This is a genomic window from Microbacterium sp. (assembly GCF_052099035.1).
In the GTDB taxonomy this organism is placed as follows: Bacteria; Actinomycetota; Actinomycetes; order Actinomycetales; family Microbacteriaceae; genus Microbacterium.
Genome location: NZ_JBQDSX010000005.1, coordinates 1 through 57,518 on the forward strand (window position 1 = coordinate 1; position 57,518 = coordinate 57,518).

At 64.5% G+C, this 57,518-nt stretch carries 49 protein-coding genes and 1 pseudogene (1 of these 50 running past the window's edge); 14 read left to right on the forward strand and 36 right to left on the reverse strand.

Annotated elements, in window-relative coordinates; translation table 11 throughout:
• Positions 1 to 68: 68 nt before the first annotated feature.
• From ACTIAO_RS02695 to ACTIAO_RS02745, 11 genes are all read right to left on the reverse strand, one after another.
• Positions 69 to 293 (reverse strand): DUF2283 domain-containing protein, encoded by a 225-nt coding sequence (locus ACTIAO_RS02695; RefSeq protein ID WP_121657556.1) that lies wholly within the window; start codon positions 291 to 293, stop codon positions 69 to 71.
• A 223-nt stretch (positions 294 to 516) separates the two neighbouring features.
• Positions 517 to 1,242, reverse strand: a complete 726-nt coding sequence (locus ACTIAO_RS02700) for a hypothetical protein (protein WP_441904785.1) — start codon at positions 1,240 to 1,242, stop codon at positions 517 to 519.
• 406 nt (positions 1,243 to 1,648) lie between these two features.
• On the reverse strand, positions 1,649 to 5,149 hold the full coding sequence (locus tag ACTIAO_RS02705) for a DEAD/DEAH box helicase (RefSeq protein WP_121657558.1): 3,501 nt from the start codon (positions 5,147 to 5,149) through the stop codon (positions 1,649 to 1,651).
• On the reverse strand, positions 5,133 to 5,903 hold the full coding sequence (locus tag ACTIAO_RS02710) for a Hachiman antiphage defense system protein HamA (RefSeq protein WP_246802443.1): 771 nt from the start codon (positions 5,901 to 5,903) through the stop codon (positions 5,133 to 5,135). Before ACTIAO_RS02710 ends, ACTIAO_RS02705 begins: the two co-directional genes overlap by 17 nt.
• A 366-nt stretch (positions 5,904 to 6,269) precedes the next feature.
• On the reverse strand, positions 6,270 to 8,843 hold the full coding sequence (locus ACTIAO_RS02715; RefSeq protein ID WP_121657560.1) for an AAA family ATPase: 2,574 nt from the start codon (positions 8,841 to 8,843) through the stop codon (positions 6,270 to 6,272).
• A gap of 33 nt (positions 8,844 to 8,876) precedes the next feature.
• Positions 8,877 to 9,728: a TatD family hydrolase gene (locus ACTIAO_RS02720; RefSeq protein ID WP_121657561.1), complete on the reverse strand. Its 852-nt coding sequence runs from the start codon at positions 9,726 to 9,728 to the stop codon at positions 8,877 to 8,879.
• On the reverse strand, positions 9,725 to 11,017 hold the full coding sequence (locus ACTIAO_RS02725) for a hypothetical protein (protein ID WP_147439040.1): 1,293 nt from the start codon (positions 11,015 to 11,017) through the stop codon (positions 9,725 to 9,727). The genes ACTIAO_RS02720 and ACTIAO_RS02725 overlap by 4 nt, the downstream gene beginning before the upstream one ends.
• Before the next feature lie 2 nt (positions 11,018 to 11,019).
• Complete coding sequence (locus ACTIAO_RS02730; RefSeq protein WP_147439041.1) at positions 11,020 to 11,775, reverse strand: hypothetical protein; 756 nt, start codon at positions 11,773 to 11,775, stop codon at positions 11,020 to 11,022.
• A gap of 2 nt (positions 11,776 to 11,777) precedes the next feature.
• Positions 11,778 to 13,664, reverse strand: coding sequence for a KAP family P-loop NTPase fold protein (locus ACTIAO_RS02735; RefSeq protein ID WP_441904786.1), 1,887 nt, complete (start codon positions 13,662 to 13,664; stop codon positions 11,778 to 11,780).
• Positions 13,661 to 14,608 (reverse strand): BsuBI/PstI family type II restriction endonuclease, encoded by a 948-nt coding sequence (locus ACTIAO_RS02740; protein ID WP_121657564.1) that lies wholly within the window; start codon positions 14,606 to 14,608, stop codon positions 13,661 to 13,663. The genes ACTIAO_RS02735 and ACTIAO_RS02740 overlap by 4 nt, the downstream gene beginning before the upstream one ends.
• Positions 14,605 to 16,050 carry an Eco57I restriction-modification methylase domain-containing protein gene (locus ACTIAO_RS02745; protein WP_121657565.1) on the reverse strand — a complete coding sequence of 482 codons (1,446 nt, stop codon included), beginning with the start codon at positions 16,048 to 16,050 and terminating at the stop codon, positions 14,605 to 14,607. Before ACTIAO_RS02745 ends, ACTIAO_RS02740 begins: the two co-directional genes overlap by 4 nt.
• Before the next feature lie 60 nt (positions 16,051 to 16,110).
• On the opposite strand from ACTIAO_RS02745, the gene ACTIAO_RS02750 reads away from it, so the two are divergent.
• Complete coding sequence (locus ACTIAO_RS02750; RefSeq protein ID WP_183086087.1) at positions 16,111 to 16,278, forward strand: hypothetical protein; 168 nt, start codon at positions 16,111 to 16,113, stop codon at positions 16,276 to 16,278.
• A 717-nt stretch (positions 16,279 to 16,995) separates the two neighbouring features.
• The gene (locus ACTIAO_RS02755) at positions 16,996 to 18,090 is read left to right on the forward strand and encodes a hypothetical protein (RefSeq protein WP_121657566.1); all 1,095 of its coding nucleotides are present in this window, start codon (positions 16,996 to 16,998) and stop codon (positions 18,088 to 18,090) included.
• 11 nt (positions 18,091 to 18,101) lie between these two features.
• Here ACTIAO_RS02755 and ACTIAO_RS02760 read toward each other — a convergent pair whose 3' ends face one another.
• The 4 genes and pseudogenes from ACTIAO_RS02760 to ACTIAO_RS02775 all read right to left on the reverse strand — a co-directional run.
• Positions 18,102 to 18,725, reverse strand: a complete 624-nt coding sequence (locus tag ACTIAO_RS02760) for a hypothetical protein (RefSeq protein ID WP_121657567.1) — start codon at positions 18,723 to 18,725, stop codon at positions 18,102 to 18,104.
• Position 18,726: 1 nt separating this feature from the next.
• On the reverse strand, positions 18,727 to 19,056 hold the full coding sequence (locus ACTIAO_RS02765) for a hypothetical protein (RefSeq protein ID WP_121657568.1): 330 nt from the start codon (positions 19,054 to 19,056) through the stop codon (positions 18,727 to 18,729).
• A 32-nt stretch (positions 19,057 to 19,088) separates the two neighbouring features.
• Positions 19,089 to 19,424, reverse strand: a complete 336-nt coding sequence (locus ACTIAO_RS02770; RefSeq protein WP_246802446.1) for a tyrosine-type recombinase/integrase — start codon at positions 19,422 to 19,424, stop codon at positions 19,089 to 19,091.
• A gap of 478 nt (positions 19,425 to 19,902) precedes the next feature.
• Positions 19,903 to 20,031 (reverse strand): annotated as a pseudogene (locus ACTIAO_RS02775) (tyrosine-type recombinase/integrase); the annotation flags it as partial.
• Positions 20,032 to 20,684: 653 nt separating this feature from the next.
• Here ACTIAO_RS02775 and ACTIAO_RS02780 point away from each other — a divergent pair.
• Both ACTIAO_RS02780 and ACTIAO_RS02785 read left to right on the forward strand, forming a co-directional pair.
• Positions 20,685 to 21,425, forward strand: a complete 741-nt coding sequence (locus ACTIAO_RS02780) for a hypothetical protein (RefSeq protein WP_121657569.1) — start codon at positions 20,685 to 20,687, stop codon at positions 21,423 to 21,425.
• Positions 21,426 to 21,503: 78 nt separating this feature from the next.
• Positions 21,504 to 22,316, forward strand: a complete 813-nt coding sequence (locus ACTIAO_RS02785) for a GIY-YIG nuclease family protein (protein ID WP_121657570.1) — start codon at positions 21,504 to 21,506, stop codon at positions 22,314 to 22,316.
• A gap of 27 nt (positions 22,317 to 22,343) precedes the next feature.
• Here ACTIAO_RS02785 and ACTIAO_RS02790 read toward each other — a convergent pair whose 3' ends face one another.
• Together ACTIAO_RS02790 and ACTIAO_RS02795 are read right to left on the reverse strand one after the other, a co-directional pair.
• Positions 22,344 to 24,323, reverse strand: coding sequence for an ATP-binding protein (locus ACTIAO_RS02790; RefSeq protein WP_246802447.1), 1,980 nt, complete (start codon positions 24,321 to 24,323; stop codon positions 22,344 to 22,346).
• Between the two features lie 42 nt (positions 24,324 to 24,365).
• Positions 24,366 to 24,566 (reverse strand): hypothetical protein, encoded by a 201-nt coding sequence (locus ACTIAO_RS02795; protein WP_441904787.1) that lies wholly within the window; start codon positions 24,564 to 24,566, stop codon positions 24,366 to 24,368.
• A 180-nt stretch (positions 24,567 to 24,746) separates the two neighbouring features.
• Here ACTIAO_RS02795 and ACTIAO_RS02800 point away from each other — a divergent pair, with 180 nt between their 5' ends.
• Together ACTIAO_RS02800 and ACTIAO_RS02805 are read left to right on the forward strand one after the other, a co-directional pair.
• Entirely contained in the window at positions 24,747 to 25,406 is a 660-nt protein-coding gene (locus ACTIAO_RS02800; protein ID WP_121657573.1) for a hypothetical protein, read from the forward strand.
• Between the two features lie 40 nt (positions 25,407 to 25,446).
• Complete coding sequence (locus ACTIAO_RS02805; RefSeq protein ID WP_121657574.1) at positions 25,447 to 25,947, forward strand: hypothetical protein; 501 nt, start codon at positions 25,447 to 25,449, stop codon at positions 25,945 to 25,947.
• 293 nt (positions 25,948 to 26,240) lie between these two features.
• Here the strand turns inward: ACTIAO_RS02805 and ACTIAO_RS02810 are convergent, their stop codons facing one another.
• The 5 genes from ACTIAO_RS02810 to ACTIAO_RS02830 form a co-directional block, all read right to left on the reverse strand.
• Positions 26,241 to 26,576: a hypothetical protein gene (locus ACTIAO_RS02810; protein WP_121657575.1), complete on the reverse strand. Its 336-nt coding sequence runs from the start codon at positions 26,574 to 26,576 to the stop codon at positions 26,241 to 26,243.
• A 202-nt stretch (positions 26,577 to 26,778) separates the two neighbouring features.
• On the reverse strand, positions 26,779 to 30,291 hold the full coding sequence (mobF, locus tag ACTIAO_RS02815; RefSeq protein WP_441904788.1) for a MobF family relaxase: 3,513 nt from the start codon (positions 30,289 to 30,291) through the stop codon (positions 26,779 to 26,781).
• A 353-nt stretch (positions 30,292 to 30,644) separates the two neighbouring features.
• Positions 30,645 to 31,487 carry a hypothetical protein gene (locus ACTIAO_RS02820; protein WP_147439043.1) on the reverse strand — a complete coding sequence of 281 codons (843 nt, stop codon included), beginning with the start codon at positions 31,485 to 31,487 and terminating at the stop codon, positions 30,645 to 30,647.
• Between the two features lie 12 nt (positions 31,488 to 31,499).
• A complete protein-coding gene (locus ACTIAO_RS02825; protein ID WP_121657577.1) occupies positions 31,500 to 32,135 on the reverse strand; it encodes a hypothetical protein in 636 nt (211 codons plus the stop codon).
• A gap of 402 nt (positions 32,136 to 32,537) precedes the next feature.
• Positions 32,538 to 33,506, reverse strand: a complete 969-nt coding sequence (locus ACTIAO_RS02830) for a quinone oxidoreductase family protein (protein ID WP_121657578.1) — start codon at positions 33,504 to 33,506, stop codon at positions 32,538 to 32,540.
• Positions 33,507 to 33,590: 84 nt separating this feature from the next.
• On the opposite strand from ACTIAO_RS02830, the gene ACTIAO_RS02835 reads away from it, so the two are divergent.
• A complete protein-coding gene (locus ACTIAO_RS02835) occupies positions 33,591 to 34,598 on the forward strand; it encodes an aldo/keto reductase (RefSeq protein ID WP_121657579.1) in 1,008 nt (335 codons plus the stop codon).
• Here ACTIAO_RS02835 and ACTIAO_RS02840 read toward each other — a convergent pair.
• From ACTIAO_RS02840 to ACTIAO_RS02880, 9 genes are all read right to left on the reverse strand, one after another.
• A complete protein-coding gene (locus tag ACTIAO_RS02840; protein WP_147439044.1) occupies positions 34,595 to 35,170 on the reverse strand; it encodes a 4'-phosphopantetheinyl transferase family protein in 576 nt (191 codons plus the stop codon). The two genes, ACTIAO_RS02835 and ACTIAO_RS02840, sit on opposite strands and share 4 nt — an antisense overlap.
• 116 nt (positions 35,171 to 35,286) lie before the next feature.
• Positions 35,287 to 35,793 carry a MarR family winged helix-turn-helix transcriptional regulator gene (locus ACTIAO_RS02845; protein WP_121657637.1) on the reverse strand — a complete coding sequence of 169 codons (507 nt, stop codon included), beginning with the start codon at positions 35,791 to 35,793 and terminating at the stop codon, positions 35,287 to 35,289.
• 64 nt (positions 35,794 to 35,857) lie between these two features.
• A complete protein-coding gene (locus ACTIAO_RS02850; protein ID WP_121657581.1) occupies positions 35,858 to 36,871 on the reverse strand; it encodes a 3-hydroxyacyl-CoA dehydrogenase family protein in 1,014 nt (337 codons plus the stop codon).
• A complete protein-coding gene (locus tag ACTIAO_RS02855) occupies positions 36,868 to 37,572 on the reverse strand; it encodes an HAD family hydrolase (protein WP_121657582.1) in 705 nt (234 codons plus the stop codon). The genes ACTIAO_RS02850 and ACTIAO_RS02855 overlap by 4 nt, the downstream gene beginning before the upstream one ends.
• Positions 37,569 to 38,801 (reverse strand): beta-ketoacyl-[acyl-carrier-protein] synthase family protein, encoded by a 1,233-nt coding sequence (locus tag ACTIAO_RS02860; RefSeq protein ID WP_121657583.1) that lies wholly within the window; start codon positions 38,799 to 38,801, stop codon positions 37,569 to 37,571. The genes ACTIAO_RS02855 and ACTIAO_RS02860 overlap by 4 nt, the downstream gene beginning before the upstream one ends.
• On the reverse strand, positions 38,801 to 39,052 hold the full coding sequence (locus tag ACTIAO_RS02865) for a phosphopantetheine-binding protein (protein WP_121657584.1): 252 nt from the start codon (positions 39,050 to 39,052) through the stop codon (positions 38,801 to 38,803). The genes ACTIAO_RS02860 and ACTIAO_RS02865 overlap by 1 nt, the downstream gene beginning before the upstream one ends.
• Before the next feature lie 27 nt (positions 39,053 to 39,079).
• The gene (locus ACTIAO_RS02870) at positions 39,080 to 40,078 is read right to left on the reverse strand and encodes a beta-ketoacyl-ACP synthase III (protein ID WP_121657585.1); all 999 of its coding nucleotides are present in this window, start codon (positions 40,076 to 40,078) and stop codon (positions 39,080 to 39,082) included.
• A complete protein-coding gene (locus tag ACTIAO_RS02875; RefSeq protein WP_121657586.1) occupies positions 40,075 to 41,160 on the reverse strand; it encodes a 3-oxoacyl-ACP synthase in 1,086 nt (361 codons plus the stop codon). The genes ACTIAO_RS02870 and ACTIAO_RS02875 overlap by 4 nt, the downstream gene beginning before the upstream one ends.
• Entirely contained in the window at positions 41,157 to 42,146 is a 990-nt protein-coding gene (locus ACTIAO_RS02880) for an AfsA-related hotdog domain-containing protein (protein WP_121657587.1), read from the reverse strand. Before ACTIAO_RS02880 ends, ACTIAO_RS02875 begins: the two co-directional genes overlap by 4 nt.
• A 248-nt stretch (positions 42,147 to 42,394) precedes the next feature.
• On the opposite strand from ACTIAO_RS02880, the gene ACTIAO_RS02885 reads away from it, so the two are divergent.
• The 7 genes from ACTIAO_RS02885 to ACTIAO_RS02915 all read left to right on the forward strand — a co-directional run bounded on the left by ACTIAO_RS02885 (position 42,395) and on the right by ACTIAO_RS02915 (position 50,545).
• Positions 42,395 to 43,942, forward strand: a complete 1,548-nt coding sequence (locus ACTIAO_RS02885; RefSeq protein WP_121657588.1) for an FAD-dependent monooxygenase — start codon at positions 42,395 to 42,397, stop codon at positions 43,940 to 43,942.
• Positions 43,943 to 43,973: 31 nt separating this feature from the next.
• Positions 43,974 to 45,413 carry an MFS transporter gene (locus tag ACTIAO_RS02890; protein ID WP_220700318.1) on the forward strand — a complete coding sequence of 480 codons (1,440 nt, stop codon included), beginning with the start codon at positions 43,974 to 43,976 and terminating at the stop codon, positions 45,411 to 45,413.
• A gap of 25 nt (positions 45,414 to 45,438) precedes the next feature.
• On the forward strand, positions 45,439 to 45,942 hold the full coding sequence (locus ACTIAO_RS02895) for an NAD(P)-binding domain-containing protein (RefSeq protein WP_183086088.1): 504 nt from the start codon (positions 45,439 to 45,441) through the stop codon (positions 45,940 to 45,942).
• A 185-nt stretch (positions 45,943 to 46,127) separates the two neighbouring features.
• Entirely contained in the window at positions 46,128 to 46,544 is a 417-nt protein-coding gene (locus ACTIAO_RS02900) for a GlcG/HbpS family heme-binding protein (RefSeq protein WP_121657591.1), read from the forward strand.
• Between the two features lie 651 nt (positions 46,545 to 47,195).
• On the forward strand, positions 47,196 to 47,564 hold the full coding sequence (locus ACTIAO_RS02905) for a helix-turn-helix transcriptional regulator (protein WP_420845820.1): 369 nt from the start codon (positions 47,196 to 47,198) through the stop codon (positions 47,562 to 47,564).
• 187 nt (positions 47,565 to 47,751) lie between these two features.
• Positions 47,752 to 48,975, forward strand: coding sequence for an IS256 family transposase (locus tag ACTIAO_RS02910; RefSeq protein WP_121657593.1), 1,224 nt, complete (start codon positions 47,752 to 47,754; stop codon positions 48,973 to 48,975).
• A 481-nt stretch (positions 48,976 to 49,456) separates the two neighbouring features.
• Positions 49,457 to 50,545: a DNA-methyltransferase gene (locus ACTIAO_RS02915; protein ID WP_121657594.1), complete on the forward strand. Its 1,089-nt coding sequence runs from the start codon at positions 49,457 to 49,459 to the stop codon at positions 50,543 to 50,545.
• A gap of 254 nt (positions 50,546 to 50,799) precedes the next feature.
• Here ACTIAO_RS02915 and msrB read toward each other — a convergent pair whose 3' ends face one another.
• From msrB to ACTIAO_RS02940, 5 genes are all read right to left on the reverse strand, one after another.
• Positions 50,800 to 51,285: a peptide-methionine (R)-S-oxide reductase MsrB gene (msrB, locus tag ACTIAO_RS02920; protein WP_121657595.1), complete on the reverse strand. Its 486-nt coding sequence runs from the start codon at positions 51,283 to 51,285 to the stop codon at positions 50,800 to 50,802.
• A gap of 134 nt (positions 51,286 to 51,419) precedes the next feature.
• A complete protein-coding gene (locus ACTIAO_RS02925) occupies positions 51,420 to 52,157 on the reverse strand; it encodes a 4'-phosphopantetheinyl transferase family protein (RefSeq protein WP_121657596.1) in 738 nt (245 codons plus the stop codon).
• Positions 52,154 to 53,917 carry an ABC transporter ATP-binding protein gene (locus ACTIAO_RS02930; RefSeq protein ID WP_121657597.1) on the reverse strand — a complete coding sequence of 588 codons (1,764 nt, stop codon included), beginning with the start codon at positions 53,915 to 53,917 and terminating at the stop codon, positions 52,154 to 52,156. Before ACTIAO_RS02930 ends, ACTIAO_RS02925 begins: the two co-directional genes overlap by 4 nt.
• Complete coding sequence (locus ACTIAO_RS02935; RefSeq protein ID WP_121657598.1) at positions 53,914 to 55,521, reverse strand: ATP-binding cassette domain-containing protein; 1,608 nt, start codon at positions 55,519 to 55,521, stop codon at positions 53,914 to 53,916. Before ACTIAO_RS02935 ends, ACTIAO_RS02930 begins: the two co-directional genes overlap by 4 nt.
• Positions 55,518 to 57,518: the 3' end of an amino acid adenylation domain-containing protein gene (locus ACTIAO_RS02940; RefSeq protein WP_441845576.1), read on the reverse strand. Its footprint extends 5,373 nt past the window's final position; only the last 2,001 of its 7,374 coding nucleotides appear in the window; the start codon falls outside the window, past its right edge; the stop codon is at positions 55,518 to 55,520. The genes ACTIAO_RS02935 and ACTIAO_RS02940 overlap by 4 nt, the downstream gene beginning before the upstream one ends.

A 57,518-nucleotide genomic window follows, 5' to 3' on the forward strand; every position in this document is an offset into this window, starting at 1 on the left:
CCTAACCCCTCAAATCGAAGGACGCCGCGCTACACCATTACGCGGGACTTGACCCACACCCCGACCAACTATCGCGGTTCGGCGTCCGCGATAGCCGACGCCGGCAGCGCGTCCGAGGCAAAGAGAACTTCCATCCCGAGCAGCTTCCCGTTCGCGTCGAAGTCCAGGATGAACTGCCCAACAGCACTCTCGTCATCGGGTACCTGAACCTGGCGCACCGCTTCCCCGGGACCGATGTTGTCCACCACCATCAAGTAGGCGGCGTCCGCTTCGCGGTCATACGTCAGTCTCATTCCTTAGCCCTTCGTAACGGTGACGATGTTGCCGGACCGGTTGTCCACAACGACGCGAATCCGATTCGCACCCGCTCAACTGTGGCCTGAGCCCTGGGCCAATTCAGGCCGACACCCTGGGCCACTTCGAGTTGACATAGTCAGATGAGGTACGTCCCGCGGACGTATCGAAACGACGTCGTGCCGTGCGCGTAGCTGGACCCGACCACGCCTACTAGCGGGCTCAGGAACTATTGTCAGCCAGGTAGTCCAGAACGCGGCGCATCGCGCGGATCGCCTGTACGGCGTCGGGCTGCTCGACCCGCGTGTCGCCCTCATGAACGGCGACGTGGCGCTTCCCATACAGGGCCTTGCCGGCAGTCGCGACATCAGCGGGAGCATCAGCAAGCCGGCGTTTGACATCGGGCCCACGTCCGCCGCACGCCGTCTCGACAGCGAGTCGCGCGGAGAGCACGGCCTCGCGGTACCGGCCGCTGTCGAAGTGCGTCTGCGCGGTGCGCGCGTGCGCCTCCGGCGCTGACTCCTCCGTCAGCACGCGGAACGCATCCCGGTAAGCGGTGTCAGGTGTCGGGCCAAGCAGGTAGGTGAGCTCGGCGCCGTCGTTGAAGAGCAGCACATCGTACGAGTCTGTGGCCGTGCCTCCGGAGACCAGCACGTAGTCGTCGAAGCCGTCCTTCTGGTAGAGGTTCGCCATGTGTGTCTTGGCACCTGTGAACTGCGGACTACTGAGGAATGTGAGCAGGTGGTCCTGGTTCCTGCCATACAACTCGATCTTTCGGCCGGTGACTTTCTCTCGAAGACGCCGACCAAGGCCACTGTCCTCGAGGGCATACTCCTCGATGTAGGACCACACGGAGGTCGGAGGAAAGGCGATGTCCGAGGATGCGATGTGGACCTTCACCGAGAAGCGCTCGAACGCCACAGAGATCTCGTGAGGACTCTGCGTCACGATTGGCGCGGAAATGGCGATGTACTCCGCACGACCTCGCGGCTCAGCGAGGCCGCCTCCATGCTCGTCACAGTCCCGCAGCAGGTTTGACAGCGGCGCGAATGACCTGAATGTCTGGTTGTTCGTCAGAACCCTCACGAGCCGTCTTGTCGACTTCTCGCGAAGGCGCAGATCGGGCGCGCCGGCGGCATTCTCGAACCGCTCGACATAGCACTTGACGATGCCGGAGCTCTGAGCGCTGCGAGCGGTCACCTTCGCTGCCCGGGCAGCTTGTCGTGCCTTCGAGCTTGATCGGCTCATCCCCAGTCCCCGCTTTCGACTTGGTTGTCAGGCTATCCGAGACCAGGAGCGACCGCGCTGCAACGCCCCCGTGCGTTCAGTTGCAGAGCAAAGCATGATGCGCCCGTTACGTGCGAAGATCCGATGGGCCTCGATAGCTCAGTTCGACGACGTCGCCAGCGCCTGCCCCAGTGACGGTGAGCAGTCCGCGCCGATTCGGATTGAGCGGCTCCTCGAGCAGGCCGGCTCGTCGACCGTCAGCGGACTCGAGGATGGTCCTTCCGCTGGCAAGCGACACGGCCCTATAGGGGGTGCCGTTCCTCGGCTGATGATCGCGGAGCCACGTCACCGACGCTTCCTCAACAATGTGGATCCAGGTTCTCTCCGGCGCAGCAGTGCTACGGCTGATGAATCCGACCCAGAGCTCGTGCGATGAGGCGGTCGGCCAGTGGGTGTCGTTCGCGCGCTGCCTCACTTCCTCCGCGTTCATCCACTGATGAAGCTCTGCCATTGTCGTGAAGGTGCCGCCCCCAGCTGTAACCGCGGCGAGAGCACCGGCTCGGGAGGAGAATCCGGCCTGCATGAGCAACGCGGCAGAGCGGCTCAGGGTGCCCGTCTCCACCGCTGCAACCGCGAGTCCGTGCTCGTCGGGGAGGAACGCCCAAGGGTCGCCAGAATGCTCCTCGTGGGCCGTCGCTCGGACCCGGACCGCTTCCAGCGCCCATGGCAGCCGGTAGGCCAGTGAGTCCTCGATGAATTCCAGCTTGTCCGTGATCTCCTCCCCAACCATCTGCGCGGCGTCCTCACCGCGAAGCCATGCGGCGAGGACCTCCTCCCATCGCGTAGGAAGCACGCGCGGCGCGAACGGGTGGATGCCGAATGCGATCCTGGCGAAGTTAGTCAGAGCGTCAATGGCAGCCTGGTCGTCGCCGTTTACGATGCCTTGGTCTGCGTCATGCAGATGCTGTTCCAAGCTGCTGGCGTGTTCGTCGAGTTGGCGCCCGGTCTCGAGGCCGACTCCCGCGAGGAAGTAGCCTCGGCGCTGTGCTGAGGTCGACTGGCTCCAGAGGAAGCGTGTGCGAGCGGCCAGGCCGGCTCGAAGCGCGGTCTGAACCGGCTCCCGCCGTCGAGCCAGGCTCCTGGCCCACAGGGAGGAGGCGAGGACGTCATCGAGAGCCCCCTCGATTCCATCCTCAGCAATCGCGGAATCGCTGAGCAGGCTAAGGAGGGCGTTGTCGAGGCTGGCGAGCTGCGAGCGCCACGCAGTTCGGGCGTGCTCGGCCTCCTCATCGGTCTCGGCCCCGACATCTGGGTAGTCCCACGCGGCGGTACCGGCGACGTAGTCCAGTAGTGCGTCCAAGTCGTCGACACCGAGCTTCGCCAGCATCCTGCTAAGCAGGCTCACCACCAGTTGCAGCAGGCCACTTTCCATGTCTCGCAAAGTGGTGTTCTCGACCAGCTCCCTCCAGTTTCGCCTGCCCCGGGAAATGTCCGTGAAGATCGGGTGGACGACGAGACCGACAGAGTCCACGAACGCTCGGCCAGCTCTGCCGACGACGTTACGGAACTCCGACGCCTTGATCAGCTCACGGTTACGCCAAAGACCGTGCATCACGAGGGCACTGGCTGAAAGGTTGAGCCCCTGCGCAAGGGTCGGCGAGGAGACCGTGACTTTCAGCGCGCCCCGCTGAAGCAACCTCTCTATCTCTCTTCGGTAGGGCGCGGGCAGCGAGCCGTGATGGATCGCCACGCCCAACCGCAGACAGGCGAGGATCGGGTGCTCTCGGCCGAACCATTCCTCACCGATCGTGATCGCCGAGGCGAGGTCGCCGGGGTCTCCGTGATAGACGCTTTGGAGTGCTCCTCGTCCATGAAGGTCAACGATGATCTTGGCAAAGGCGTTCACGGATGCCTTGAGCGGGCAGAAGATGAGGACAGTCTGCCCGTCGTCGACGAGTCGCCAGGCGGTGGCAAGCGTCAGTTCCTGCTGATTCTTGGGGAACGGTGTCCTCCTGCGGCCGATCGGGGGGACAAAGGGCTCGAGAAACTTGGGAACGAAGGGCTCCTCGTCTCCCACAATGATGCTCAGGCGGGCTCGATCGCCTTGCCAAAGCACTTCGCCGTAGCGAAGCTTCGTCGGCCGCCACGAGCTTGCAATGAGACCGTCCGGCTGGTCATCGGTCAGCCAGTTCACGAAGTCTTCGACCTCGTCTCCCTCTGGCAGGATCGCCGAGAGGCAGATGATGCGTCTGGTGTCCGCGTCCGGGCGGCGTAGCAGTCGTTGTACCTGAACTTCGTATCGGACCTCGCGTTCGTCCGCGCCGATCATGTGCCCCTCGTCGAGGACGACAAGTCCAACATCGTCGAGGAGTGTGGGGTCGTTGCGAAGGGCGAAGTCGAGCTTCTCGGGCGTGGCGACGACGATGTCCCTCTCGCGCAACAGATCCTCGTCGGCGCTGCTAGCGCCGATCGCGCCGTAGAGGGAGGTGACGGTCTTCCCCAGGGGGGTGAAGGTGCGTTGCAGGGCTGTTTCCGTCTGGGCCGACAGCGCCCGTAGGGGGGTTACGAAGACAACTCGCCGGCCCTCGGCTAGGCACGCGAGGATGCAGAGTTCGGCGATCCGGGTCTTACCGGCGCTTGTCGGCAATGACAACACCAGGTTCTCACCGGTGTTCAGCACTCGGTCTGCAGCGGCGAGCTGCGATGGCCATAGGTCGATCTCCGAACGTCGCCTCCGGAAGAGAGATGCGATGAACGTCGCACGCAGTCGTGCCCAGTCGGCACCGTCGCCATCGATGGGGCCGTCCGGGAGCAGGCGGTGGAAACTGGCGTCCCAAAGACCGCGAAGCAGGTGAATCGCGAGCCGATGGCACCACCACTGGGGAACCATGTTCAGTTCGCTTGCGGCTCGGAGACCGACCTGCAGCGTGCTGAGTGCCTCATCCAGCAGCGCTTCCTCGCCCCGTTCGAACGCAAGCAGCGCCATGCTGATCGCACCGACGAACGCGTCGGTCAGCGCGAGGTCGACGACGTCGATGACATCGGCGTCACCTTGGTCCTCGTCGGGTTCTTCATCGTTGGCGGGCTCGATGAGCAGGCGCAACGTATCGACGAGGCGGGGGTCTGCTGCCGCGTCCTCGTCACGGTCGCTCAAGATGAGCGTGGCCAGGGTGTCGAGCTCTCTGCGGATGATATGGATGAGGCATCGCTCGCCCGTCGTGACTTCACCGGAGTCGAGCGCAGTCTGAAGCAAGGAGTATGCCCGGGCGGAGAAGCTGCCGAGGTGGTAGGCGGCTGCTGCGACGACACGGTGAAAGCCCCGTTCGCGCGAGTTGGGTCCTCTCGCGATGACTGATTCGATGGCTGTGGCTGCGCCCTCGAAGGCGCGTTGCACGAGGCTCTGCGACCCACTCCCCTCCACCAGACGCAGGCCCAAACCCAGAAGCGAATAGCCGTAGGAGAGAAGTTCGTAACTGAGCGACTGATCGAACGCGGGCGCGTCTTCTGGCAGGACGCCGTCCCGCCAGATCATCGAGCGGGCCTCTCCTCGCGCGAGAAGCTGTTCGCGAAATCCGGGGGTGGTCGCCTCCGCAATAGCGGCCTCAATGTCCTCAACTGTTTCGGGCATCGGCGATCGCTTTCGAGTAGACGTCGGCGATGAACGCCTGATGCTCTGAGACCTGCAGACCGACAGCGAGGCGTCTTACGCGTCCCCGATACGCGGTCGTGTTCGTGCGGAGGAGGTTGCGTGGATCATTGCCTGTGAAGGTGAACAGCAGTTGCACCACCTGCCGTTGGTTGATCCCTGTGGTCAGTTGGGCGTCGTCGACGAGGTTGGCCAATGTATGCTCGCCGAGTTCGTGGAGTCGGTCGGCTACGAAGCTGAGAGCGTGAGGCGATGGGCGTCCCCGATCGCTTCTGAGCGCAAGGTCCGCACCCGTGACCGTCGCAGTGCCAAGCGTTGCCCGGCTCTTGGCCTCACCCTTCAGTAATTCGAGCGATCCGTCGGTAGCCGCGCGCACGCCAACCAGGTCATCGCCACGCATCGACATCTCGCGGTGGTCCTTCCACCGCAGACGTTCCACGACTCGGAAGCCGAGCTCACGCGCCGCGTACTGCGCTCCGATGATCTCTCCGAGGTCGCCTGAGCGGGTGCGCTTGCTACTGGGGAGCTTTCCCTCCAGGTATGCGGCGGCAGCAGGCTTCCCCAGCTCGGCGAGGATGGTGGCAATCCGGTCCGGACCCGCATACTGGTTCGAGATCTGCGCTGCCGCCCAGTCGACACCCCGCGCGACGGTCGTCGGCGAAGCGACCATGTGCACCATCGCGTGCCGCCTCAGCGGTTCGCGTGTGGATGTCGTCCACGAGGAAAGCGGTGCCATTCGTCAATCGTGGCAGAGGTCGCGCTGCTGAACGCAAAGCGCCGCGCCAGGCTGCTGCCGCCGCCGCCGCCGCCGAAGGGACCCTCTAACACATCGGCCGACTACCGCGAGCCGGACTGCTGAAGAGTTCGCGTCGCCAAATCCACGATCCTCGGCATCCTGCGATCCGACAACGTCGTCGTTCGGCGGCAGCCGCTGCCGGTCGAGCAGGTTGCAGAGGCTTCGAGGCTCCATAAGTCGGGCCTGCCCCTCTCCGGCGTCGCTGACCGGATGTCCGTAGATCGGGAGACGATGCGCGTCGCAATATCCATGCCGGAGTATCGCTTCGTCCACCGGCTGGTGCGAACTGAGCACGCAGAGACAGGATCATCTCGCGTACTGCTTGATGCGAGCGTGCCATCCCTTCAGCCAGGAGACCTCGTCGCAGAGCTCGTCAACCGCCGGCGCCACGTAATTCTCCTCGGGCGCATTGTCATGTCGCGCTGCCCAGCTCGATGTCTTCGAGTAGGCGACCTGAAATTCGTCATGATCAGCCTGTGTGAACTTCGGAAGGATCTTGAGCATCTTCGTCTGCACTTCGTTCGTCCCGCGATCGACGAGCTCATTGACAATGTGCAGGTTCATCGCGCGTTCAAGGGTTTCAGAAAGTCGGCCCGCAATCTGTGCGGTCCGATCCGTGTAGTCGTCGTCCGTCAGACTCTCGCGCTCCTTTCTCAGACGAGCCAAATCTGCCTCGAGCTTGTTGATTCGCTCCGGAATATCCTTCGCGGCCCAAGGAAGCTGATCAACGATGAGGCCGGGCTCGGTGCCGCCCATCCGCTGAATCGATCGTGTTGTCGTGGCGACCGCCTTACCCTTTGACGCTTTGATCAGTGCGTGCACGAACGTGATCTCGTGCGTGAAGACGATCACTTGTCGCTCGCGTGCCAGCTCGACGAGGCGGTGTGCGACCTTCGACCGTCGCTCTGCGTCGAGCGATGAGACAGGATCGTCGAAAACAACGCTGGAGCGTGACTTGTCGAGTTCCACCTCGGTGAGGAATCCCGCCAATCCGAGCGCCGTCTGCTCTCCTTCACTCAGCACCTGATCGACGCCTGCGTTACGTCGTGATCCGAGCAGGCTCGGCTGATGCTCGAGTGCGGAGTTGCGGCCACGTCCAGTTCGATTGAGGGTGACTCGACGCAGTTCGAGGCGCTCGGTCTCTCGCGTGAAGTGATCCCGGACTTCCGCCGTGACGTATGTCTCGGTCAGCTCTCCGCGCTTCGTCGTGATCGCGTTTGTTGCGGTGAGGCGGCGAACATCTTCGATTGTCTTTCGTCGCGAGAGTCGCGTCACCTCAGTCTCAACAGCCGCCCTTGTCTCGTTGAGCGTCTTGGCGTCCTGTAGTTCGACGACCTGCTTGCTCGTCGTGCTGAGCGTCCGAGCGAAAGTCGATGCATCGATGTCTCGCGCCTTGATCGTCAACGCTTGCACTCGCGTTTCGGCCTGATCAACGATCGAGCCCGCGAGCGGAAGCAGTTCGGCATCTTCCTCGCCGTCGAGCCATACAACAGCCGCCGTAGCTGCGCGCGTCCCAGTCTCGAACCAGTCGAGCACCGACTGCGCATCCTCACCCGCGTCCTGCAACCGATTGATCGCCGCAGAGACCGCGACTGGCAGTGTCTGAAGGTCGGCGAAGTGGTCTCGGAACGCCGCGAGCGCCCCGCTGGCTGTTTCCGCGTCACGTGACGTTGTGTCGGTGACGAACGCTTCGAATCGACCGAGGCGGTCGGCGGCCTGCTCGTCCAAGGGCTGCTGACAGAGCACGCAAACAGCGTCACTGTCTGTCACCGGGAAGTCGTGATCGTGATAGGCGTCGGTCAGTGAAAACTTGCGCGCTGCTTCCCATAGCGCCCGCCAAGTATCAGAGCCGACGCTCGGCAGAGGCTCGGAGTCGAAAGTGCGAGCGGATGCGATGCGCGCTGCTTCCTGGAGCTGAACGACCCTCTGCTGCAGGTCTCTGAGTTCGCGCTGTTTGTCATCACCCAGGGCAGCTTCCACCGTCCTGGCGTGCGTTCCGACCGTCGACCAGTCGCGCCCGAGCATCGTAAGCCGATCCTTCTCCTTGTTCGGATCGCTTCCTTTGAGCCGCGCCTCTTCTGTGAGCAACTGCGCAAGTTGCCTGTCGTGATCGTCGGCCAAGTTCGTAGCCTCTGCGATTGCCTCATTCGACGTGGTGGCCGAGATACTGGACAAGAACGTAGACGCACGAGTCTCCGGGTGGAGTACCGGAAGCTGCGGTCGCTCAGTCTGGTTCGTAGTGAGTCGCTGAGTGAGCTCACCAGCGACCGCTTCGCAAGCTTCGGAAAGCTGGTCCAGAATTGTGAGCGCTGATGGGCGGTAGTTCGCCTCCGACGCGGTCGTGACATACGCGTCACCGCAGTCCTCGTCGTAAAAGCGGATCCGCGACAGTTCGATGCTTTGGGTCTCACCGAGATTCCAAGTATCAGCATTGGCGCCGACCTGGTAGTCGAGCTTCGCCGCCTGCGCAGTGTCCATATCCGAGAAGACGTCACCTAGGAGCTGCGCATCCTTGACGCGAGCGGTGACGGCCTCACGAATGAGCCGCGCGTAGCCAGACTTTCCGCTCGCGTTGTTGCCGAAGGCGATTGTCAGGCCCGCAGCGCCAAATGAGAGCGTCTGTCCTGCGGTCAGTGCGTTGACGCCCTGGACGCCTGAAACCTGAATGAGTCTGACGGGATCGCCCGCCGCTGTCGAGCCGGGAATGTCAGCGGCCTCGATGTTCATGGCAACTGGATACGTTCCCGCCATCAGTTGGTCCGCGATGCCCGACACGTCGTCCGCCGACAACGTCTCATTGCGGCAGAAGCGCGCAACCGCGTCCTTTTGCCAATCCGGCCGCGCAGCGAGCCAACTAGCCAAGTCCTCATTGAGGGTCATTTCGCTCCTCCTGCGGGGCGTCCTGAGATTTGATTACGAACCGTGGCCATGGGTGCTCCTCATTGCGTTCGAACGCGCCCCCGCGATGCGGCGACTTGACGTTGTCACAGTGCCGCTCGTCTCTGTTCCACCGCGGAGCGTTGACTGCCATCCAGAGGGCAGCGCCGCCCCGACTCCAACCTCGTCTACAAGCCTTGCGAAGTTGGCCCACACCTCGACCCGCTGCACGCGAGACTCGATGCCGCGGAGTTCAGCAAGACTTTGTTCCACCTCGTCAACACGACCGGGCTTGGCGCCTCGCGTACGCCGATCTCCATACGGGTGATCAGTTTCTGTAAGGAGTCGATGCGGGGGGATCGCGCGAACCGTCTCCTCGGAGGGCATCATGGCTGGCGGTAGCGAGAAGTAGCACCCGAGCCTGACGGCCTCTTCGGTCACCTCAGGTCCCCCGGTCCACCAATGCAGGATGACACCTTCGACCGGAGTGCGATGCAGCTCTCGCAGCACGCGGAGGTGCGCGCCGGAACTGTGCACGCTCACGATCCGAGGGTGGCGCTGAAGCTCCTCGAGAACGAGTCGGAACGTTGCCGTCTGCAGCTCGATTGGCACACGGCTCGAGCCGTCCAGGCCAACTTCACCCACAAGCGGCGTGTCCTGAAGGAGCTGCCGAAAGCGCTCAATAGTGAATGCTTTCTGCGCCCGAACGAGTCCGGGGTGAACTCCGACACCCCAGAGCGTCCTGAGATCAGTGCGGGACCGCACTGCTTCGAACTCGTCGAGTGACCGAGTCATAGCGAAGATGAAGGCCCCGAGCTTTCGCAACTCAGAGCCGTCGATACCCGGGTCCACGTGCGCATGGGTATCGAGCGGAGGGGGGATCCTCATAGGTCGAGTCCCCGCAGTTCCTCGCGACCTCGCCGGCACAGCTCGAGGGCATCGGCTAGAGCGATGCTCGACGGAAGCTGGAGTTTCGCAAGATCTGATTCTCCGAATGACTCGCGAAGGAAATCACGCATGGCTGGCACCACGGATTTCTCCATTACCCAAGCCAATTGCTTGTCGCCCGCGGGTACGAGGTATGGCGTGCTGTCGTCCAACGCTGCCGCCTCAAACGAGGCCTGTCGCAGTACACACCCGAAGCACACCCCACAGGCGATCTTGGCCGAGATTCCGTACGACTTCGCGCCCGTATGCGAGCACGACGACGTGTCGCTGAGAAACGCGCTGGCACGCTCGTTTCCAAGCAGCTCCCGCACACGCTGGAACATCTCACCCTTAGTCTCAGCGGCGTGCGGGTTGACCAGGTCGTGGTGCGCTCCCACCGATGCGAGCAGGGCGATCAGGTCGCCGAGGAACTTTGGATGCGTTGTCTTGGTCGAGAGGCTCCCCCGACGACTTCGAGAGAGCGGCGGGTTGATCGATGCATAGCCGTTCTCGGGCAGCCAGAGCGGCACCTTGTGGACCGAAGCCACCGCGAGCCCCAATGCAATGAACAGGAAGGAACGAGACCTTGTCGAGTTTTCCTTGCCGTAGGCTTTGCTGGTCGGTGAGTGACGGCCACGCGCCAGTAGCACCTTCACATGATCGGCCGTCGTACCAGGCGCGAGGTCCTCAATCGCATCCGCCACTCGAGTCTGAATCGGAGACAGGTTCGGAGAGGCCCAGTGCGAGACGAGTATCTGTTGTTCACCGCGCGAAGCGAGGTCGACAGCGGACAGCAAGGCACCGGTCGCTGAATCTGCTCCGCCGCTCAGAAGCACGACACGCGTTGCGCCAAGTCCGACCGTCGCGATCTGTTCCGGAGCTCCGACGTTCTCACGAAACGTGAACCGCCAAATATCTCCGGTGAGGAAGCCGAGAAGCCTCTCGAGCTCAGGCTGCACGGTCTGCCACGGATTCGCCGCCAGCACGTCTACGGCAATGGAGATGTCCCGCTGATTCCAATTGGACAGTCGCCCCGAGCGCAGAGACGAGCGGTCTGCTGCAAGGACGGCAACGGCGATGCGGACCAGATCGATGTTGCGGTCAGTGACTGCGCCGAGACCACCGAGCAGTGGTCCGTAGTTGGCTCGGAAGTACTGGTGGGAATGGCCATCATGCCAGTAGAAGGTTCGATCCGCGTCGGAGGTCGGCGTGGATGGGACGGGCGCAACAGTCAGCTCGTAAGAGAACATGGTTACTCGGCTCCGTCTTTGTAGATGCGACGGAGATAACGGAGACCACGCTCGATAGCCGAATCGATAGCATCCGGACTTGCACCCGTATCTGAGAGGTTGGCGCGTGCGGCCAAATGATGACTCGTGTCGTAGACCTCATCGATGAAGTCCTCGCGCGAGACCGAGCCGGTCGATGAAAATTCATCTGACTCGGAGATGAAGATCTCCGCGATCATCACGCCAATCGCGTGTTCGGCAGTGGCTGCAGCGTCCGGCGTCGACGGGTTCACATCCGTATCGAGCATCCACTCGAGAAGGTGATGCGCGATGTCTCGCTGCTCTTCGGCGGGGATGTCGCTGGAAGTCTGCGCCTCGCAGACGACGTCGAGAATGGCTCGAACCATTTCGGCTCGGGTAGGCAGGGCGGATAGCAAATCAAAGTCGAGACCGGCTTTCGCGAGGGCCTCGCGATCACCTTCGCGGAATGCGCGGGCGAGATTGGCAGCACGGCTCGCGGTCGAGGCGTACGCGCGCGCGTCACGACGCGGGGCGCTCTGCTTGCGGCCGGTGCCCCCGCCGCCACCGCTGGCTCCACCGCCTCCGCCGCCTGATGAGCGGCGCGAGAACACAGGGATCTTCAGCGCCTGGGCGACGACACCCTCAGGAATGCGAGTTTTCTGGCCGTCCGCCTGACCGTCCACCCATTGGTCGACACCATCACGGAGGGCACGACCGACCTTGCCCGTCGACCCCTTATACGACGAGCTTGTCCCCATGACTAGATGCCCTCCTTGGCAGCAGCAACGGCTTCGATGAGTTGCTTACGTCCACTGGCGTTCGCCATCTGCGACATCTGCTCGACAATCGGCTCAGGATCGTCTGCGCGAAGCTGGGCGAAACCGCCCACCTTGAGATCCTCAGGCCGCAACCGCTTCAGCGCCGAGACAGCCGTCGCAACAGACGATGGCTGAACACGAACAATCCGAAGTATCGCGACTATGCCAGCCGACTGCTTCTGCGGCTCGTCAGCGATCACGCCACCAATATGGTGGATCAGCTTGTCTGCTTCGCTGCTCTGCAAGTTGCGAAGCATATCTTCGGTCACGCGCCGGGCCTCACCGACCGAACGCGACAGGATCTGCGTCGCGATGTCGCGGATCGACTCCGGCAGTCCTTCGGAAGCCAGGAAAACGCTCTTAAAGCTTGCCGCGAAGACGAGATACGGCGCGATATCCTTCTTAGCGAGCGGTGGAGAAAGCCGCGCCCAGCGGATCAGTCCGTCGCCGAACCGAGGCTTCGAGGCGCCGCTGGTCGCTCCAGTTTCCGCAGGAGCCTCCGCGTTCGCTTCAGTGTCGTCGGTGCTTTCTGTCTCGGTAGCACCGGCCGGTTCCAGCTGCTGTTCTGCTTCGTCATCAGCCTGAGGCGTCCCGGCTTGTGCTTCCAATGCGGCCAGATTCTGGCGGAGCGTCTGCTCGCGCAGCCAGCCGGTGACTTCCTTGAACTCATCAGGGAAGTACTGCTCGAGCACCATGAGCTTCGCGATCGTGGCCGCATCCAGTGTGATCCCGCGCCGAGCCGCGATGCTCAAACGAACCGACAGGTCATTCAGGAACCGCTTGATGCGTCGGGGATTGCCCTTTGTCTTCTCATGAACGATGGGGCGGATGCGGGCCGCGTTGTTGCGCTGTTCGAGGAACTCGTCCTTCTGGAGCGAGGCGACCGTTTCCAGCGCGATTGCTCCACGCCGCGCGACGGAGACGTCGCTCACAATCTGCGCGTATTCGGCTGGTTCGACCAGCGCGCGGATCTGAAGGAGAACGAGATAGGCCTCGGTGTCGAAATCCGAGAGTGCGGGTACGGGCACCGAGGTCTGGACGATCTTGTGTAGATAGAGCTGCGCCGGTGTCTCTTCGCCCGGCTTTGTCTCAGGTGCAGCTGGATAGCGAGTGGCGATCGCATCTGCAACGCGCTCTTCGTCAGCAGCGATGACAAAAGACATCTTCGACACCGATAGGAAGAGCCTGATGGTCTCAAGCGTCTCGACGACGGTCTCGGGAAGGCAGCGGTCCAGGTCGTCGACAAGCACGACGACGTTCTTGATCGTCTCCATACCCTCCGACTCAAGGAGAGCGCGGAACTCAGCACGGAACTGCACCATGTCCGTGATCGGCTCAGGGCTGTTCTCGTCTCCGACTTCGTTCGGCTTGACGAGGCTCAGCACGCTATCGAGTGAGGGCAGGGTCACTGTTACCGCAGACTGGGCAGCGAGCTTCATCGCCTTGGTCCAGTCGATCCGCTTCAAGAGGCGCTTGACGAGAGCCTTCGACTGCGCTCCGACACCCTCTTCGGGAAGAGCCTCCTCGATGGCGGAGAGTATCTCGCCGATCAGCGACTCTTTGATTCCGAGCTGAGGGTCGTATCGCCATGGATCAGTCTCGATGACGAGCCGGGACACCGGCTCGCCCTGTTTCTGCTTCAGCTGCTTTGCGATGATGCGCAGCACTGAAGTCTTACCGCTCCCCCAGGAGCCCGAGAGCCCGAGGGCGATGGGATCGAGACGAGGGTCGAGCAGGGCATCGACGACCGTGCCGGCGACAGCGTCGAATGACAACAGGTCAACGTCGGTCGGCTCATCGAGGAAGAGCGGAAAGGTATCGGCGCTCACGAAGCAGCCACAGCGTGCGGCCCGAGGAACTTGTCCCCATTGAGATGGATCATGTGCGTCGGGTCAGAAGCGCACCACGCCTCCGTCTCCCAGGCGAGGTCAGCCAGGAACTTCCGCATGACTGCTCGGTCAGGGAAGCAGGAGACGTACACGAGCCCCGCCGTCGATCCGGCAAACAATGTGCTGAGCTCGCCGTAGCGCTTCGCGTCCACCGGCCCGTGACTCGACGCCGCCTCCATCAGGAACAGCCAGTTCTTCTCCGGCTGGTAAACAACAAGGTCTGGCAGCTTGCCGTGCGTGTTGACCACGATGCCCAGCTCCGCGAGCTTGGCCTCATCGAAATGCATGAGCTTACTGTCAGCATCGCCGATGTAAAGCACCTCTCCGCCCGGAATGAAGTAGGCGCAGAAGTCATCGATCATCTGCTTGATCAACACGTTCTGTCCGCCAGCTCCAAGCGTCAGCTCGACGCCACCAGGCAACGTTACGGGAATGCGTGTCAGATCTCGCTCGGCTCGGTAGATGGCCAGCAGACCAGGCGCATTCTCGAGATAGCGATTGACGAGGTCGTCGAACTCACGTGTTCCAAACGCACGCAGTACGCTCAGTGCCGCATCAGTGAGTTTGTAGTTGTTGAGGGAGGAGTTAGTCGCTCGCGACGGGTCGTCCTCATTCAGGATGACGAAACCTGCGTCCCGAAACTGATGGAGAGTCTGTCGACGATAGGTTTCGCGGGTGTTCTCTGCGACAGGAAAGTCGAGCTCCTCGCGGATCCAGTCCAGAATCGCACGGACGCCGAGCCTCGTGTTCGTAGCATCTGCCCATGAGCTTGCCTCGGTCAGACGCGCAAGCGCGAGGAGTGTTCGGCCGCTCCGATCGTTCGATCGCGCCGCATCAAAGCCAAGCACCTCGAGGATCTGCTTCGCTTCGTCAAGTCGGGTCATGCTGCGATCTCCACAGCAGCCATGACGTTCTCAACCGCTGTATCGATCGTGTCCTGAGAGGTCGTGTCGACAGATGCCAGAGCCCGCAGCTGCTCGAGCGAGGGAAACCGCATCTGACGCAGGTCAGTAGCGTTCACCTGAGTGTGGCCGGAGAAGACCCGGAAGTAGTCGTCGAGCCTTGAAGAGTTCAGAAAGACCGCGAGACCGCGCGCAACGGCAAGGTCCAGTCCGGCCCCATTCTGGTGTACGTAGTTCAGCTTGTTATCGAACGCGACCGCGTCGCCCGATTGCCAGACACCAGCAGACACACGGCGGCGCTCCTCTTTAGCGGAGAAGCGCTTGATCAGAACATACGCACCAGCGGGCACGAGGAGCTTCGAGGCGACTTCGGGAACGGTGTGGAACCATTCAGGCTTCTTCGCCCCGATGGGGTGCTTCGTTTGGCCGTTGCGAATGTGGCTGGCGTTGACCATTGGCCATGAGCCATCGATCGGTTCCTGATGCAGCATGTCCCGAGAGCGAAAGTCCACGACGCGTCCGGTCGAGACGGTCAGACCCAGATCAGCGAGCGTGTGGTGTGCGTGGCGCGTCATCCAGGCGACTGCCGCCGCGTCCTTCTCAGTCGCCGGGACGTGGATGAAGTCAGCCGTCACGACGTCGTCGTACGCGACGGAGCGGACGCTGGCCTCGTCACGATGATCGTGTGAGGTGTAGACGTGCACAGTGTCAGGCCGTCGGCCTCGAGTCACCGAAACGACAATTGCTTCCTGGAGTACGCCCGTGTCCCCGAAGACTTTCGAGCGACTCTCGAACGTGTGGATTCCATCGATACCGACCGTATCGACGAACTCGCGCCGGAAGCGGGAATAGTAGGTGCCGTTCATCCACGAGCGCGGGGTGATCGCTACCTGCTGACCATCATTCGCAAGCAAACGGACGCCGAGCGCGAGGAACGCGGCGTAGATGTTCGGCACATCGATACTCGCGGCGCGAAGCAGGTTCTGCTGCTCGCTGCCAGTCTGAAGCTTCGCGTACGGCGGGTTCTGAATGATGACGTCGAAACGTTTGCCCGACGAGAGAGCCCACGACAGGAAGTCCTCAGCAATGAGCGTGGTCTTCACGTCGCCGAGCGCCTCGATGTCCGAGAGCGTCTCACGCAGCGCAGATTGAAGTGTTTCGTCAACTTCGACTGCAATCACGTCAATCGGAGCGGCCGGACGCTCCGCCCGGATACGGTCGACGAGTGCAGCGGTCAGCATTCCGCTCCCTGCGCCCGGGTCAAGAATGCGAATCGTGTCGCCCTGTGGCACGCGAGGCAACCCAGCGATGATGAGCGCCGCCTGATACGGAGTGAAGTACTGTCCGAGCGCCGCTTGCTCAGATGGGTCCATCGCCGCAAGTGCGGACTTGCGGCGCGCTTCGGCGCGGTCAATCAAGCTCATAGGTACAGCGTACCGAGGGCCTCCGACAGCTGAGCTGGCCACGCCGTCAGCACACTGCGGATGACCAGCACGGGACCGATTCCCGTGGCCGTCACGAAGTACGACGTCCGCGACGAACTGATGCGCAGCGTGCACGCGCACGCGCGAACTCGATCGTCTACCGGCGCGCACCACTACGCAGCCATCGGAGGCGCTTCCAAGAAGATACTGCGCGACTATCTCGACTGAGCTTTAACTAGCGCAGGAGACAGAGACCGCCCACAGGCACTCGTCCCCAGCGCATGCATCGCACGGCCGAACTGCCGGCACAGTCCTTCCGTGATCAGCATGCTTCGCCGATGACGGTACCGAGCGCCAGAGTCAGATCGTCGGCCGTTCCCCGGTCGGTATCGTTCTCGATCGGCATGTTTTCAGGCACGACGATTGCTTCGTCGCCCGCGCCGACTCGCTCCACAATGCGGTCGGACAGCTACCCGGCCCCGCAGGCGGCTGATACCGCGCAGTTCGCAGTGTTCTCCGCTGCTGACAGGCTCGATCGGGTCCGAAATCGCCGGCGGGCCGTTGTGCCCAGCCGCGCGCCGAGTGGACGATCGACATATGGTCATTCGCGATGTCCCTCTGAACCCGGTTCAGCTTGAGGTCCTGGCATGGGTGCGTGACGGGTGCCCGAGCGGCGTGCACGAAGGCTCGTCCCATCGGATTACCGCGCGTGCCCTTCACAACAGGGGTCTCATACGGGTGTCCGGTCACGGCGGGGGCTGGACGGCGTCGATCGAGCAGGAGGGTGTGTATTACCTCGACCACGGTGAGTATCCTCCCGCGCCAGCTCCGCGCCCCGGCCCTCCTCCCCCAGCCGACCTGGCACTGCCAGAGCCGGGCGCACTCGGAGACATGCCCGCGCAGCGAACGCCGCAGAAGCGGCGTGACCGTCCGCAGAAGCCGAGCGTGACGGAGCGCTTCATCGACGAACTCATCGACGCAGGTCCCGCGGGTGTGGAGATGCCGATGGACAAGATCCATCTCCTGCGGCGGCGTGTGGCTGACGCGGAGCGCGCTGGGCGTATTCCCGATGGGATGAGGATCGCGGTTCGGCCGTTCCGTCGCGAGGAGGAGCACGGAGCGCGTGTCCGGATGGAGCGACTCCCGAACTGGTTCGTGCTCGCACAGAGATCGCGGCGCCGCGGGGTGGTCGAGCACACGACGTCGGCCGTCGAGCTGGATGGAAGCGAGAGGTTCCAGGTCGAGGGTGCGCCGCGGGAGCGAGCGTTGCGGCTGGTGGACGCGCTGGTCGAGGGTGGGGCATCTGAGGGCGTCGCAGTGAGCGCTGCCCTCGGCGTGCGCATCGACGACGGGCGCCGCTACAACGAAGTTCACCGCGACGAGTTGGTGTTCGCGGTAGAGCCAGACGAGGTTAAGGCGTGGTTCGTGCAGAAGACGCTGCAAGTGAAGCATGAGCCCACAGTCCGGGAGCTCGCGCGTGCTCGACAGGGCTACCTCTTCCCTGATTTCGATGATGTTCCCGATGAGAACTTGACGTTCATGGTGGATGGCAGGTCCGGGATCATGTGGGCCGGATCGTGGACGGATTCAGACGAGCAGCATCTCGAGCAGATGATCCCCCGCATCTTGGAGGAGGTCTTGTTCCGTCTCGACGCCGCGGTCGCCTTACGGGAAGCGGAACGCCGCCGCGAGGAAGCGCAGCTTCGGGCTCTGAAGGTCCGGCGAGAAGCGTGGGACCGCGCTCGTGAGGACGCGGTCGCCGCGTTCCGGCGACAGTTCTTGGTCACGCAGATGCTCGATCAGGCGGCCGCGTGGCAGCAGGCGGCGCTGCTGCAGCGGTACGCGGACGCGGTGCGCCACCAAGCACAGAGCCTAGAAGATCGGGAGAACTCCGATGCGCTGGAGTGGACGTCCCAGATCGAAGCTCATGCCGACCGCGTCAATCCACTCCCGAACTCAGCCGCGACGCCGACGCCTCCCGAACCCACGATGAAGGATCTGGAGCCGTTCATGGGCAAGCACGGACCGTATCGCCCCTGATCCCCGGCTCATCATCTCCCCCATCGGCGCGGGGCACGCTCGTACCGGACGGGAATCTCCGAGGGCTTCAACGGGCGGTCAATGACGGGACGGAGTTTCTCGGGCGTGATGCGCTCCTCGACATGTTCGCTCTCGATGACTTCAGCGACGATGGAATGGTTGTGGGACTTGAGCTCATCCAGGACACGGGCGAGCAGTTCGTCCAGCCGCCGCACCTCGGCTTCAGCGGCCGCGAGGCGCTCCTGGAGTGTGATGGCGCGGTGACCGCACCAGGCCCGGAGGATCTCGTGTACGGGGCGGCCGTGTTCAAGGTAGTACGCGTACTCCCACTCCGGTGACGACGTAGTGGAGCGGTTGTCGTAGGTAACCGTGGGACGGCCGCGCTTGCTGTACTCCCGGTATTGCTTCTCGTCCTCGATCACCGCGTCCAACACGGGCATCGGGTTCACGCGACACGCGTACTCGGCGATGCGCATCGTTCCCTCCGGCGAAACGACCGTCTCTTCCTCATCGACATACGAGTCGACGCTCTCCAACAGTTCCGAGACCTGGATGCCGATTACGGTTCCGAGTGCATCAGCATCCAGGATCCTCGTCGACCATACGGAGTGATGCCAGTCCAGGGCGGCGGCCACGTCAGGGACGAGGAGGGTGAAGACCCGTTCTACAGCGTCTTCTTCGTGTTGGTTCCATGGTCTGCTGGGTGAATCGTTCCCAGTGGGCCATCCGTTCGTCGTACTCACGCACTGTGCTCCACGGTCCCCGGAGCCGCCCGGCGGGGACGTTCTCGACCGTGCCCTGATTCGGACCGTCGAGGAACTCGACGTCGTACCGGGGCGTCTTCTTGCGGTTGTCGATACTGACGATGCGCACATGCTCGGACGGCGAGAAGTCACGCAGGCGATAGATCAGCTCGTCCCCGACGTCCACGGCGTCCTCCCCCGGTAACGAGTAGCTCTCGTTCATCACTGTAGGCAGTTGCGCCGACAGCCGGGCGTTCAGCTTGCTTTCCCGAACGCCTGCTCGAGGAAGTCGGCGGTGGCGGGGTTCACGGTTTCGTTGCGGCGGATGTAGTGCTCTCGGGTGATCGCGGGGTCGCTGTGGCCGAGGAGTTCGGAGGCGAGCTGGAGTCCTCCGATGTCGTTGATCGCTGTGGCGGCGGTGCGGCGGAAGCGGTGTGGGGTGACGTCTTCGATGCCGGCTTGGTCCATGACGTCGCGGAGTTGACGGCGGACGTTGTTCGTCGTGTGCGGTGTCCCGACGCGAGTGGAGAACAACAGCGTCTCTGGGCCGGTGAAACGCAGGCCGCGGATCCGGGCACGGACGGCCCGCAACGCGAACCCGGGTAGCGCGACGCGACGGACTGAGCGTGCGGTCTTCGGGTGATCCTGACGATCGTCCCGGCGATCCGGACCATCGGTACGGGTGCGTCGAGATCGAGGTCGCCGAGCCGGATCGCGAGGACTTCGCCGATGCGGGCGGATGTGCCGAGCATAACCTCGACGATCTGGCCGAGCTGCCCGTCAGGGCGGGGTCCGGCGACGATGGGGCGTTTCTCCCAGTCGCGGATCGCGGTACGGATGGCCGTGATCTCGTCCCAGGTGAACACGTCGGGCTGCGGGCGGGTCTGCGCAGGCGTGAGACGTGGTCCATCGGGTTGCGTGGCAGGATTTCGTGCCGAACGGCGAGTCCGAGGGCGAGGCGGAGAACGACGCGGGCTTGGCGGGCGCGGTTGTAGCTCTGCTTTGCGAGTTGCTTGAGGAAGTAGTCGCAACGGGCTACGCCGATCTCACGGAGCGTGACGTCCTGAAAGAACGGCAGCACGAGCGTGCGCATGTTCCGCTCGTACAGCAGCCGCGTCGTGCGGGAGAGCCGGTCTTCGAGGTCCATATCTTCGAGCCAGTAGGACACAAGCGCGGGAAAGGAACTGTCGGCACCCATCCCGGAAAACCCCGGATGGAACAGATCTCGTTCAGCCAGCTTCTTCTTCAACGCCCGGACAACAGCGGGACGCGTGTCCGCGGTGATCTGGACATGGCGACTCTTGCCGTCCCAGTCTCGGTAGCGGGTCCGCGCGAGATAACGGCCGCCGTTCGTCCGGGTGGTGGTGATCGCACCGAAAGTACCTATTGGAGTGCGTGGTCTAACCACCAGCCACCTCCGTCACTGTCGTCGTTCCCGAATGGTGCGGGGGGTCGAGCTCGCCGGAAAGTTGTACTGCGTGCATCCGTCAAGTCTGGGCTGCTCCCCCGGGCCGTTGCGAAGCTGGGATGCTGGCAGACGGACACGCGCGTCGTTCTTGTAACCGCGATCGCGAGGAGTACCAGGCTCCACGATCCGAAGCGGAGGAACTTGACTACGTTCCACGGGGCGAGGCAGAGCCAATTGCTCTAGTCCGGCTCGAGGAGTCCTCGCGCTGAAGTCGTCCGTCGACGGCGCTAATCCCTCGATCGCCAGTGCACGGCGGACGGACGAGCTCATCGCGATGGAGGAGGGAAAAGACGGCGGGAGCTACTGTCGAGAGCGAATCGAGACGGCCGCCCGCCCGCGTGACAAGCGGCCACAATGTCAGACCTATATGAGAACATCTCGCCATGACTGAACTTGCCTACATGGTCCGTGAAGACTGGGGCCAGCACGGAACCGCCATGGTGTCGCAGAGCGCCGTGATTCGTGAGTGGCTTGGTGAAGCGCCCTATCTCTTTGCTGTGACAGATGTGAAGAAGTTCAGCTATGACGACCGGAGCGCCGATGTTGAGGCGGCCGAGTTTATTGCCCCCGCAGCAGGTGATCGCAAGGTTTTCAGCATCAGGGAGCTTTCCCGGCTCGATCGCGAGGACAAGGTCATAGACCATGCCGTCGTTGTGTTGCATCCGTTCGAGCAGCGTGAGCTTGAGACCGTGCGCCGCACTGTGGAAGCGGACTCGGTGGGAAAATTGTTCGTCTTAATCTGGTCTCGACACGACATGGTGCGGATCTGGCTCGACGCGCTCGGGGCGACGAACCTGCACACGGGCGAGAGCGTCGCGCCTGCCGATTCCCTAATGCTGGCTGCCGCCGAGATGATGCGGAACGAGGATTACAACGGGCTCAGTTCCAGTCGCGGTAAGGATGCTGTCGTGCAGCTCGTTCGTGCGTTCTCAGCCCAAGGGTATCCGGTGGAGCCCGCCCCCTGGCTGCGCGCCTATTTCGCGGTTGGTGGTAGCTTCCGCCACGCCGAGTCGATCGAAAAGCTTGTCAAGGAGATGAAGGCCGGCACGCGGCATCGGGTGAAGCCGCGCTACCGTGACAACATCGTCGAGATCATCCGCGAGCAGGTCATCGCGAAGCGATAGGTTCGCCATGAGTAGACCATCACCGCCAAATCTGACCGTATGGGCGGTCGGCGTTGAGGAAGCAGGAGCGATCCACCAATGGCGCTAACTTTCGGACCGCTGCTGCTCGACGCGGGAATCGACCCAGCTCGGGCTCTCGTGATTCGCCACGCCTTTGCGCAGGAGTCTGAGGAGAGCGGCCTGACGGGACTTCACGCGGACTCGACGCATGCGGAGATTCTCGAATACACGCGCAACCAATCCGCGGACACGAAGCGATTCCCGGCCGTGCCGCCGGGCATGTGGGTGGTCTTCATCAAGGAAGGCGGCGACCAGGCGCGACTTTGGTCGGTCGTCGAGAACCGCGGTGAAATCGCGAACAATGGGATCATCCGAACGTTCGACGTGGTTGAGTCCGACCTAATGGCGGACCTGCGAAACCGGCTAGTGATCGGGTGGCGATCCCCCCGCACTTGGCGAATGAACGCGACCACCGCAGCGAGCTATCCCGTCGTAGGAATTGCAGATGCCGAGCCGATCCCGTTCCCAGGTTTCGACCGGCTCGTCCTGAGTCATGCGCGGCTGCAAGCGGTGATGCGTGAGCACCGCTACGCGTCGTGGCGTACGGCGTTGGCTTCGGTCGTCGGCATATACCTCATCACCGACACTCACGACGGGCGTCACTATGTCGGCAAGGCGGATGGTGCAGAGAGCATTCGTCAGCGCTGGAACGCGTACGCGACGAACGGTCACGGAGGGAACGTCGAACTACGCAGGCTGGACCCGTCCAGCTTCCGGTTCTCGCTGCTGCGCGTGTTCGACCCGTCGACGCCCCCTCGGGACATCGATGCGGCTGAAAGTCACTTCAAGGACGCTCTCGACAGTCGCAGACACGGCTTGAACCGAAACTAGGCATCACGTCCAACCGAACCGGCCCAGCTAGCTATCCCCGCCACGGGGCTCCTCGTCAGCGGCCAAATTATCCGGGACTAACTCCGAATATTCTTCACGGATGAATGCCAGGCCCTCGGCGAGCGAGGGGTCGAACTCGAGAGAACTGGTCACGAAGTCCAAGCGTCTCTTGTTCTCATCAATGATGTCCCGCCAGCGGCGCACGTACGCTCGCACGGTCGGACGGCCGGGCTTCTTGTCGGGCTCGAGGACCAGTCCAAGTTCGCGGTCGGATCCGATGATCGAGTTGTCCATAACACCGTCGTAGTCGGTGACCACGAGAATGACCTCCCACACCGAGCGATCGCTCGCGAACGCGGCGTTGTCGGCGACGACGTTGATGTAGTCCTCGATCTGGTTCCGCTCGGTGCGACCAGCAGTGATGCCCGGCGCCTTCAGCTCGATCACGAGATGACGAATTCGGTCGTGCTCCTTTGCCTTGACGGCGAGGTGGAGATCTATTCGTCCACTCTTGCCGTCCCATCGTTTGACCGGCTCGGCCTTGCCTGTCGGCAAGCCTTCGAGCTTGAGGTGCGTACGCAGCATCTGTGTGAGCCCTCGCTCACTATTCATGAAGTGGTATTCCTCGCCGAAGATCCAGAGCTCGTGCTCGAGAATCTTGTGGAGGTGGTCGCGTTCGCCAACCTTCTTCGAGTCGTCTGGATCGAAGAGCAGGTGCTCGAGCCCGGCGAGAAACTTCGTGCGACTTGTCACGAGGTTGGCGGCTCGGATCACACCTGCGAGCGTTGTCTCACTGAGCAGCTTGGTGAGTGCCTGTCGATCTTGCTCAGTGAGGGCGACGAACTCGCTGACCAGCAGGGCCAAGTTCTCCGGATCAGTCTTCAACGCATCGCGAAGAAGGTTCAGGGTCAGCTGTGCTCCGTCCTTTCTCTTCGAGATCTGCGGCACAAGGGCACTAGACACGATGTCGAAGACAGCTCGCTCGGCCTTGTCAGCTTCAGTCGTAGGCTCCGCCTCGTACGGGTAGATACCCTTCGACTTCCACTCGTCGATTTGATCGCGACGGCGCGAGCGACGTCGCGAGGCGAAGTGCTCGCGGACGGCAGTCTTGGTGGCTCGCCACACGGCGCCGGCCGGGTCTGGAGCCATCTCGCCGAGTCCGAGCTCCGACAGCGAGTCGACATCGAAGCCGTTCCAGGTGACGTAGGCCGAGTAGGCCGTCTGGCTCTCGAGTTCGGCCCCCGACATTTCGACGACGAATCGCTCCGCGTCCTCACCGAAGTAGATCGCGCGATGCTTGCCCGTGCGCCATTCAATGATGCGGATTGAGAGCACAGCGTTGTGGTTGATGTCGAGCCCGACTTCGACAGTGGTGTCATCCAATATCTCATCGCTCGGGTTGAGCTTTGAGCCGTCGAAGATCACCGTCAGCGAGTCGTCGTTGAGGAGCACTGGAGCGAAGTGAGACGTGAGGGTCGCGAGAGTCGTGTCGCTGAGAAGGGAGTTGAGGCTGCGGTCTTGTTCGTTCAGAGCGGTCACGACCGTGCCGGTCGTCGTCTCGGTCGAAGGTGAAGCTTCCCAGCTGAAGGGTTCTGTCCGCTCCTTGACGCCCTCGATGACGATACGTTCGCTCTCCCCGGTCATGTTGACGCTCTCGCTCTCCCACGTCACTCGTGAGCCGAGCGCGAAGGCGCGCAGGCGACCCTCGCCGAGCTTCCCGTGCAGGCCGCGCTTGTCGTTCTTGGAGCGGCTGGCGAGTGCCTTCCATGACCCGCCAATACGCCCGAATGTGGCTTGCACCTCGTCCGACGTGATGCCGTGGCCGTCATCCTCGACGGTCACACGCTCGATGGCGTCCATATCGGTTCGCGCCAATTGCACGCGAATAGTGTCGGCCTCGGCGTCGATGGCGTTCCAGACAAGCTCGACGACAGCGCGAACGGGATCGCGCTCGCGCGCCAGGCGCGTGACCAGATCGCCGCCTGCTGATAGTGGAAGGTCCCTCACCAGACTCACTGTAGGGCCAACGCTCATGCTGAGCCCGTCGACTCAGTCAGGGAAGGTCGGCTCGTCGCCCCACATGCCGGAGGCGCCGCGATTTCCTGCACCACTGCCTCCGCGGTTCGCCGATACCGACGGGCTCGCGATCCTCGAGGAGTGCGTGGAGCGATAGACAATGCGCTCCCCCACGATCGTGCCCGCGTAGCGTCCCGAAGGGTCGAATACGTAGTCGCCCCTGATCCTGCCCACGTATGTTCCCGAGCGCGCAAACAACTTGTCACCGCTACGTCGAAGCGGACGGCCATTCTTTGTGTATAGGTCTGACACGGGATCATCGTGCCTGGGACCTCCGACATTGGCCGACGAAGTGAGGAGTCCTCGGTGCCCCTAACTGAGGAGCAGAAGGAAGCCCGGGCAGCAAAGCGCCGAATGACGGCCGCGCTGAAGGAGGAATCGCGAGCGCACCGCGACGAGGCGAAGCGACGGGAGTGGCAGGAGAAGGAGATGTACCTGACTCGCGAGCAGGCCGCGGCTGGCGAGCCATGTCGGGGCTGCGGACTCCCGATCATCGATAGCCTCGGGAACTGGCCCGGGACGATGTACCTGACGGCGGAGCAAAGGGTCGAGTACGACGCCGATCAAGAGCGCTATAAGGAAACGCATCCGGACTGCGACGCGCATCGGTGGAGTATGTCTGGGTCCAGGGCGACACACTGTGGCTACTGTTGCCCGCCCATCCCGATGTCGCGCGAGCAATTCGACCACATCCACCGCATCTTCACGAGCAGTCCGCGCCGCGAGGAGGAGCTTGACATTTGGGAGCGCACACTGACCTGCGGTCATGTCGTCGAGCAGAGCGTGCACCACACCAATCTGCATCCGAGCTTTTCGACGGCATTGTGTCCGGAGTGCCAGATGACTCGTGGCGTCGTTACCTCGACGAAGACGGTCGAGGCCTCCGCGCGGAAGCCGGAGGCCGAGCGGAAGCATGATGACCGAGTCGCCCGGGCCGAGCGGGAACTCAAGATGGCGGAGAAGGCCGCCGTGGAGGCCCGGAAGAAGCTCAATGAGCTACGGGTGAACAGGTAGCCTAGGAGGCGAATCCGGACGTCGAGAAGAGGGGGGTAGCGTGGCTATTAGCAGCGGTGATGAGCTGGCCGAGACGGTTGGCGAGTCGAGCGTTGAGAGCATCCCGGAATCCAAGTACCCCGACGTCGTGGCCTTGATTCCAGAAATGTCGGACGAGCTACGCGCCAAGTTGTTCGAGTTGGTTCCGGGACTCCTGCAGTTCTCGCTCGATGCGATGAAAGCGGCGGAGGAGACGCTCAAGACGACCCTCGCCGCGAACGCACAGGATCAGTCGGAGTTGAGCGCCTCTTTCAGCGAGTTGCAGGCCATCGCGAAAGGCCGTCTTGACCGCGATGGCATCAGCGAGGAACACGAACGTTTCCTCTTCGACTACCTCATGAAATTGCAGGACAAGCGGGTCGAGAGCAGTCGCGAAAACAAGCAGTTCATCGCGAACGAGGCTGCTGCTGCCCGTCGGGCGAAGATGTTTCAGTCGTCGCTGCCTGTGCTCGAGATGGCGATCATGGCCGGCGCACGGATCATGTTGACCCGCGGACGCTGAAGGGCGATGAACATCTGGTCCGGGATCTTCCGGACAGCCAGGCCGTTCGGGTCTGCGCCCCCCGTTTTTTCGCGCTGGTCAGTAAGTTCCGACGTCCGACTGGACCTGCGATCTGTGCGCGGTGAGGTGCGTGCGGGAGTGCGCTGAGCCCTTCGACGGGGAGATAAAAGGAACTTCCCGCATTCCACACGAACAGGAACAGCCCTCCCGCGGTCGGGTCAGAACCCTGCGCCTGTTCGTGTGGAATTGTTTGCAGGGCGTCCAACAAGCGTGAGGCCCTCCACAGACGGGCGTTAACTTGGGACGCGAACGGACGAACGCGCGCGTCGTTCATGCAATCTCGCTCCTGCGAGGAGCACAAGGCTCCACGGCCCGAAGAGGATGAGCTTCAGCGCGTTCCACAGGGCGAGGAAGAACAGGAGGTAGAGCCACTTGCTCCACCCTTGTTCGATGAGTCCGGTACAGGTCACAGCGATCAGCAGGTAGATGACGCCAAGGAGCATCGCGGGAATGCCCCATTTGAGGCCGCGACGGGTGCGGAGCACGTCGAGGAGGATGTTGGTGGGCATCCATCTGCGGAGGAAGACGCGGGTGTGGACGCTGGCGTTCCAGAGTCGATTCAGGAGCATGAGGTGGGCCTCACTTTCGCACGCAGGACAACGGTGGTGTGGCTGGTCCTGGGTGGTTGAGTGCCCGAGGTATCTCTCGAACGGTCTGCCGTTCCCTGCTTCTGAGGGGTTGGCGCGTGGTTGCTCCTGCCACCGTCAGGATACCCAAGTGCTCAGCGAGAAGGAAGGGCGAGCGCTTTGAGGCGCTTCAGCGTCACGGTGCTTAGAGGGTCCGCCCGCCCGGGCGCTGCGGGGTCTCTTGATGTTGCTCGCTAGCGTCCTGTTGCAGGCGGGTGAGCGTGTCTCGGGTGCGTTCGTAGTCGATGCGTTGCGCATCGTCGGCGGGTACCGGCCCGAGTGGACTGGTCGAGGTGATGCTCCATCGGTCGCGGTACGCAGCAACCGCACGGACCGCGACGATGCGAGCCTCGGCGTCGAGGACGTCGAGCCCTGCCGTCCAAGGAACAGGCGGTTCGAGCGCTGCTGTGGTGAGAGCGTTCAGGCGTTTGACCATGAGGCGTTCGCGTTCTTCGAGCGCTCGCTGCATCTCGGGATCAGTGATGCCAGTAGCTCGCGGGACGACACCAGCGATGAGCCCTGCGACTCGGCGAGCGCTGGGCGGGTAGGTGCTGGTGAACTTTTGGATCCGGTACCGCAGCAGCGACCCGAGATCATCGACCTCGTCGAGGTTCCCTGCGTGCACGACCCGTGGCAGGAGGTTTTCGATGTCGTGGCCGGCGGCTTCGAGACGCCTCAGCTCGGTGGTCAGGACCCCGAATGACTCGGTCTGGACGAGTTCATCGATCGCTTCGGTGGTGAGGCCACCTTGCTCAAGCAGGGCGATCCATCGGTGTTGCTGAGCTTCTTGGGCGATGGTGTCGTATTCGGCAGCCAACTGCGCCAGCGACCCCCACGCTTCGTGCTCAGTGGCGATCGTGTCGTGGGCGGATTGTTCGGCACCGACGTGTTGCAGGATGCCGTAGAGGATGCTCCTGGCGGTCATCTGCAGGTCGTCACGGTGTTGATGTTCTTCGAGGTGATGTTGGTCGGCGGCGATGTAGGCGTGGTTGGATTCCCGGCCGCGAGTCATCGCGACGTAGAAGGACTCGCGGGTCATTTCTGGTGACGAGACGATCGCATGCGCGGTATCGACCGTGGAACCTTGTGCGCGGTGCGCGGTGATCGCGTACCCCAGCTCGACATGTTCGCTCACGTACGCGGCAGGAAGGGTGATCGTCGTGCGCCACTTTGAGCGCGCGCGGCGGACAGTGAGGGATCCGTCATGGTTCGCACGGGTGACGGCCCACCGGTCGCCGTTCTTCACCCAACCCCGCCCCAGCGACAGCCTGCGGTCGTTCTGCCTTGTGATGATGAAGTCGCCGCGGGAGGCCTCGTTCCCGTCATGGAGCCGGACGCCGTCGAGGGTGACCTGGCCTGCGAGGATCCGGTCGGTGCGGGCGCGGGTGTTGAGCTCGGAGACGGTGTCGAGGGTCTCCGCGATCAGCACCGACGCCTTCCCCGCAGCTTGGTCGGCACGCCACGCTTGATATGCCTGTTCGAGGATGTCCTCGTAGCCTCCTGGCGTGATGCGGTCGTGGTCGAGGTAGGTGTCAATGACGTCGGTGTCGCCGATGCGCAGGCCGAGGGAGGCGTGTTTCTCCCACTCGTGGCGGAACCGCCTGACGTCGGTGAGTTCCGGGGCATCGTCCCGGTCGCGGACGAGCATCCCGAACGCGCCACCCGCATCCACGGCCGCGAGTTGCGCCCAGTCACCGACGAGCAGCACCTTCGCACCAACATGCTGGGCGTGGGTGGTGATGGTGTCGAGGGCGAGAGTGCCTGCTAGGGAAGCCTCGTCAATGATGACGAGTTGACTGGGTGTGAGGCTCCAGTTGCCGTGGCGGTGTTCGTGGAGCCACTTCGCCGTGTTCTCCGTCGAGATCCCCAAATCCCCAGCCAGGACATTCGCTGCCGCCGCAGACGGTGCGAGCCCGATCACTGAGCCGGTGCCGTGGCGTTTCTCCCACGCCCGCCGCAACGCGGACATCGTCGTGGTCTTCCCCGTCCCCGCGGGGCCGACCAGGACATCGAGGGTGCGGGCGGAGACGCCGATCTTCGCGATCGCTTGTTCCTGATCCGGTGACAGGGTGTGCCCGGCCTGGTTCTTCGTCCGCGCCGCCTGCTCAACCCACGCCAGCGGCAGCGTCGGCGCAGACCTGTCGTTCGACGCGGCGAGGAGACGATTCTCTGCCGCGAGCACTCGTTCGGAAGAGAACACCGTCGCGGCCTTCGGATGGAAGACGCTCGACCCGTCTGGACGGCGGAACGTTGGCGGGCTCGACGCGAGCTCTGGCGGGGTCAACCGCAACGAGACGCGTTCTGCGGCGTCGACGATCTGCTGGGTGATGTGGTCGCGGTCGCTCGCGGACGCGAACCGGATTCCCATCGTCTGCCGGACAGCCTCGGCGTGGAGATTCCATCGTTTCCACGTCGCCCGCCGGTCACCCACCCGCGCCACCACCACCTCGGCAACCTGCTCGAGATCATCGAGGGGGATGTCGTCCGCGCGCAGCAACGGTTCCCCAACGGTCCCCGCCAGGAGGGTTGTGGCCCACGTCGGAGCGTCCTCTCCAAGAAGTTCGGTGGCGCGGTCTCGCCAGCCGGTGGTGAGGTCGCTCAGCGAGTGGTGCTGCTTCGGGGGCCGCGTCTCCAGCGTGGCCTGTTGCCGGAACTGCCACAACAACTTCGGAGACGGCTGCCGCCCATGCTTGACCACGTAGTCGGCGACGAGGCGGTCCTTGACCTGCTCGATGTCACGGGTGCGGGAGGAGAACTCGTCCATCAGCTCCTGCGGCACCCCGGCGATCTCCCACGCCGTCGACCTACCCGCACCACGCTCCCGCGCCTCCCACCTCACGCCGAGTATCGCTGTGAGGTGGTCGGAGAGGACCGCGTTGTAGTGCTCCGACAACCCCGTCACCGCAGCATGAATCGCGCGAGAGTCCAGGGTCCGCCATTTCCCGTCATTGGCGGCCTGGACGCGGTTCGCGACCACGACATGGGTGTGCAGCTGCGGGTCAGATGCCCGGGAATCGTAGTGGTCATAGGCGGTCGCAATCACACCTCGAACGTCGACCTGCGCGACCGCGCCCCGCGGCCCTTTCGCACCGACCCTGGTCATCGCGACGTCTCGCTCGAGCAGGTTGATCACGTCCTGGATCGCGGCGTGGTGGGCCTGGGCGATCAGCATCTGCATGCCACCGTCGGCGACCGCCCAGAGCGTGGAGACGGACTTCGGGACCGAGAACGTCAGATCGAACCCGGCCACCGGAGCGCCCGTCGGCTTTGTGGCTTCCTCCGACTCGATCAGCGCGGTCTGGGCCGCACGCTCATCGTCGGTGAGCGCGTCAGAGAGTTTGCCGAGTCGCCGCTCGACCCGTTCCGTTGCGGTGGCGAACTTCTGGTACGGGCGACCCAACGGTTCACCACTGTTCGGGTCCTGCCCGAACCCCATCAAACGCCGCAACTGCTCCTCACTCACGGCAGTGCCCGCGGCCACCTGGCCTGAGAGACCGGTCAGACCGGAACCTGTCCATGTGCCCGGTGGTGTTCCCGACTCCAGGTAGTACCTCGTCAACGCAGAGGCAGCGTCACGGTCGCCGTCACCGGTGACGACAGAGTTCAGCAGGTACCGGTATCCATCACCGGCCGTCATCACCCTGATGGACACCGTCACACGCTTCAGGTGCGACCCGGCGCTTCTGCGGGACTTTGACCGAGGACGAGGTGCACTCGGCGATGCTGTCGTGTCTCGTCACCCGGTCAGACTCGGTGCGTCGCCATGGCTGGCGGTGACCGCGCGGAGCAGCCACGCACGCGTGAGTACGGCGAGATCACGGGGATTGAAACCCTCACCGATGCACGGCGCGTTGGTCCCCGAACAGCGAGAGATGGACCGGGAGAAGGTAAGCAATCCTGGGCCGCAAGAGACGTAGTGGCGCCCCCGACGAGACTGACTTGACCGTGCCGTCCAGCTTGCACCGAGCTGGCACGCTGCCGGAAGCGAGGAGGCCAGCTGCGGCTGTCGACTTAGCTTCCCGGCGCTGGTTTGCGTAGAAGGGCGAGATGGTTCGCGCTCTCGATCGTCACCCAGGGCGTGCCGTTTTCGGTCTCGCCGAAACCTCCCTCGACGATGAAGTCGAACAAGTACTCGGAGCTGGGATCGAGGTCGGCGAACTGTTTGACGTGTGCGCGCTCAAGCGTCTCCCGGATATGTGTGTCTGGTATCCGCACGGCGGGGAGGTTTTCGTGCCGGAGGCCACTGTTGATCCACCCGTAGGGAGCCCGGACTATCGGACCCCAGACGATGCGTCGACGTCCTGGCGTTGGGACGTAGTCAGAGACGTGTGTGCAGGCGTCCCGGACAGTGCTCTGGGTGCCGTCGGACAAGGTCAGCGGCATTGTGGACGTTCTGAATGCGGGGTCGTCGCGCAGCCGCCGAAGGAGCGGGCGAAGACCGATCGAAGTGGCGTGGGTCTGGCGATTCCCGTGTCGAGGATCGTGCCGAAGGCCGGGCCGCGCACCAGCGGGGCCGTCGGAGTCAGTGGTAGACGCCATACCGGGATCAGAAGTGTCGAGTCGGAGTACAAGCTCGCTGGCATCGTTCCAGATGGCTTCGTCTTCTCTCCTTTCCGCCTCGAAGACGGCGCTCTTCGTGTCCGGGGACTTCTCTGCGCAGGTTTCGACGTGGTCGTGCGAGTAGAACAACGCAGGCTGCCCGTTGACGCTCTGGGAGCGGAAGTGAACGGTCGCTCCGCAGGACCGGTCAGGGCAGGTCAGGCGCCCGCGATAGGTTGCCCGCTCTGCGGGGCTATAACGCGCGAGTGCGGCGGCGCTGATCTCGCCTTCGCCGTCTACGCGGGCTGTTTGCATGGGGGCTCCTTGTCAGGGATTGTATGTGGTCGTGCTGGGCGGAATGACGGCGTAGGCGTTTCGGATCCACGTTCGCATTTCAGCGGTGACGGAATCTGCGAGCACCTCTCGGAACGGGCCGTTGAGGAGCGGCCAGACACAGTGCTTGACGACCACCGGGTGTCGGTCTGGATCAGGGCAGATGATCGCGCCAATGACACGGACATACTTCATCGCTGCTTCCTCCCCCATCGATGTGATCGCTGCGACGACGGCCTTGAGCGCTCTTTCGATGAGCGCACCCAGCCAGTCATATTCATCGATCTCGAATGCCCGGGCCACACCTGAGCGCTGCCGGTAGATGTCCGTGACCTCGGCCTCGTCAGTCCGAGACTCGGAAGTCGCCTCACGCAAGAGATGCATGACGCGGGCGACAAGAACCTCGGTAGACGTATTCGCGAAGTCGCCGATCTCGTCGTACACGTGGCAGATCGCCGCGATCACGACGCACCACAGGTGGCGACTCTTCTTCCCGCCAGGTCCTGCGTTGGAGAGTCGCTTCTCCATCTCTTCGGCGATCTCGTCAGAGATCTCGGTCGCGAGAATCTCCACGGCATCGATCTCGCCGTCGTTCTTTGCTTGATCGATGAGGGCGAGAACCAGTTCCATGATGACGCCGGTGAGTGCGGGCCGACGTTCTCTAAAGGTGCTGTTGGCACCTGTCTGCCTAACCGCCGGTTCGGTGTTCTCCCACCGTCGGGGCTCAGCCCACTGCTTCGCCTTTGCGCGGGTGGTCTCAGCTGTCGTGCGCAGACCCGCGATGAGGACACCGCCGTGCCGGGCGCCGCCACAAGGGCATGCACAGGTGTAGCTGGTGGCTGTCTCACAACTCGAAGTGTGACTCATGGATTTCGTGGTTCTTTCACTGGTGGGGACATGAAGCGTACGGTCAGATTCAGATTCGGCGCTCCGATCACTTTCCGCTCTTGATCGCGTCTCTGCTGCTACGACGGATGCATCTGCTGTCCGAGGGGGTCTCGAGCCTCGGCCAATCCCGAGACCCGTTCACACTTAGAACTCGTGTTGGAAGACGGTCTTTCCGACGGTGCGTCCGCCGCGCAGTTCCATCAGTACAGCCGGTGCCGACTGGATCGGCACGGTGTCTGCCACATGCACCTTAACGGCATGGTTGGCGACGAGGTCGAGCGCGCGGCGGAAGAAACCGCCGACGACCGCGGGTTTGGTTGCCGCGAAGGCGCCAAGGTTGAAGCCGATCACGCCCTTGCCTCCGAACCAGAGGGCATTGCTGCTGATCTGCTGGTCGTCGGCCTGAGCGGCATCGCCTACTGCCAGCAGCCGCCCGCCGAGACGGAGCAGGTCGATGCAGGTGGCGCGGGCGGGGCCGCTGACCGGGTCGGCGATGACGTCGAACTGGTCGGCGGACTGCTCAGCGAGGTCCTTGCGCAGCCACACCTCGTCATATCCAAGATCGAGGGCTGCCTGGCGCTTCTCCTCGCTGCCGACGACGCCGACGACTCGTCCGGCTCCGAGGTGCTTGGCGACCTGGCCAAACTGGGATCCGAGCCCTCCGGCGGCCGCCTGGACGAGGACGCTCTCACCCTCGGTGAGGCGGGCGACGAGCTCGAGGGCGATGAGCGCGGTCGTGGTGTTCGAGGGCACCGCAGCGGCCTCGGAGATGCTAAGGCCCTCCGGAAGAGGAGCGACGAGATGAGCGTTCGTGACGGCAACCTGTCCGTAGGCACCGCCGCCGTTGATGGTCAGTGCTGCGACGTCCTGACCGACGGTGAGTCCTTCCGCGCCCTCACCCAACGCACGGACCTTTCCCGATGCCTCGATGCCCGGCACCCACGGCACCGGAAGGTCGGGAACCAATCCTTCGGAGAACAAGGCTTCAACGTAGTTCGCGCCCGCGAAACGGACGTCGAGCGAGACCTGGCCCGCCGCGGGAGTGGGCTCAGCTACGTCGCCGTACTCCAGAGTGCCCGGTCCTTCGTAGCTGGTGATCTGAACTGCCTTCATAGTCAGTCTCCTATATCTGCTTCATCTATGTCTACTGTATTGTATCAGGCATCTGCTATTGGATTACTTGCTGGAGGAGAACGCATGAAGAGACGTAAACTCGGCTCGACCGGCCGCGTTGTCACCGCGCTGGGGCTGGGCTGTATGGGGATGAGCTGGGGCTATAACGAGAGCGGCCGAGACGACCGGGAGTCCGAGGCGGCCATCGTTGCGGCTGTGGACGCAGGCGTCGACTTCTTTGACACGGCGCGGATCTATGGCGACGGCCACAACGAGCGACTTGTCGGTCGCGCCCTGGCGGGCCGTCGGAATGTGGTCATTGCGACCAAGGGTGGGATCGTCGTCGACGACCTGGAGGCGCGCACGATGCATCGAGACGGGTCGCCGGAGGCGCTGCGACGGCAGATTGACGAGAGCCTGCGGAATCTCGGGCGGGACGTTCTAGATCTGTACTACTTGCATCGCGTGGACCCGGACGTCCCTCTTGAGGAGAGCTGGGGTGCACTGGCGGAGGCCGTCAAGGCCGGAAAGGTGCGCTGGCTCGGCTTGTCGGAGGTCACCGTCGACCAGGCTTCTCGTGCTCAAAACATCCACCCGGTGACCGCGATCCAGTCAGAGCTGTCATTGTGGACGCGCGACGCCCTCGGCGAGGGGCTCTCAGCTAGGAGCGCCCGTTTTGCCGGAGGGGCAGATCAGGCGTCGGGTGACGTTGTGGCATGGGCTCGCGATCGCGGCGCATCGATCGTGCCGTTCGCCCCGTTGGGTCGTGGGTTCTTGACGAACACCCTCCGCCCCAGCGAATTCGAGGAGGGCGACTTCCGGAAGACGAATCCTAGATTTGCGCCGGAGGCGTTCGAGCGCAACAGCGCCATCACTGGCACGGTCCAGGAGATTGCTCGCACGCATGGGGCGACGGCCGCCCAGGTGGCCCTCGCGTGGGTGCTCGACCTGGGAGAGCACGTCATCCCGATCCCGGGGACGCGCCGGAGCGCTCACCTGGCGGAGAATCTCGCCGCGATGGAGGTCAACCTCGGAACGTCCGAGCGGACGCGCTTGGATGACGTCCCTGCCGCGGTGGGCTCGCGATACTAGGGAATTGAAGGTTGCGAGATCCCGTCGACTGTGGCGATTGCCAGCACGGGCGGGGTCTCGTTGTTCCACGCGACGGCCAGTAGTGAGTCGGTCATGAGCTCGCGATGAACGACTGCGTACTCTTCGCCGCCGGTTACGCGCCATCGCGCGGAGCCCGGAATATGCGTGAGATGACCGATGGGCAGACCGATGCCACGGCCGTCGGCCTTGGCGATCGCTTCGTATGCGGTCCACGCAGTGAGCGCGTCGCGCTCGGCGAGCGGCGCGAGAAGTTCGATGACGGCCGGCGAGACGCTCCGGGAGCAGGGTTCAACGTCGATGCCCACCGGATGTTCAGCGGAGAAAGCCACGGCGACGGTGAGGTCGTCATGGGAGACGGAGACCCGGGGCCGCCCACTGGTGCTGTACGGGCGTCCACGACCATCGCGCCGCATGTCCGCCCGGCGAGGCTCGTTCCAAGCGCGGATGCCTGTGCGGAGCACCCAAGCTGCGGCCAGAGATCTGTGTCGGAACGCGGGGCGTTTCCGCGCAGCATGCCGCAGGTCGTCCTCATGCACGTCGATCCCGGTCACGAGCTGCAGGGACTGCTCATCGGAGAGAATGAAGGCGGCAACATCGACGCGCGCCCGACGAACCAGCCGGATGGCGTGGGTCAGGCGCGCGTCGACGTCACGCGCGAGGCGTGCATCTATGCCTCCTCGCCTCGCAGCACGACGGCGACTCGGCGGAGCAGGCCGCGTAGCTGGTCGCCTTCATCGGCGGTGAATTCGTCACGGAGGCGTTGCTCAACATTGCGGGCGCCTTCATCGGCACGGAGCACTAGGGCCTCGCCCGCAGCGGTAAGCGTGACGACATTGACACGACTGTGAACATCCGAGGGCACTCGGTCAATGAGGCGCTTGCCTTCGAGCTTGGAGAGGACGTTGGCCATCGTCTGCGGCGTAACCAGTGCCGTGCGCGCGAGTTGCGCAGCCGACTGTCCAGGCACGTAATACAAGGCCATCATAGTTGCGTACTGAGCGACACTGAGATCATAGTCGCGAAGGGCCACGGACTTCTCCGCGATGATCGCTTGCTCGGCCAGCTTCACATACGTGCCAAGCCGTGCGTCAAGGTCTTGCGCGAACGCCTTCTCGCCGCGTCGGGGGGGTGAGAGCTTCGGATCACTCCATTGAGATGTCTGAGTCGCAGGCATCTTCCTAGCATACAGTCTCTGTCGCAAGACAGAAGTGTGACACGTCGTGACGAGGTGCACATCCTCAAGCCCCATCGTTCAACGCCGCCGGAAACATGTGACCGGACTTGTTGCCGAGCACGCCACGATCGACCAACGCTTGTAGTGCACGCGCTGGCCGCAAGTCTGGCCGTTCAAGCCTTTGGTGGAGGGACGTTTGAATGGCGAGGACGACGTCGCTGCCGATGATGCCTGCCAGGCGCGCCGGGCCGACCGGAAGTCGGTAGCGTCGTCGGATGTCGAGATCGATCTCTCGGAGCGGTGCTCCCCGATCCACAAAATCGAAAACTGCATTGAGGTAGGGAATGAGCACGCGGTTGACGATGAAACCGGGCGTGTCGGGAACCTCTACGAGGTGCTTGTTGAGCTGAGTGGCAAGCTGGCGCGCCCGTCTCTGGTGACTTTGCGGCGCGGGCCCCGCCACGAGCTCGACGAGCCGATTCCGATCTGCCGGATTAAAGAAGTGCATCCCTACGAGTCGGCGGGGGTCCGCCAAAGCAGAGGCAATGTCGTCGATGGCGAGGCTGGACGTCGTTGTCGCCAAGACGATGGCTTCTGGCACCGCTCGCTCGACCTCGGAGAGGACCCGCTGCTTGCCGGCGAGATCTTCGCTGATCGCCTCGACGATGATGTCTGCACTTGCGAGCGTTTCGAGATGGGGACTCGAAGCGACATGCGCGGTGGCGCCGGAGACGTCTCGAAGCACGGCGTCGCTCGCCGCCGTTGCGCGCTTCGGATCGCGGGCCGCGATGCACACGTCAATTCCGGCGTGTATGGCTGCACGCGCAATGCCCTGGCTCATGGTGCCGGCTCCGATCAGGCCGAGTGTTCGGATCGGGGGCACGTCAGTTTCGTGCTGCTCGGGGCGAGAGGCTGTCTCCGGCTCGGCCGCTCCGAAGATGGAATGCGGGATCCCGCAGCCGAGATACATGGCATCGGCGATCACGGGCATGGGCACGCCGGTCTCGTCGTGGAGCTCATTGGCTGCGTTGAGTAGGGTCTCGATGAGCTGATCACCGTATGTGTTCGTGTTGCTCACTTGTGTCCGTCCGTCTCGGTTCGCTCATCTGCGGCGATGGTGGGCCACCGCTTCTCGTGAGCGATTCGGATCAGTTGCGGGTCGGAGCCCACCACCACGGCGTGGCCGACGGCGGTAAGCATGGGAAGGTCGGAAATGTGATCGCCGTATCCCCAGGTATGGTCCGGTCGGAGCCCATAGCGGGCCGCCGCCTCTTTGACGGCAAGTCGTTTGCCCTCTCCAATGCGTGAGCGCACGATCTCCCCGGTGAGGACACCGCCTTCTTCCACAAGCTCGGTGCAGAAGACCTCGCTGGCATCCAGGAAGGACGCGAGTGGATCAAGGCACGGGTGGAAGGAACCAGACACGAGAAACACCAACCGGCCGGCGCGGCGGTGCTCGCGCACCGCGTCGAGGGCGGCTGGAATGAGAAAGCCGGGGCGATGGATGTGCTGTTCGAACCAGGCCCGTCCGGCTCTGGTCAGGTCAGAGAGCTTCTGACCTGACCAGAGCCGGTAGTACGCCCGGTTCCCCTCCTCACGCGGCAGCCCAGCGACGGTGCGCTGGAACCGTTGCCAGGGCGTGGGCAGGCCGCGGGTCTGATCCTCGAAGTAGTAGTCGAGGAAGGACTGCATGGACTTCATGTCGATGAGGGTCTCGTCGACATCGAAAAAAGCGGCGCTCCCAGTCTCGGTAGGCTCCGTAGCGACGAGTTGGATCATGGCGTGAAAACCACCGCTGCGTTATGACCGCCGAATCCTGCCGAAACCGATAGCACCGCACCGGAGTCCAAGGGGCGCGCTGAACCGGTGACGACGTCGATTGGGATCGCCGGGTCTACGTCGCTGGTGTTCGCGGTGGGCGGGATCTGCCTGTGATAGATGGTCAAGGCCGCGATGGCTCCCTCGATCGCTCCGGCGGCGGCCAGTGGATGACCGGTGACGCCCTTGACCGACGTAACCGGAACCGTGTCACCGAAGAGTCTGTGCAGTGCGCCGCCTTCGGAGGCGTCGTTGAGTGGGGTCGACGTGCCGTGCGCATTGACGTGGCCGATGTCGACGAGCGCGAGCCCGGCGTCGCCTTCCACCGCCTCCCGGATTGCCGCTTCCAATCCTTGCCCGTTAGGTCGGGGTGCGGTGACATGATGCGCGTCCGTGCTGGCCCCATACCCGGCCACATGGGCGTAGACCCGCGCGTCGCGCGCACGGGCATCTCCGGCGCGTTCGAGGATGAGCGCGGCGGCTCCTTCGGCAGGAACGAAGCCGCCGCGCTGGCTATCGAACGGACGTGAGGCCTCGGACGCCTCGATGGATGGATCGACGAGCGCTCCCATATTGGCCAGGCCCGCCAGGATGGTCGGCGAGAGGGCGCTCTCCGACGCGCCGACCACGACGAGGTCGCATCGTCCGTCGCGCAGGAGCTGCCGACCATGCCCGATGGCCGTCGCACCGGACGCGCATGCGGTCGCCACGACGTGAGCTGGCCCCCGGATGCCGAACTCTATCGAGAGAGAGCCCGCGACCATGTTGGGCATCCACATCGGAACAAGCATCGGCGAGACGTGTTCAGTCCCCTCGGTCAGCAGAGCCTCCGTGGCGGTTTCGAAGGTATCGGTACCGCCGAGAGAGTTGCCGAACACGAGACCGATGCGCGAGCCCTCGATAGCGTCGAGGTCGAGCCCGGAGTCGTTGATCGCCTCGCGCACGGCGATGATCGCCAGCTGCACAAACCGAGCCAGCCGCCACGCCTTGGACGCGCCAATGGCCTTGCGGACATCGAAATCCGGAACCCGAGCGACGGGTCGACGCTGTCGATGACGGGCGATGCTCTCGTGCCTGGCTGCGGTTCCGACCCCGGCGAGGATGGTTGCCCAGTTCGCGTCTTTCCCGATCCCGGCTGGGCTGATCATCCCGATGCCGGTAACGGCGACATCAGGCAGGATCGCACCCATCAGGACTCACCCTTTCGCTCTTCGATGAGAGCGACGGTCTCGTCGAGGGCGTGCTCGGGAAGGATGATCCCCTGCTCGATCGAGACGTGAAGCCTCTTCTGCAGATCCAGGAGCAGTTCGACGAGGGCGAGCGAGTCGAGTCCGAGCTCGTCGAGGGTGACTGCACCGTTGGTAGTCTCCTCGGCCGGGACGCCGAACTTGTCGGTGAGGATCGAGATGAAGCCGTCGCGGAGGGTGGTGATGTTGGACACGGTGTGTTTCCTTTCGTTGGGTCTTGCTCAAGAGGCCGAGGAAGGCAATGTGGGGGCGTTGATCGCTGCCGCGCCCCAGGTCGCGCCGCCTCCGAACGAGGCCATGGCGATGCGTTCGCCGGGCCGGATGTGACCGCGGCGAAGCGCGTCGTCCAGTGCGAGCGGAATCGAGGCACCGGCAGTGTTGCCGACGCGTTCGAGATGGAGGCTGACCTTGATGGCGTCGATGTCGAGGCGGTCGGCGACGGCATGAAGGATGCGTGCGTTCGCCTGGTGACCGACGAAATGCGCGATGCTGTCGGCGTCCCAGCCGACGGTGTCGAGCGTCTGACGGGTTATTTCCTCCATGTTGAGCACCGCGTGTAGGAACACGGCCTGGCCCTGCATATGGAAGTAGGGGTCATGCGTCTCGTCGGCGCCGTCCAGCGTGGTCGGGTTGCCGTTAGCGGTGATGAGATCGGCGAGCGCACCGTCGCTACGAAGCCTGATGGCATGCACGGCTCCGGGTGCTTCCGGATCGCCGGCTTCAACAACCACAGCGCCCGCTCCGTCACCGAATATCGCCACGGTGGCGCGATCTGTGGGGTCGAGCAGGCGCGTGAACGTCTCGGAGGCGATGACAAGGCTCCGCTGCGAAGTGCCGGCCAGGATAGCGTCGCGCGCGGTACGGAGGGCGAAGAGGAATCCGCTGCAGACCGCGGCGACATCGTAGGCCGGGATGGTTCCGAGGCCGAGACGGTAGGCCACTTCGGGGGCAACCGCCGGGCAGGCCCGATCTGGGGTGGTGGTCGCGAGGATGAGTTGGTCGATCTCGAGATCGGAGCCGAGGGCTTCGAGCGCTTGCTGGCCCGCTGCAACGGCGAGGTCGGCGGTGGTCTCGGTCGTGGCGACGTGACGCTGACCGATCCCGGTCCGCTTCCGAATCCATTCGTCAGATGTGTCCAGACGCTGAGCGAGCATGTCGTTGGTCTCAACGTGCGCGGGTACAGCTGAGCCTGTGGCGGCGATGACGGCGGCGAGGGTCATGGTGCGAGTCCTGCTTTCATAGAGGTGTCGGCAACAGAGTGAGCGGTCGCGGCCCCAAGTACGCCGAGTTCGACCGCGATGCAGGAGACAGTGAAGCCGCCTCCAGCGCAGACAAACAGGCCGATATCGTCAGGAGCGTGGTTCTCCTGCGCGAGGAGATCATTGAGGTTGGCAGGCGTGTCGCCGGCGCCGAGGTGGCCGGTGTCATCGCCGAGGTAGACGATTTCAGCATGCGTGAGATTTTCGACCGCGGGCACGTAAAGGTCGCCGATGACTTTGCGTCCCACGCGCGGCAGTGCGAGGTAGCGCAGTCGCGGCGAGTCGAGGCTGAGGCCTGCATCGCTGACGGCAGTGCGGATGACATGTTGGAGTGCGTCTCGCATGCTCGTGTTGAAGCCATCACCTCGTCCTGACCGGAGGTAGGCCTTCTTCGTGCGTCGCACGTCCAAGATGTCCCCGTGCTGACCTGGAGCCCAGGTGTAGGGGTCGTCACCGTGGTGCAGCCCTTCGCCGTCAAGGACGGTAGTCGCAGCACAAGCCAGGAGCTTGGGGTGGCCGGGGCGAGGCTCGGTAGTTAACACGAGCGCCGTGCCGGCGTCGCCATACCAGAGGAATGAGTCGCTGTTCCAGCGGTCGAAGTCTCCAGCGAAGATGTCAGCGGTCGTCACCAGGGCAGTAGTCGCGTCAGGATCGCAGACGAGCCGTGCGACCGCAATCTCGATGGCCGTTTCACCGCCGTTGCACATCGTCTGGACGCCGACAGGCAGAGCGTGGACGGCTCCGATCTCATGGGCGATGTGATGAGCGGGCGACCAGAAGTCGTGGCCCTGGTGGTGGATCCACGCGTGCACGAGGATGTCGATGTCCTCACCATGAATCTCGGCTCCATCGAGTGCAGCGTGAGCCGCGTCGATCGCCAACCGGGGAGCTCCCGGTTCGGTCGCTGCAGGTAACTGGCGGGCGCCGACGGTCTCGGCGACCAGACGCGCAACCTTGCCCTCCTCGAGAGCGGTCGCCGTGGTGACCGTCGGGGCCGGGGCGGTGCGCACCCCCGCGATGGAAATGTCCGGCGGGATCTTCATGGCCGGTCCTCCTTCCGACTGGTGTTGGTGGTGGGACTGTCAAAGGTCAGGACGATTGACGCTGCGGGCTGCGAGTCCTGACTGATCTGGACGTCGGTCGTCAGGGGAAGGCTCAAGCTCTGCGGTTCCCGGACGGCTGCGACGAGATGAGTGGAAGTGTCCAGTTCGACATAGGTGCTGAAGTCTCCGCCGACCTCGGTGAGTAGGGAGCCAGCCGCGGGCACTGACGGACAAGTCGCATGCACCAGCTGGCGCGCGGCCTCGACCATAACCATCGCGGGCGCATGATCCTGGGCGTGGTCGAACATGCTGCGGTTGTGAAATGGCAAGCGCAGCGTGGCGTGGCCACCACCGGCGGTGACCGTTGGGGGGCCGATGGTCACGTTGTCCTCCCGCGTGCATCCCACCTGCCTCGGATCAGCTGCGACACCCTCGGGCGCTCGCATTGTGCTGGTGGGCATCGGAGATCCGCCGCGTGCCCCTGCACGGAGGAACTGGTAAGCCTCCCTGCCGACGTAACGCACGTTCAGTTCGAGGGTGCCCACGAAAGCCTCCCCATCGGTTGCGGTGTATACCGATACGCGCGTGGTGCCGCCGGTGAGCATTGCGCCGATGAACTGCGGCTTCTCCAGCGAGACCTGCATTCGCAGATCGACGGCCTCGATTCCGTAGCGCGGCCGAGATGCCACCGGGAACGAGGCCCGCCATCTGGTGAGGATGAACTGCCGGTCTTCGGCGACGTTCCAGAAAAGGTGTGCCGCTGCGGTGGCCGCCTGACGACAGGCCTCCATGAGCGTGAGGATGTCGACCAATCCATAGCGCATGGATGTGCTGTCGCAGAAGTATGCGTGCGAACTCGGCAGCTGCGCCAGAAACGAGCCGACACCCTCCTCCACGTCGGTGAGGAAAACCTCGTGTACCTGTGCCCGGTGCACCAATCTCCGGTCGATCGTTCGTGTGCTCCTGGCGACTGCTGAACTGGTCATCAATCATCCCCCCTCGCGCCAACTTGACCGCCACCCAGAGCGACAGCTGCTGACTGGCCGATATCCCTAAGCTGTTATGTATCAATGAACTGATAGTCCACAGCTTTTAGTCATGTGTCAAATCGTGGGCGCAACACTGTCGCTACCAATGCGTTGGGTGCAACACGAGTCACGGGGACATGGCAGCTTACGATGCTCTAGCAGGCTTCTGCTATGATTGAGCACTGTCGAGCAAGCGAGGGATATCAATGAACGAAGTGGACGTGGTGATCGTCGGTGCGGGTCCAGTCGGTCTGTACCTCGCCACCGACCTTGCCCAACGCGGCGTGTCTGTGCAGATGGTCGACAAGGCGCGCAGGCCAGTGCGGCACTCCCGAGCCTCCGTGGTGTGGCCACGACAGCTGGAGCTGCTACACGGAGTCCGCGTTGCCGACGAATTGATGGATCGAGGCCGTGCAATTGAGGGCGTGGCCTTCCATTCCGATCGAGGAGAGCTAGGTCAGCTGCGGTTCTCCACGATCCGAGAAGCCCCCTATCCGTTTGGGTTGGCGGTCTCCCAGGAGGTCACCGAACGGGTGCTCATCGACCGTTACGAGGCGCTCTTCGGTCCGCTGCGACGCGACGGTGAACTCGTACGCCTCTCACAGGACACTGCGGGCGTCGACCTGACTGTGCGCACCGATGCTGGAGAAAACGAGATCCGCGCGAAATGGGTCGTTGGAGCCGACGGAGCGCACAGCACCGTCCGCGAGCTTGCCGGAATTCAGTTCACCGGCCCCTCGGGCGCCGCGCGATTCGCGATCGGCGACGCCGGCATCGAAGGCACGCTGTCCACGCGGATGCTGCACTACTTCTACTCCAACTCCGCCGCCATCGGTATCTCCCCGTTCACCGAGGAGACGATGCGGATCGCCGTGTCGATACCGAGCGACGCCCCCGAGCCGGACCGAGCCTTCTTCCGCCGTGTCCTCACCGAGAACACGCGCATGGTCACTGACGTGCGCGAACCCGATTGGTCAACGGCATTCGACGTCCGCTTCCGAACAGCGGAGCGGTTCAAGAAGGGGCGCGTCCTGCTTGCCGGAGATGCCGCCCATGTCATGAGTCCGGCGGGCGGGCAAGGGATGAACACCGGCCTTCAGGACGCGGCCAACCTCGGTTGGAAGCTTGCGCACGTGCTCGAGGCCAGGGCGGCGGAGGGGCTGCTATCCAGTTACGATTTCGAACGCCGCTGGGCGGCAGGACGGGTCGCGGCGACCTCCAGCAAGCTCGCGCGATGGTCTGCAGCCCGAGGCCCGATCCAGAGTCGCAAGCGCGACGCCGAGATCTTCCTGGCGACACGGAAACGACAGCGACCGAATCTCGTCGATGTCATCGCCCAGCTCGACACGAGGTATCCCAATGCGGACGCATCCCCCCGCGGATCCCGGCTGGGCACACGATTCCGATCGTTCACGGGCCACGTGCCGGACCGCGCACCGTGGTCAAGCTGGCCTGTCCACGATGCTCACGGATACACGCTCTTCCTCTGGCCCGGCACCACTGAGCCGCGCGCGTGGGAGGCCATCGTCGCATCCCTTGCCCAACGGACACACCATGTCGTCCGCGATCTGGCGCGCACCGCATCGCCTGCCTCGTCGCTGGGGCTGGAGCGCCGAGCCCACTACTTCCTCGTGCGACCCGATGGGCACGTCATCGAAGAGGGGCGCTTCGCTTGCCCCGGCGAGATTCCGTCGCGCGTCATCGGTGGCGCGAGAGTCGCACGACCGCAGCACACCAGCAAACACGAAAGGTAGACACACCATGCCGACTTCGGCTGCTACACACTTGACCGCTCGCGAACGGTGGAAACTCCTCGTCCTACTGAGCGCGAGCTTCATCCTCGCCGTCGACTTCTCCGTCCTCAACGTCGCGCTCCCCGAGATCGGACGCGACGTGGGCATCCCGGTGCAAGATCTGCAATGGATCATCACGGCGTTCGCCCTCCCAGCAGCCGGATTCGGACTGTTGTTCGGACGGCTGGGCGACATGGTGGGACGGCGCCTGTTCTTCATCGCGGGCATATGCCTGCTGGGCCTCGGCTCCCTCATCGGAGGCATCGCCGACACCAGTTGGCTGCTCATCGCCGGACGCATCGTCCAGGGCTTCGGCGCAGCCGCGGTTGCACCGACGGCGCTGTCGTTATTGACGACCTCGTTCGAAGAAGGGCCCCGCCGCTCACGCGCCCTGGGCATCAACGGTGCTCTGATCTCGGCGGGCTTCACCGCCGGTGCTCTTCTGGGCGGTGTGCTAACCAGTGGACTGAGCTGGCGCTGGGCGTTCTTCATCAACATCCCGGTCGCCATCGTCGTGCTTATCCTCACCCCGATCCTGTTCGCTGAATCGCGACCCAACGAGCGTCCCCGCCTCGACCTCGCCGGCGCGGTACTGATCAGCGCCGCTCTTGCCTCCCTCGTATTCGGCCTCACGATCGCCGGCGAGACCGGGCTGAGCGCATTCGCCCCCTACCCCTGGCTCGCGTCAGCCGTCGTGCTCCTGCTCGCCTTCGGGTGGGTCGAATCGCGGGCGCAGGCACCACTGGTCGCCGTCCGGATCCTCCGGAAGCGCACCATCGCCTTCGGCAACCTCGCAGGCTTGACGACGTTCTCGATGATGTCCTCACTGACCTACCTGCTGACCCTCTACCTGCAGGATGTCCTCCTGCTCAACGCGGTCCTGACCGGACTCGTGATCGCGGTCATCGGCATCGTCTCCGTTGTCGCCGCGAACTTCACCCCGCGGATCATCGGCAAGTTCGGGCAGAAGGCGCTCGTCGTTGCTGCGCTAGTCCTCCAGGGCGTCGGATCGATCGTGCTCGCCTTCGCGGGTCCGAACCTGGCCTCGCTCGTGCTCGTCCTGACGGGTATCGTCATCGGAGCACTCGGACACATCGGATCGATCGTCGGCTACACCGTCACCTCGACGTCGGGACTGCCCGATCACGAACAGGGCTTGGCCACCGGTCTAACGACCACGAGCCAGCAGGTCGGCCTCGCTCTCGGAACGCCCATCATGGCGACCATTCTCGCCATCAACATCGGAAATCGTGCTGCCGATGACCCCACCGCACTCCTGGGCGGCCTGACCACCGCTATCGCCGCCAACGGCATCATCGTGCTCGCCGTTGCAGTCGTCGTAGCGCTATGCCTTCCCGGCACCTCCGCCACAGCCATAGCGTCGAAAGCGACGGACACGGTGACCGAGCCCGCGGCCGCCAAGAGCCAGTGAACCCACTCGAATGGGCATAACAGCCATGACCAAATCAACGATCAGCGTCACCGGTGCCGGACGTATCGGCCAGGCCATCGCAGAACTGGCGGTGCGCCAGGGACACCCCGTCGTGCTCAGCAACAGCCGCGGACCCGAAACCCTGCAAGCCGTCGTCGACGAGCTCGGCCCGTTGGCCAGCAGCGACACCACCGCAGGGGCTGCATCCCAGGGCGACATCGTCGTCATCGCGGTGACTTTCGATGCGATCGAATCCCTTCCCCGTCGCCGACCTGACCGGAAGAGTGGTGCTCGACGCCACCAACTACTACGCGCCCCGCGACGGAGTCATCCCCGCGGTGGAAGGAGACCGCGTTCCGACTTCAGTACACGTCCAACGGGCATTGCCGGGAGCGCACGTGGTCAAGGCGTTCAACCACATCGTCTGGTCCGACATCCCCGCAGATGCGCGGCCTTCGGATCCCCCGGGCCGGCGCGGAATCGCAGTAGCAGGCGACCACCTGCCCGGCAAGCAGCAAGCAGCAAGTGACCGAGTTCGTCGACGAGATCGGATTCGTCCCGGTCGACATCGGAGCGCTCGACGAGAGCTGACGGATTCAGCCAGGAAGCCCGGGATGGATCACGAACTACTCCGCCGACCAACTGCTCGAGAAGATCACTGAAGCCGGCTCCTGGCACAACGCCTGAAGCCAACGAGAGAAAAAGGAGACCCGCATGACCCAGCTGACACTCGAGGACGCTCGCCGCATCAGCGACACGGCCCTCGCCACCGCCATCCAACACGGATGGCACATCAGTGTCGCCGTCATCGATCGGCACGGCAACCTCGTCCACTTCGCCCGACAGGATGGCAGCACTCTCGGCAGCGTGGTGTCTTCCCAGTCCAAGGCCTGGACCGCCGCCGCTCTAGGAGCCTCGACCCACGAACTCCAAGCAGCGGCCCAGCCCGGCCAGGCTGTTTATGGTCTCGCCCACGCGGGTGGGCCGGGCCGTCCGATGACAGCTGTGCCCGGCGCCGTGCCGATCCGTTCCGCGAACGGGGAACTCCTGGGTGCCGTGGGCGTCGGCGGTGCTCCCGCGCCAGCGGACGACCAGTTCATATCCGAGACTGCCGCGAAAATGCGTCCGTAGCAGAACGCGAAAGCGGTGGGGCCTCGAAAGAGACCGTCGATGCTGGCGATTTCAGCTTGATCGAGTCATCTCTCCACGTCTAAAGCCATAGCTCCCGTAACGTTCTTGTCAACGCGCGCACTTTTCGACGCAGGCGTCCCCTTGCAAGTACGAGACGTCACGTCGAGTGATGCGACCGAGCCAGTGGCCTCCGAAGCACTCAAGATCGTCTTCGTAATGTCGGGCTGGGCGGAGGTCTTCACGGCCGAACAGACCGTGTCTCTCGCGCAAGGCGCAGTCCTCACGATCCCTCCGAGGCTCGAATGCTACGGGGTCCCGGCCGGGTGGACACGCACTATCACCCTGTACGCCCAACCCGATTTCGCCGCCGATCACATTCGATGGGTGCGCGCCCGCCACCCACTCGTGCATCACGTCCGCCGTGCACTCCAGGAAGATTCAGGTCTGCAACGACTGCAACTGCCGACAGCGACCATGACAGCGCTCACGCCACGGCTGGTGCGCCTGGCTCAGTTGCCTGCCAGCGCAGAGCACCAGTGCGCGATGTTCTCAATCGTCCTGGATTTGTTCGCCGCTACAGCACCCTTCTCAGCCGAAGAGCATCGAGCGCCAGTCAGGCCCCGCGACGAGGTACTCAAAGCGGTCAACCTGATGCAGAAGTCGCCGGAGCGTCGGTGGCGAGCTGACGAACTCGCGCAAGCCGTTTCGCTTTCGCGGGCGCAGCTCAACCGACTATTCCGCGACCAGATCGGTATACCTCCTGCTGCTTATCTGAGCATGCTCCGGGCAAACCGCATGGCGGAGCTTCTGTCCACGAAACACATAACTGTCGCGGAGGCGGCAGGGCTAGCGGGATGGGAGAGACCGGAGATCGCTACTCGTACGTTCAAGAAGCAGTTCGGGATGGGCCCACGCGACTACGCCACGATCGCACGAGCTCAACGCCCTGGAACCGAAGATCTAGCTGAACGCGTGAGCCGGCCCACGCATACTCGGCCCAGTGCGTGGCATCCTCAGTAGCTTCGATGCGTTACGCACGCTCATGTAACGGTGGTCTTTCATTGAGTGAGTTGCGCCGTGTCAGGGTGACGTCCCGTGGAGTGGTGGAGATTCCGATCGGGTTGTCTGCGTCGTAGACGTGGGTGAGCCATCGTGCGATGGTCAGTGAGAACTGTCTAGGAATCTCAACGTAAGGACACAACGCACGATGGCTCTTGACCAGTCTGCCCTCCTCGAGCTTCTCGGGGAACTGAAACTCACCGATGTCACCGACCGGATCCGTGTTGCGACGGAAACGCTCTATCAGGAGTTGATCGACGCGGAAGCGGCCGCGTTCATCGGCGCCGCCCCGTTCGAACGCTCTCCGGAGCGGACCACGCAACGAAACGGCACCCGTCCCCGCACGCTCACCACAACCGCTGGGGAGTTGGAATTGCGTATCCCGAAGCTGCGTCAGGGATCGTTCTTCCCGTCGCTGTTGGAGCGGCGCCGCCGGGTCGATCAGGCGCTGTTCGCCGTGGTGATGGAGGCGTATGTTCACGGCGTGAGCACGAGGAAGGTCGATGATCTGGTGAAAGCGCTCGGCGCGGACACTGGCATCTCCAAGTCCGAAGTGTCGCGGATCTGCGCGAACCTCGACGAGGACGTCGCAGCGTTCCGTGACCGGCCGCTTGCTGACACCACGTATCCGTATGTGTTCCTCGACGCGACCTACTGCAAAGCCAGAGTCGGCCGGCGGGTCGTCTCCCAAGCGGTAGTCGTCGCGATCGGTGTTGCCGCCGACGGGCGCCGGGAAGTCCTTGGCTTCGAGGTCGGAGAGACCGAATCGCAGCCGTTCTGGACCACCTTCCTGCGCTCGCTCAAGGCCCGGGGGCTCGGCGGGGTCAAGCTGGTGATCTCCGACGCGCACACCGGGCTGATCTCCGCGATCGAGACCGTGTTCGCGGGTGCTGCCTGGCAGCGCTGTCGGGTCCATTTCATGCGCAATGTCCTCTCGAACGTCCCCAAGGCGTCCGGACCGATGGTCGCGTCGATCATCCGCACGATCTTCGCCCAGCCCGACACTGAGCACGTGTTCGCTCAGTTCCATGAGGTCGTGCGCATGCTAACAAGGTCGCATCCAAAGATCGCCGACATGCTCGAAGACGCGAAGGACGACATCCTCGCGTTCTGCGGCTTCCCGCAGCAGTACTGGCGCCAGATCTGGTCCACGAACCTGCTGGAACGGGTCAACAAGGAGATCAAACGCCGCACCGACGTCGTCGGCACCTTCCCCAACCCCGCAGCTCTCCTACGCCTGGCCGGGCACGTCCTGATCGAGCAGCACGACGAATGGGACGGCGCCGACCGCCGCTACTTCTCCGAGCACTCCATGAAGCTCCTCACCGCGAACGAGGAGGAGGTGGCAATCCCGGAACTCAACGCGGCATAATCACAGAAGCTGACCCCGCACAGTGTCGAGAAACTCCACCACTCAGCGGGACGTCACCCGTGTCAGGAGTTGGCGCGGTCTGCGTCATCGGCTGCGGGTCATGATCAGAACGTTCGACGCGCCGCTCTGCGGTCAGTCGTGACGGCAACGATCCCGACTCGACAGATCTCTGAAACTCCGCGGCAGAACAGTTCGCCGTGGGCGCAGCCAGCATGGGTGATGGGATCGCATCAGATTCGATTCGTCATCGTTGATCGTTGATCGTTGATTGCCGATCGTGTGAGGGAGAAATCTGGCACGGGAATCAGCGAGGCGCAGGCACCTTGCGGACCTCAAATCTAGCCCGCTGGGACTCACGCTCGCACGGCGTCGACGCTGGGGCTATGCGGGCTCGGTCTGTCGATGTGGCCCGTACCTGTTGGGTGAGCCTGTTCGTCGCACACGAGCGCGGACAGGCCCCGAACAGCAGGGAGCCACCGTCATGCCCGACCCCACCCCGCCAACCAGAGCGCCGCTGACCGAACTACCCGAACCGGTGTTCACCGATGAGCGGGCGACGCTCTATCTCGGGGACGCGGTCGAACTCCTCCCGCTTTTACCCGAGGCGAGCATCGATGCCCTGGTCACTGACCCGCCCTACGGGTTGAGCTTCAACGGGCAGGCATGGGACGACGCTTCCGGGTTCCGCGAGTCCCTTCCGCATATCGATACGAGCGGGATGAGTGCACCGGAGGTGTTCGAGACGTGGTGCACGGCGTGGGCTGCAGGAGCACTCCACGCGCTCAAGCCGGGTGCGTATGTTGCAGCGTTCGGTGGTGCACGCACCTGGCACCGGATGGTGCGCGGGATCGAGAATGCAGGGTTCGAGATACGCGACCAGATTGCATGGCTGCATACCACGGGGATGCCCAAGAGCATGGACCTCTCGCACGCCATCGACAAGCACCACGGCATGCAACGCACCGACCGGGTCGTGCAGACGACCGATCGTGACGGGGTACTCGGCGCAACCCGCACGGTCCTATCCAAGGGCACTCCAGTGACCGAGGACGCGGCACAGTGGGAGGGGTGGGGAACGGCGTTGCGGCCGGCATTCGAGCCGATCATCATCGCCCGCAAACCAGCGGAAGGGAGCATCGTCCGCAACGTTCTCCAGCACGGCGTTGGTGGGATCAACATCGACGGCGCACGGTTCGCTGACGAACGGTGGCCGACGAACGTCGCATTCGATCCGGGTCAGGCGGATGCACTGGATGTATTAACGGGGACGTGGCAGAGCGAGTCGCTGTCGCGGAAGTTCCCCATCTTCCGCTTCGACCACAAACCCTCAACGACAGAACGGCCCCGCGCGTTCGGGGTCTCACACACGACGGTGAAGCCGTTGGCGTTGATGCGGTGGCTGGTCACGCTTGTGGCTCCATCGGGTGGCATCGTGCTGGAGCCGTTCGCGGGATCCGGTACCACGGTAGAAGCTGCAGTTGGAGCGGGATTTCAGGTTCTGGCGATGGAGAAGAACGCAGAGTATGTGCCGTTGCACAGCGCTCGAATGGATCGGTCGCCTCAAGCATGACGGCCCCTGGGGGAGCACTCATCGGTTCCGGAGGGGCAGAGGGTCGCGCGTTCGAACCCTGTGATCTCGACAGAAGCCCTGGGCCGCGCAGCGTGGCCGGGCGCTTACCTGGACCGGGAGGGTGCCCAGCACATAGAGACCAACGCTGCTACCGGGGTCGGCTCGTGTGGACTCGCTGGAGGCGGCGACCCGCCAGCCGGACACGACGGTTTCGTCACAAGATCCTCCGGTTGGTCCCCGCACCGCCGTGTCGGTCATGACTGCTCCTCAGCGGTGTCAGAAGAATCGGTGGTGGGGTGTGCGAAGAGGGCGCTGTAGCGACCGTACCCCTCCTCCTCCAGACTGCCAGCCGGGATGAAGCGGAGGGCCGCGGAGTTCATGCAGTAGCGCAGTCCGCCCTCGGCGCGGGGGCCGTCGTCGAAGACGTGTCCCAGGTGGCTGTCGGCCCCGGCCGAACGCGCCTCCGTGCGCTTCATCCACAGCGAGCGGTCGGTGCGCGTGGTCACCGCGTCCGCCTCGATGGGCTTGGTGAAGCTCGGCCACCCGGTGCCGCTGTCGAACTTGTCTGTCGACGAGAACAGGGGCTCTCCCGAGACGACGTCGACGTAGATGCCGTCTTCGTGGTTGTTCCAGTACGCGTTGCGGAACGGCGGTTCGGTCGCGTCCTCCTGGGTCACCTCGTACTGCAGGTGGCTGAGGCCGCTGACGGCCTCGGGGGTCTTGCGGCAGTCGTTCGACATGATCTGACTCCTTGTCCGACGCCGCTGGCTGCGGCGTCATAGAAGGAGAACCGACGACCGGCCCGTTTTGGTCCCGTGGTCCTGGGAGCGGGCTGTGAGTTTCGGGCCACTCGTCGGCGGGCGATGGCAAGGTGTCAGCCGACGGAGACCCTCGGAGCGATCGCGACCGTTGCCGAGACGAGAGCGGAGGCGGAGACCGAGACGGGAACCGGCGCCAGCGCCACGGGACGACGCTCGACGTGATCGAAGCGCCGGACCGCACCATCGAGGATCTCCACCCGGAGGGGATCGATCGCGAGACCGAAGCCCACGGCCTTGAGCACGGCCTCCTTCGCCGTGAAGGCGCGTGCCGCATCGGCGATCGACGACACGCGCGCTCGCTCCGCCGGGGTGAGGGCGAGTGCGAGCATGTCGTCCGCATCGACGAAAGACGAGTGCTGCTCGATGTCGATCCCCACCTCCGCTTCCTCGCAGAAGGCGGCGGCGACGAACGCCCCGCTGTGCGAGATGGACACGTCCGGCCACGCCGCGCCCGCCCATCCTCGTCCCGGCTCCGCCGACAGGATCGGCTTCCACTCCCCCGCCGCGGTGAATCGCCGTGCGAACCGGGCACCCCCGAGCGGAACGCCCCACTCCTCATGCAGCCGACGGTGGACGAGAAACCGCCCGGTGAGAAAGCGGCGGGCGTCCTCCTCCCGCCGGAACGCGGCGAGGCGCGCACGGTCGTCGTCGGTGAGAGGAAGCCACCGCGGAGGCTCCGCATCCACCAGCCGATCCGTGATCTCGACCCGCGCCTCGACGGTGCGGATCGGGCCGGGGATCCTCACGGCGACGGGAAGGGCGACGGAAACACCGAGGACGGGCGACATCATCCCGTCACCGTGCCCTCGTGCACCTCGAGGACGCGATCGAGACGTGCAAGAGTCGACTCCCGGTGGGCGACCACGACGACCGTCCGCCCTTGCGCGAGACGATCGAGTGCCGCCTCGACGAGGCCGGCGGTCTCCGGGTCCACGTCAGACGTCGCCTCGTCGAGCACGATCACCCGGCTTTCGAGCAGTGCGATGCGGGCGAGGCCGACCAGCTGCCGCTGACCGGCCGAGAGCGGCGAGTCCGCTCCGACGGCTGTCGCCAGCCCCTCCGGCAGTCCGTCGAGCCACGACGTCAGGCCGAGAGCGGCGAACGCCGCGCGCAGATCTCCCTCGTCAGCGGAAGCATCGGTGAGACGCAACTCGTCGGCGATCGTCCCCGCCCCGAGCTGGACCTCCTGCGGCACGAAGGCGACGCGAAGCGCACGCTCGGCAGGCGTGAGCGCGGCGAGGTCGACACCCTCGCACCGAACCGTGCCGCTGGTCGGGGCATACAGTCCCGCGAGGATGAGAGCGAGCGTGGACTTCCCCGCTCCGGAGGGCCCCGCCAGGCCGTGGCGTACTCCGCTCGCCAAGCGCAGGCTCACCCCGCGCAGCACGGGGTCGCCGCCGTAGTCGAACCAGACGTCGTCGACCTCGATACCCACGCCCGGCAACTCCCCTCCGTCTTTCGCGGACGCATCTGACACGCTCTCCCCGGGGGCGCCTTCGTCGGGAGGATCCGACGCCGTGGCACGAAGCAGGTCGTTCGCGCGGGCGGCACCCGTCGCCGCCTCCTCCACCGCACCCACGAGAGCGACCAAGTCGGAGAAGCCGGAGAAGAGGGTCACGCTCGCCAGCAGGAAGGTCACGACCACTCCGACCGAGACCGTGCCCGCACCAACCAGCGGCAAGCCGACCACGATCAGCGCCGCGAGGGTCACCCCCTCGATGAGCGCCATGGCACTGATCCACCGCCCGAGGACGACAGTGCGCATCTGCGCCCTGACCGCGTGCGCGTTGATCTCCGCCGAGCGGTCGTCCAGTCGGCGACGCGTCACCGCCGGGGCGCCTGCGATGAGGGAGCGCGCCCGGACGCTCTCCGCGAGCTCCGCCACGACATCCGCTTCTGCCGCCGCCTCTGCGCCGTAGGCGTCCGCAGCTCGCGAACGGAACCGATGCATCACGAAGAGCGCCGGAGGAAAGAAGACGAACACGAGCACGAGGGCCAGCGCCCAGGACTGGAGCGCGAGCACAGTCACCAGCAGGAGGACGGTCGACCCCGTCACGAGCAGGGCCGTCGAGGACTCGCGCACGAAGGCGGAGAGTGCCGCGATCTCCGCCGTGCCACGCTGGAGCAGTTCGCCGTGTCGGTGTCGCTCGACGAAGCGCAGGGGCACGGTCGTCAGCTGCGCCGCGATCCGATCCCGCACATCCCGCACGAGGAACTCGCCACCGCGCGCCAGCCGACTCCTCCCGACCGCCGAGAGCACCAGCTGCAGCAGGGCGAGGCCCACCCCGACCCCCGCGAGGAGTAGCGCGGTCTCCCGCTCTCCCCTCAGCAGCGCATCGGTCACCCGCCCCACGACCACCGGCGCCAGCGTCGCCGCAAGACTCGCTCCGACGCCGAAGACGATCGCGCTCACGAGCAGGAAGCCGTGCGGGCGCGCGAAACGCAGTGCGGCGCGCACCACTCCGCGCCGCGAGGGTGCGGCGAGGAGTCGTTCCGGGAACGCCGCCTGCACGGTGGCCCCCTCGGCTGCGGCATCCGCCACGGGGCTCATGCCGACGCCTCGGTGCGCACCGAGAGATGCAGCACCGTGTCGGCGGCATCGATGAGCGCCCCGTGCCCGGCTACCACCACGATACGCTCCGTCGCCGTCGCCCTGATCGCCGCGATGATGCGGGCCCCCGTCGCCGGATCCACAGCAGAGGTCACGTCATCGAGGAGCAGCACCGCGGGCTCGACCACCAGCGCCCTGGCGAGAGCGAGCCGCTGCACCTGTCCCCCGGAAAGCTCCCCACCTCCTTCGCCGACCGGTGTGTCGAGGGGATCGACTGACCGCGGGGCGAGCTCCGCATCGAGACCGACGACGGCGAGTGCACGACGGTAGCGCGCATCGTCGTCCCCGCGGTCTCCCGTGGCCGCGCCGAGGGCGAGGTTCTCACGCACGGTTCCATTCAGCACGAGCGGACGCTGAGGGACGAGATGCACCCCGCCGACGGCTCCCGTGGCCGCCGCACCGTCGACGAGCACACGACCTGTGTACGGCGCCTCGATCCCGGCGATCATCCGCAGCAGTGTCGACTTGCCGCTCCCCGTCGGACCGCTGAGCCCGATCAGACGACCGGGGGCGAGGGTGAGCGCGATCGGCTCCGCGTCGGGAAACGCCCGCAGCGCGTCCAGCACGATCTCCCGCGCCGGAGCCTGCTCACCCGTCGCGTGCGGGACGCGGAGAACCGGCTGCAGCCGAGCCGCGCCGACCCGGGCATCCGCGCTCTGTGTCCACCGCTGGAGCCCCACCTGCACGGCGATCCCGACCGTTGCCATCCACCCGCTGAACGTCACGAGCCCACCGACCGTGAGACGCCCGTCGAGAACGGCGAAGACGGCGACGACCACGCCGACCGCTGTAGCGACGGCGGGGATCCCCTCCCCCAGGGCCGTCCATCGGGCGAGGATCCCTCCCACGCGCACGGTACGGTCGGTGAGGTCGGCTGACATGCGTTCATGGCGCTCGACGACCGCGCGCCCCATCCCGGCTCCGCGCACGGTGACGGCGCTGCGGAGCAGATGATCGACCGCGTCAGCCCGTCGGCCATGCGCCTCGGCCGCGTGCATGGACGCACGCTCGAAGCGCCGGGGGTATACGACCGCGAGCACGATCAGACAGGGCACCGTCGCCCCGGCGACGAGCAGCAGCCACGGATCCAGCGAAGCGAGCCCCGGCACGAGGACGCCGACCGTGACCGCGATCACGATCCAGGTCGGGAGACCGTGCACCCAGACCCGGACCAGGTCGACGTCCCGCCCGGCCCGGATCAGCAGATCACCGGTCCCGCCGGAGGACGACCTCCCGCCGGCGATCGCACACGTACGAAGACGCTCACGAAGGATCACACCGGTACGCGCATCGGCGAGATTGGCGAAGTGGTCCCACACGCACATCCCGAAGAACTGCGCGATCCCCGCCACGAGGACGACTCCGCCCCACCACGCCGCCGCCCCCAGGTCGCCCCCGATCACGCCGTCGTCGATCGCGAACTGCAGGATGAAGGGTGCAGCGAGGAACCCGCCCTGGCGCACCACAGCGCCGGCCATGGAGAGAGCCAGTGGTGCGCGCACCCTCCACGCCGTCTCACGGAGCAGCCGACCGCGTCCGTTCATCGCCCCTTCTCCAGATGGCGCGAGATCGCCGGACCGATCTGCTCCCACGCGGCAGGGGCGACGATCCCGGAGTGATCGGCATCGAGCACGGTGGTCTCCGTGTCGTCTCCGAGGCGCATCCCCCAACCCGACGCTGCGGGCTCTTCGCGCCCCGCGATGAACAGGAGAGTGGGAACAGCGGTGACCGGAGACGCGGATGCGGCCATGAGGGCGGAAGCCCAGGCGTGGCTCGCCACGATCGCCTCGACCGTGGCGCGGTCGTCGAGCCCCAGCACACCCCGTGAGGCACGGATCGCCGCGCGGAGATCCGGATCGTCTCCGCCCTCATCCCGGAGCTCGGCGAAGAACGCCGTCTGCTCCGCGCGCACCGCCGCCTCCTCCTCGGGACCGAAAGCCGCGGTCCCAGAGGCGTCTCGTCGACCCGAGAGCGGTGCCGGATCGAGGAGGGCGAGCAGTTCGACCTCCTCGCCTTCCTCCACCAGCCGCGCGGCGATCGCGTGGGCGACGTTGCCGCCGAAGGAGTACCCCGCGAGTCGATACGGACCCCGCGGCGCGATGGCCCTGATCCGTTCGAAGTACTCGAGCGCGAGCTCATCCACGTCCATCGCCGCGCTCTCGCCCCCCGAGAGCAGCGGTGCCTGGAGCCCGACCACCCCCACTCCCACGGGCAGGAAGCGCACGAGCGGGGCGAACTGCCAGGCGAAACCGCCGGCGGGATGCACACAGAACAGGGGCGACTCCTCCGATGCCGGCTCACGGAGCACGAGAACGGGAGCGAGTCCGGCATCCCGCGCGGGATCGCCGATCGCCGCAGCGAGAGCGCGCACAGTCGGCGCGGCCATCACGGTCCCGACCGGCACCCGCACCCCGAGCTCCTCTCCCAGCTGCGCCACGACGCGCATCGCCAGAAGGGAGTGCCCGCCGAGGTCGAAGAACCCCTCGTCCCGATGCCGCACCGCCACGCCCAGCACGTGCCCGAAGACCTCCGCGACGAGCCGCTCGGCCCGCCCCTGCGGCGGCTCTCCATTGCCGGAGCCGCGAGGAACGGGGAGCGCCTCGCGGTCGACTTTGCCGTTGACCGTGAGCGGGATCACGGGGACCACCGCGAACAGGGACGGGATCGCATAGGGAGGAAGGATGCGGGCAAGGTGCGATCGCACATCGTCGAGGAGAACATCGTCGAGGAGCACCTGCTCCGCGTCACCGGCTTCGTTCGTGGTCGGCCATGCCTCGAGGCCCGGCGCCACGACCACGTGCAACCGGAGGACATCTCCGGTTGCGCCCCCCACCGAGGCTGCGGCCTGCGCCACCCGGGGGTGACTCTCCGCCGCCTTCTCGACCTCGGCGAGTTCGATGCGGTATCCGCGGACCTTCACCTGGCCGTCGTCGCGCCCGCGATACTCGATCCCCCCGTCGGGGCGACGATGCACGCGGTCGCCCGTTCGATAGAGGCGCTCGCCCGGGCCGCCGAACGGGTCGGCGACGAAGCGCGCAGCGGTCAGCGCGGTCTGACGGTCGTACCCACGGGCGAGGCCGTCACCGGCGAGGTAGAGCTCGCCGATTCCTCCTGGCGGCACCTCGCGCAGTCCCGAGTCGAGCACGTACGCTCGCGCGCCGAGGATCGGTCGCCCGAGGCACGGGGCGGTCCCCGACGCCAGGTCGACGCCGAGCGCGTTGATCGTGAACTCGGTGGGGCCGTACAGGTCGTATCCCGCCGTGTGCGGATGGTGGTGGAGCGTCGTCCACAGCTCCGCCGGCACGGCTTCTCCGCCCAACAGGACGAGCGCCGGCGGTCGGTGATCGAGGAGCCCGGCACGCAGCAGCTCCCGCGCGAAGGACGGCGTCACGTTCACGACGTCGATGCCCACCTGCCCGTAGTGCGCGACGAGGGCTTCGACGTCGAGTCGGCTCTCCTCGTCGACGATGTGCACCTCGTGCCCGTCCAACAGCCAGAACAGCTCCTCCCACGACATGTCGAACGAGAACGACACCGTGTG

What these genes read in the sequence shown, in the direction of transcription:
- ACTIAO_RS02710 (WP_246802443.1), bottom strand. Translation starts at nt 5,903, where the DNA reads ATGGCACCGCTTTCCTCGTGGACGACATCCACACGCGAACCGCTGAGG.
- ACTIAO_RS02895 (WP_183086088.1), top strand. Translation starts at nt 45,439, where the DNA reads ATGACCAAATCAACGATCAGCGTCACCGGTGCCGGACGTATCGGCCAG.
- ACTIAO_RS02695 (WP_121657556.1), bottom strand. Translation starts at nt 293, where the DNA reads ATGAGACTGACGTATGACCGCGAAGCGGACGCCGCCTACTTGATGGTG.
- ACTIAO_RS02875 (WP_121657586.1), bottom strand. Translation starts at nt 41,160, where the DNA reads ATGAAGATCCCGCCGGACATTTCCATCGCGGGGGTGCGCACCGCCCCG.
- ACTIAO_RS02750 (WP_183086087.1), top strand. Translation starts at nt 16,111, where the DNA reads ATGACCAGCACGGGACCGATTCCCGTGGCCGTCACGAAGTACGACGTC.
- ACTIAO_RS02830 (WP_121657578.1), bottom strand. Translation starts at nt 33,506, where the DNA reads ATGAAGGCAGTTCAGATCACCAGCTACGAAGGACCGGGCACTCTGGAG.
- ACTIAO_RS02725 (WP_147439040.1), bottom strand. Translation starts at nt 11,017, where the DNA reads ATGTTCTCTTACGAGCTGACTGTTGCGCCCGTCCCATCCACGCCGACC.
- ACTIAO_RS02915 (WP_121657594.1), top strand. Translation starts at nt 49,457, where the DNA reads ATGCCCGACCCCACCCCGCCAACCAGAGCGCCGCTGACCGAACTACCC.
- ACTIAO_RS02740 (WP_121657564.1), bottom strand. Translation starts at nt 14,608, where the DNA reads ATGACCCGACTTGACGAAGCGAAGCAGATCCTCGAGGTGCTTGGCTTT.
- ACTIAO_RS02885 (WP_121657588.1), top strand. Translation starts at nt 42,395, where the DNA reads ATGAACGAAGTGGACGTGGTGATCGTCGGTGCGGGTCCAGTCGGTCTG.
- ACTIAO_RS02835 (WP_121657579.1), top strand. Translation starts at nt 33,591, where the DNA reads ATGAAGAGACGTAAACTCGGCTCGACCGGCCGCGTTGTCACCGCGCTG.
- ACTIAO_RS02825 (WP_121657577.1), bottom strand. Translation starts at nt 32,135, where the DNA reads ATGGAACTGGTTCTCGCCCTCATCGATCAAGCAAAGAACGACGGCGAG.
- ACTIAO_RS02910 (WP_121657593.1), top strand. Translation starts at nt 47,752, where the DNA reads ATGGCTCTTGACCAGTCTGCCCTCCTCGAGCTTCTCGGGGAACTGAAA.
- ACTIAO_RS02930 (WP_121657597.1), bottom strand. Translation starts at nt 53,917, where the DNA reads ATGAGCCCCGTGGCGGATGCCGCAGCCGAGGGGGCCACCGTGCAGGCG.
- ACTIAO_RS02935 (WP_121657598.1), bottom strand. Translation starts at nt 55,521, where the DNA reads ATGAACGGACGCGGTCGGCTGCTCCGTGAGACGGCGTGGAGGGTGCGC.
- msrB (WP_121657595.1), bottom strand. Translation starts at nt 51,285, where the DNA reads ATGTCGAACGACTGCCGCAAGACCCCCGAGGCCGTCAGCGGCCTCAGC.
- ACTIAO_RS02800 (WP_121657573.1), top strand. Translation starts at nt 24,747, where the DNA reads ATGACGGCCGCGCTGAAGGAGGAATCGCGAGCGCACCGCGACGAGGCG.
- ACTIAO_RS02810 (WP_121657575.1), bottom strand. Translation starts at nt 26,576, where the DNA reads ATGCTCCTGAATCGACTCTGGAACGCCAGCGTCCACACCCGCGTCTTC.
- ACTIAO_RS02745 (WP_121657565.1), bottom strand. Translation starts at nt 16,050, where the DNA reads ATGAGCTTGATTGACCGCGCCGAAGCGCGCCGCAAGTCCGCACTTGCG.
- ACTIAO_RS02720 (WP_121657561.1), bottom strand. Translation starts at nt 9,728, where the DNA reads ATGAGGATCCCCCCTCCGCTCGATACCCATGCGCACGTGGACCCGGGT.
- ACTIAO_RS02715 (WP_121657560.1), bottom strand. Translation starts at nt 8,843, where the DNA reads ATGACCCTCAATGAGGACTTGGCTAGTTGGCTCGCTGCGCGGCCGGAT.
- ACTIAO_RS02730 (WP_147439041.1), bottom strand. Translation starts at nt 11,775, where the DNA reads ATGGGGACAAGCTCGTCGTATAAGGGGTCGACGGGCAAGGTCGGTCGT.
- ACTIAO_RS02845 (WP_121657637.1), bottom strand. Translation starts at nt 35,793, where the DNA reads ATGCCTGCGACTCAGACATCTCAATGGAGTGATCCGAAGCTCTCACCC.
- ACTIAO_RS02860 (WP_121657583.1), bottom strand. Translation starts at nt 38,801, where the DNA reads ATGGGTGCGATCCTGCCTGATGTCGCCGTTACCGGCATCGGGATGATC.
- ACTIAO_RS02705 (WP_121657558.1), bottom strand. Translation starts at nt 5,149, where the DNA reads ATGCCCGAAACAGTTGAGGACATTGAGGCCGCTATTGCGGAGGCGACC.
- ACTIAO_RS02925 (WP_121657596.1), bottom strand. Translation starts at nt 52,157, where the DNA reads ATGATGTCGCCCGTCCTCGGTGTTTCCGTCGCCCTTCCCGTCGCCGTG.
- ACTIAO_RS02780 (WP_121657569.1), top strand. Translation starts at nt 20,685, where the DNA reads ATGACTGAACTTGCCTACATGGTCCGTGAAGACTGGGGCCAGCACGGA.
- ACTIAO_RS02870 (WP_121657585.1), bottom strand. Translation starts at nt 40,078, where the DNA reads ATGACCCTCGCCGCCGTCATCGCCGCCACAGGCTCAGCTGTACCCGCG.
- ACTIAO_RS02785 (WP_121657570.1), top strand. Translation starts at nt 21,504, where the DNA reads ATGGCGCTAACTTTCGGACCGCTGCTGCTCGACGCGGGAATCGACCCA.
- ACTIAO_RS02855 (WP_121657582.1), bottom strand. Translation starts at nt 37,572, where the DNA reads ATGATCCAACTCGTCGCTACGGAGCCTACCGAGACTGGGAGCGCCGCT.
- ACTIAO_RS02900 (WP_121657591.1), top strand. Translation starts at nt 46,128, where the DNA reads ATGACCCAGCTGACACTCGAGGACGCTCGCCGCATCAGCGACACGGCC.
- ACTIAO_RS02880 (WP_121657587.1), bottom strand. Translation starts at nt 42,146, where the DNA reads ATGACCAGTTCAGCAGTCGCCAGGAGCACACGAACGATCGACCGGAGA.
- ACTIAO_RS02905 (WP_420845820.1), top strand. Translation starts at nt 47,196, where the DNA reads ATGCAGAAGTCGCCGGAGCGTCGGTGGCGAGCTGACGAACTCGCGCAA.
- ACTIAO_RS02820 (WP_147439043.1), bottom strand. Translation starts at nt 31,487, where the DNA reads ATGCAAACAGCCCGCGTAGACGGCGAAGGCGAGATCAGCGCCGCCGCA.
- ACTIAO_RS02765 (WP_121657568.1), bottom strand. Translation starts at nt 19,056, where the DNA reads ATGAACGAGAGCTACTCGTTACCGGGGGAGGACGCCGTGGACGTCGGG.